53 protein-coding genes (2 of these 53 running past the window's edge) are annotated in these 56,753 nt (G+C 70.4%); 31 read left to right on the top strand and 22 right to left on the bottom strand.

What is annotated here, in order from left to right:
• From ABT114_RS33380 to ABT114_RS33420, 9 genes are all read left to right on the top strand, one after another.
• On the top strand, window positions 1-983 hold the 3' portion of the coding sequence (locus ABT114_RS33380) for an amidohydrolase family protein (RefSeq protein ID WP_351146646.1). 163 nt of this gene lie to the left of the window's left edge; the window shows 983 of its 1,146 coding nt (coding positions 164-1,146); its start codon lies beyond the left edge, outside the window; the stop codon is at window positions 981-983.
• On the top strand, window positions 980-1,180 hold the full coding sequence (locus ABT114_RS33385; RefSeq protein WP_351146647.1) for a hypothetical protein: 201 nt from the start codon (window positions 980-982) through the stop codon (window positions 1,178-1,180). The genes ABT114_RS33380 and ABT114_RS33385 overlap by 4 nt, the downstream gene beginning before the upstream one ends.
• 38 nt (window positions 1,181-1,218) lie before the next feature.
• Complete coding sequence (locus ABT114_RS33390; protein ID WP_351146648.1) at window positions 1,219-2,031, top strand: mycofactocin-coupled SDR family oxidoreductase; 813 nt, start codon at window positions 1,219-1,221, stop codon at window positions 2,029-2,031.
• Window positions 2,032-2,058: 27 nt separating this feature from the next.
• Window positions 2,059-2,898 carry an NAD(P)-dependent oxidoreductase gene (locus ABT114_RS33395; protein ID WP_351146649.1) on the top strand — a complete coding sequence of 280 codons (840 nt, stop codon included), beginning with the start codon at window positions 2,059-2,061 and terminating at the stop codon, window positions 2,896-2,898.
• Between the two features lie 54 nt (window positions 2,899-2,952).
• The gene (locus tag ABT114_RS33400; protein ID WP_351146650.1) at window positions 2,953-3,141 is read left to right on the top strand and encodes a ferredoxin; all 189 of its coding nucleotides are present in this window, start codon (window positions 2,953-2,955) and stop codon (window positions 3,139-3,141) included.
• A 36-nt stretch (window positions 3,142-3,177) separates the two neighbouring features.
• A complete protein-coding gene (locus tag ABT114_RS33405; protein ID WP_351146651.1) occupies window positions 3,178-4,425 on the top strand; it encodes a CaiB/BaiF CoA transferase family protein in 1,248 nt (415 codons plus the stop codon).
• Between the two features lie 157 nt (window positions 4,426-4,582).
• Window positions 4,583-5,863, top strand: a complete 1,281-nt coding sequence (locus ABT114_RS33410) for an ABC transporter substrate-binding protein (protein ID WP_351146652.1) — start codon at window positions 4,583-4,585, stop codon at window positions 5,861-5,863.
• Window positions 5,863-8,649: an ABC transporter permease subunit gene (locus ABT114_RS33415; protein ID WP_351146653.1), complete on the top strand. Its 2,787-nt coding sequence runs from the start codon at window positions 5,863-5,865 to the stop codon at window positions 8,647-8,649. The genes ABT114_RS33410 and ABT114_RS33415 overlap by 1 nt, the downstream gene beginning before the upstream one ends.
• Window positions 8,646-9,383: an ABC transporter ATP-binding protein gene (locus tag ABT114_RS33420; RefSeq protein WP_351146654.1), complete on the top strand. Its 738-nt coding sequence runs from the start codon at window positions 8,646-8,648 to the stop codon at window positions 9,381-9,383. Before ABT114_RS33415 ends, ABT114_RS33420 begins: the two co-directional genes overlap by 4 nt.
• Window positions 9,384-9,409: 26 nt before the next feature.
• On the opposite strand, the gene ABT114_RS33425 is transcribed toward ABT114_RS33420, so the two are convergent.
• Both ABT114_RS33425 and ABT114_RS33430 read right to left on the bottom strand, forming a co-directional pair.
• Window positions 9,410-10,192 carry an SDR family NAD(P)-dependent oxidoreductase gene (locus tag ABT114_RS33425; protein WP_351146655.1) on the bottom strand — a complete coding sequence of 261 codons (783 nt, stop codon included), beginning with the start codon at window positions 10,190-10,192 and terminating at the stop codon, window positions 9,410-9,412.
• Entirely contained in the window at window positions 10,189-11,508 is a 1,320-nt protein-coding gene (locus ABT114_RS33430; RefSeq protein WP_351146656.1) for an acyl-CoA dehydrogenase family protein, read from the bottom strand. The genes ABT114_RS33425 and ABT114_RS33430 overlap by 4 nt, the downstream gene beginning before the upstream one ends.
• 164 nt (window positions 11,509-11,672) lie before the next feature.
• On the opposite strand from ABT114_RS33430, the gene ABT114_RS33435 reads away from it, so the two are divergent.
• The 7 genes from ABT114_RS33435 to ABT114_RS33465 all read left to right on the top strand — a co-directional run bounded on the left by ABT114_RS33435 (window position 11,673) and on the right by ABT114_RS33465 (window position 19,237).
• The gene (locus tag ABT114_RS33435; protein WP_351146657.1) at window positions 11,673-12,437 is read left to right on the top strand and encodes a crotonase/enoyl-CoA hydratase family protein; all 765 of its coding nucleotides are present in this window, start codon (window positions 11,673-11,675) and stop codon (window positions 12,435-12,437) included.
• 189 nt (window positions 12,438-12,626) lie between these two features.
• Window positions 12,627-13,826 carry a cytochrome P450 gene (locus tag ABT114_RS33440; protein WP_351146658.1) on the top strand — a complete coding sequence of 400 codons (1,200 nt, stop codon included), beginning with the start codon at window positions 12,627-12,629 and terminating at the stop codon, window positions 13,824-13,826.
• Window positions 13,827-13,858: 32 nt separating this feature from the next.
• Window positions 13,859-14,320 carry a VOC family protein gene (locus tag ABT114_RS33445; protein WP_351146659.1) on the top strand — a complete coding sequence of 154 codons (462 nt, stop codon included), beginning with the start codon at window positions 13,859-13,861 and terminating at the stop codon, window positions 14,318-14,320.
• A gap of 186 nt (window positions 14,321-14,506) precedes the next feature.
• On the top strand, window positions 14,507-15,673 hold the full coding sequence (locus tag ABT114_RS33450; RefSeq protein WP_351146660.1) for an acyl-CoA dehydrogenase family protein: 1,167 nt from the start codon (window positions 14,507-14,509) through the stop codon (window positions 15,671-15,673).
• A 52-nt stretch (window positions 15,674-15,725) separates the two neighbouring features.
• Window positions 15,726-16,955, top strand: a complete 1,230-nt coding sequence (locus ABT114_RS33455; protein ID WP_351146661.1) for an acyl-CoA dehydrogenase family protein — start codon at window positions 15,726-15,728, stop codon at window positions 16,953-16,955.
• Window positions 16,952-17,935: an NADPH:quinone oxidoreductase family protein gene (locus ABT114_RS33460; protein ID WP_351146662.1), complete on the top strand. Its 984-nt coding sequence runs from the start codon at window positions 16,952-16,954 to the stop codon at window positions 17,933-17,935. Before ABT114_RS33455 ends, ABT114_RS33460 begins: the two co-directional genes overlap by 4 nt.
• Before the next feature lie 36 nt (window positions 17,936-17,971).
• A complete protein-coding gene (locus tag ABT114_RS33465; RefSeq protein ID WP_351146663.1) occupies window positions 17,972-19,237 on the top strand; it encodes an FAS1-like dehydratase domain-containing protein in 1,266 nt (421 codons plus the stop codon).
• A 21-nt stretch (window positions 19,238-19,258) separates the two neighbouring features.
• Here ABT114_RS33465 and ABT114_RS33470 read toward each other — a convergent pair whose 3' ends face one another.
• The 3 genes from ABT114_RS33470 to ABT114_RS33480 form a co-directional block, all read right to left on the bottom strand.
• On the bottom strand, window positions 19,259-20,755 hold the full coding sequence (locus ABT114_RS33470; protein WP_351146664.1) for a FadR/GntR family transcriptional regulator: 1,497 nt from the start codon (window positions 20,753-20,755) through the stop codon (window positions 19,259-19,261).
• Window positions 20,756-20,882: 127 nt separating this feature from the next.
• Window positions 20,883-21,653 (bottom strand): SDR family NAD(P)-dependent oxidoreductase, encoded by a 771-nt coding sequence (locus ABT114_RS33475; protein WP_351146665.1) that lies wholly within the window; start codon window positions 21,651-21,653, stop codon window positions 20,883-20,885.
• A 26-nt stretch (window positions 21,654-21,679) separates the two neighbouring features.
• Entirely contained in the window at window positions 21,680-22,765 is a 1,086-nt protein-coding gene (locus ABT114_RS33480; protein WP_351146666.1) for an acyl-CoA dehydrogenase family protein, read from the bottom strand.
• Between the two features lie 180 nt (window positions 22,766-22,945).
• Between ABT114_RS33480 and ABT114_RS33485 the strand changes: the two genes are divergently transcribed.
• Window positions 22,946-24,145, top strand: a complete 1,200-nt coding sequence (locus ABT114_RS33485; RefSeq protein WP_351146667.1) for an acyl-CoA dehydrogenase family protein — start codon at window positions 22,946-22,948, stop codon at window positions 24,143-24,145.
• Window positions 24,146-24,157: 12 nt separating this feature from the next.
• Here ABT114_RS33485 and mftR read toward each other — a convergent pair whose 3' ends face one another.
• Complete coding sequence (gene mftR, locus ABT114_RS33490) at window positions 24,158-24,787, bottom strand: mycofactocin system transcriptional regulator MftR (protein ID WP_351146668.1); 630 nt, start codon at window positions 24,785-24,787, stop codon at window positions 24,158-24,160.
• A 117-nt stretch (window positions 24,788-24,904) separates the two neighbouring features.
• Here mftR and mftA (ABT114_RS33495) point away from each other — a divergent pair, with 117 nt between their 5' ends.
• From mftA (ABT114_RS33495) to ABT114_RS33515, 5 genes are all read left to right on the top strand, one after another.
• Window positions 24,905-25,045 (top strand): mycofactocin precursor MftA, encoded by a 141-nt coding sequence (mftA, locus tag ABT114_RS33495; RefSeq protein WP_351146669.1) that lies wholly within the window; start codon window positions 24,905-24,907, stop codon window positions 25,043-25,045.
• Between the two features lie 338 nt (window positions 25,046-25,383).
• Window positions 25,384-26,112, top strand: a complete 729-nt coding sequence (gene mftE / locus ABT114_RS33500; protein WP_351146670.1) for a mycofactocin biosynthesis peptidyl-dipeptidase MftE — start codon at window positions 25,384-25,386, stop codon at window positions 26,110-26,112.
• The gene (locus ABT114_RS33505; RefSeq protein ID WP_351146671.1) at window positions 26,109-26,387 is read left to right on the top strand and encodes an SDR family NAD(P)-dependent oxidoreductase; all 279 of its coding nucleotides are present in this window, start codon (window positions 26,109-26,111) and stop codon (window positions 26,385-26,387) included. The genes mftE and ABT114_RS33505 overlap by 4 nt, the downstream gene beginning before the upstream one ends.
• The gene (mftF, locus tag ABT114_RS33510; protein WP_351146672.1) at window positions 26,384-27,820 is read left to right on the top strand and encodes a mycofactocin biosynthesis glycosyltransferase MftF; all 1,437 of its coding nucleotides are present in this window, start codon (window positions 26,384-26,386) and stop codon (window positions 27,818-27,820) included. The genes ABT114_RS33505 and mftF overlap by 4 nt, the downstream gene beginning before the upstream one ends.
• Complete coding sequence (locus tag ABT114_RS33515; protein WP_351146673.1) at window positions 27,817-29,181, top strand: CoA transferase; 1,365 nt, start codon at window positions 27,817-27,819, stop codon at window positions 29,179-29,181. Before mftF ends, ABT114_RS33515 begins: the two co-directional genes overlap by 4 nt.
• A 15-nt stretch (window positions 29,182-29,196) precedes the next feature.
• Here the strand turns inward: ABT114_RS33515 and ABT114_RS33520 are convergent, their stop codons facing one another.
• From ABT114_RS33520 to ABT114_RS33550, 7 genes are all read right to left on the bottom strand, one after another.
• Complete coding sequence (locus tag ABT114_RS33520; protein ID WP_351146674.1) at window positions 29,197-30,606, bottom strand: amidohydrolase family protein; 1,410 nt, start codon at window positions 30,604-30,606, stop codon at window positions 29,197-29,199.
• A complete protein-coding gene (locus tag ABT114_RS33525; RefSeq protein ID WP_351146675.1) occupies window positions 30,603-30,740 on the bottom strand; it encodes a hypothetical protein in 138 nt (45 codons plus the stop codon). Before ABT114_RS33525 ends, ABT114_RS33520 begins: the two co-directional genes overlap by 4 nt.
• A gap of 246 nt (window positions 30,741-30,986) precedes the next feature.
• Window positions 30,987-32,369, bottom strand: a complete 1,383-nt coding sequence (locus ABT114_RS33530; RefSeq protein ID WP_351146676.1) for an SMI1/KNR4 family protein — start codon at window positions 32,367-32,369, stop codon at window positions 30,987-30,989.
• A gap of 252 nt (window positions 32,370-32,621) precedes the next feature.
• Complete coding sequence (locus ABT114_RS33535; protein WP_351146677.1) at window positions 32,622-33,464, bottom strand: IS5 family transposase; 843 nt, start codon at window positions 33,462-33,464, stop codon at window positions 32,622-32,624.
• Window positions 33,465-33,564: 100 nt separating this feature from the next.
• Entirely contained in the window at window positions 33,565-34,605 is a 1,041-nt protein-coding gene (locus ABT114_RS33540; RefSeq protein ID WP_351146678.1) for an LLM class F420-dependent oxidoreductase, read from the bottom strand.
• A gap of 299 nt (window positions 34,606-34,904) precedes the next feature.
• Entirely contained in the window at window positions 34,905-35,762 is an 858-nt protein-coding gene (locus ABT114_RS33545; RefSeq protein WP_351146679.1) for a mycofactocin-coupled SDR family oxidoreductase, read from the bottom strand.
• Window positions 35,763-35,844: 82 nt separating this feature from the next.
• Window positions 35,845-37,371 (bottom strand): aldehyde dehydrogenase, encoded by a 1,527-nt coding sequence (locus tag ABT114_RS33550; protein ID WP_351146680.1) that lies wholly within the window; start codon window positions 37,369-37,371, stop codon window positions 35,845-35,847.
• Between the two features lie 330 nt (window positions 37,372-37,701).
• Here ABT114_RS33550 and ABT114_RS33555 point away from each other — a divergent pair, with 330 nt between their 5' ends.
• Window positions 37,702-39,162, top strand: a complete 1,461-nt coding sequence (locus tag ABT114_RS33555) for an MFS transporter (protein WP_351146681.1) — start codon at window positions 37,702-37,704, stop codon at window positions 39,160-39,162.
• 537 nt (window positions 39,163-39,699) lie between these two features.
• Here ABT114_RS33555 and ABT114_RS33560 read toward each other — a convergent pair.
• Genes ABT114_RS33560 through ABT114_RS33580 form a run of 5 tightly spaced genes read right to left on the bottom strand, consistent with a single transcriptional unit; the run spans window position 39,700 to window position 43,982 of the window.
• Window positions 39,700-40,929: a CaiB/BaiF CoA transferase family protein gene (locus ABT114_RS33560; RefSeq protein WP_351146682.1), complete on the bottom strand. Its 1,230-nt coding sequence runs from the start codon at window positions 40,927-40,929 to the stop codon at window positions 39,700-39,702.
• On the bottom strand, window positions 40,926-42,074 hold the full coding sequence (locus ABT114_RS33565) for a thiolase family protein (protein WP_351146683.1): 1,149 nt from the start codon (window positions 42,072-42,074) through the stop codon (window positions 40,926-40,928). Before ABT114_RS33565 ends, ABT114_RS33560 begins: the two co-directional genes overlap by 4 nt.
• 14 nt (window positions 42,075-42,088) lie before the next feature.
• The gene (locus ABT114_RS33570) at window positions 42,089-42,478 is read right to left on the bottom strand and encodes a Zn-ribbon domain-containing OB-fold protein (protein WP_351146684.1); all 390 of its coding nucleotides are present in this window, start codon (window positions 42,476-42,478) and stop codon (window positions 42,089-42,091) included.
• A complete protein-coding gene (locus tag ABT114_RS33575; protein WP_351146685.1) occupies window positions 42,475-42,693 on the bottom strand; it encodes a ferredoxin in 219 nt (72 codons plus the stop codon). The genes ABT114_RS33570 and ABT114_RS33575 overlap by 4 nt, the downstream gene beginning before the upstream one ends.
• Complete coding sequence (locus ABT114_RS33580) at window positions 42,693-43,982, bottom strand: cytochrome P450 (protein ID WP_351146686.1); 1,290 nt, start codon at window positions 43,980-43,982, stop codon at window positions 42,693-42,695. Before ABT114_RS33580 ends, ABT114_RS33575 begins: the two co-directional genes overlap by 1 nt.
• Window positions 43,983-44,451: 469 nt before the next feature.
• Between ABT114_RS33580 and ABT114_RS33585 the strand changes: the two genes are divergently transcribed.
• From ABT114_RS33585 to pntB, 3 genes are all read left to right on the top strand, one after another.
• A complete protein-coding gene (locus ABT114_RS33585) occupies window positions 44,452-45,438 on the top strand; it encodes a cyclase family protein (RefSeq protein WP_351146687.1) in 987 nt (328 codons plus the stop codon).
• A 145-nt stretch (window positions 45,439-45,583) separates the two neighbouring features.
• Window positions 45,584-47,119 (top strand): Re/Si-specific NAD(P)(+) transhydrogenase subunit alpha, encoded by a 1,536-nt coding sequence (locus ABT114_RS33590; protein ID WP_351146688.1) that lies wholly within the window; start codon window positions 45,584-45,586, stop codon window positions 47,117-47,119.
• 1 nt (window position 47,120) lies between these two features.
• Window positions 47,121-48,542: a Re/Si-specific NAD(P)(+) transhydrogenase subunit beta gene (gene pntB, locus ABT114_RS33595; RefSeq protein ID WP_351146689.1), complete on the top strand. Its 1,422-nt coding sequence runs from the start codon at window positions 47,121-47,123 to the stop codon at window positions 48,540-48,542.
• A 149-nt stretch (window positions 48,543-48,691) separates the two neighbouring features.
• Here pntB and ABT114_RS33600 read toward each other — a convergent pair whose 3' ends face one another.
• The 3 genes from ABT114_RS33600 to fdxA form a co-directional block, all read right to left on the bottom strand.
• Entirely contained in the window at window positions 48,692-49,528 is an 837-nt protein-coding gene (locus ABT114_RS33600; RefSeq protein WP_351146690.1) for an IclR family transcriptional regulator, read from the bottom strand.
• Window positions 49,529-49,752: 224 nt separating this feature from the next.
• Window positions 49,753-51,069: an FAD-dependent oxidoreductase gene (locus ABT114_RS33605; RefSeq protein ID WP_351146691.1), complete on the bottom strand. Its 1,317-nt coding sequence runs from the start codon at window positions 51,067-51,069 to the stop codon at window positions 49,753-49,755.
• Between the two features lie 2 nt (window positions 51,070-51,071).
• Window positions 51,072-51,392, bottom strand: a complete 321-nt coding sequence (gene fdxA, locus ABT114_RS33610) for a ferredoxin (RefSeq protein WP_351146692.1) — start codon at window positions 51,390-51,392, stop codon at window positions 51,072-51,074.
• Between the two features lie 434 nt (window positions 51,393-51,826).
• On the opposite strand from fdxA, the gene mftA (ABT114_RS33615) reads away from it, so the two are divergent.
• The 4 genes from mftA (ABT114_RS33615) to mftD all read left to right on the top strand — a co-directional run bounded on the left by mftA (ABT114_RS33615) (window position 51,827) and on the right by mftD (window position 54,767).
• On the top strand, window positions 51,827-51,958 hold the full coding sequence (gene mftA, locus ABT114_RS33615; RefSeq protein ID WP_351146693.1) for a mycofactocin precursor MftA: 132 nt from the start codon (window positions 51,827-51,829) through the stop codon (window positions 51,956-51,958).
• A gap of 9 nt (window positions 51,959-51,967) precedes the next feature.
• Entirely contained in the window at window positions 51,968-52,249 is a 282-nt protein-coding gene (gene mftB / locus ABT114_RS33620; protein WP_351146694.1) for a mycofactocin biosynthesis chaperone MftB, read from the top strand.
• On the top strand, window positions 52,246-53,499 hold the full coding sequence (gene mftC / locus ABT114_RS33625) for a mycofactocin radical SAM maturase (protein WP_351146695.1): 1,254 nt from the start codon (window positions 52,246-52,248) through the stop codon (window positions 53,497-53,499). Before mftB ends, mftC begins: the two co-directional genes overlap by 4 nt.
• A gap of 86 nt (window positions 53,500-53,585) precedes the next feature.
• Window positions 53,586-54,767, top strand: a complete 1,182-nt coding sequence (gene mftD, locus ABT114_RS33630; RefSeq protein WP_351146696.1) for a pre-mycofactocin synthase MftD — start codon at window positions 53,586-53,588, stop codon at window positions 54,765-54,767.
• 182 nt (window positions 54,768-54,949) lie between these two features.
• Here mftD and ABT114_RS33635 read toward each other — a convergent pair whose 3' ends face one another.
• Window positions 54,950-56,179: an NAD(P)/FAD-dependent oxidoreductase gene (locus ABT114_RS33635; RefSeq protein WP_351146697.1), complete on the bottom strand. Its 1,230-nt coding sequence runs from the start codon at window positions 56,177-56,179 to the stop codon at window positions 54,950-54,952.
• Window positions 56,180-56,533: 354 nt separating this feature from the next.
• On the opposite strand from ABT114_RS33635, the gene ABT114_RS33640 reads away from it, so the two are divergent.
• A protein-coding gene (locus ABT114_RS33640) for an SDR family oxidoreductase (protein ID WP_351146698.1) crosses the window boundary here: on the top strand, window positions 56,534-56,753 show its beginning. It continues 536 nt past the right edge of the window; only the first 220 of its 756 coding nucleotides appear in the window; the start codon lies at window positions 56,534-56,536; the stop codon falls past the right edge of the window.

The raw sequence follows: 56,753 nt of genomic DNA on the forward strand, positions 1-56,753 counted from the left end.
ACGAGGACCGGATCTACCCCTACATCGGCCTGAACGCCGTCGCGGGAAAGAAACCCGAGGAGTTCGGCCTCGAACCGACGCGCTACGACGAGATGATCCCGGGCTGCTACGACCCCAAGGCCAGGATCCGCGACATGGACCTGGACGGGGTGTGGGGCGCCCTGTGCTTCCCGTCGTTCCCGGGGTTCTCCGGCCACGTCTTCCTGGACGGCAAGGACCGTGAGCTGGCGCTGCTGTGTGTGCAGGCGTGGAACGACTTCGTCCTCGACGAGTGGTGCGCCACCGCGCCGGGGCGGCTCATCCCGCTGGTCATCATGCCCATGTGGGATGTGCAGGCCTGTGTCGCGGAGATCCACCGGACCGCGGCCAAGGGGGCGAAGGCGATCTCTTTCCCGGAGAACCCGGCCCCGCGCGGCCTGCCGTCCTTCCATACCGACTACTGGGACCCCATGTTCTCGGCGGCCGAGGAGACCGACATGCCTCTGTGCCTGCACTTCGGCACCTCGGGCAGGCCGCCGAAGACGGCCGAGGAAGCCCCGTTCGCCGTGACGATCGCCCTGTTCGGCTGCAACGCCATGTTCGCCACCGCCGACCTGCTCTTCTCCCCGGTGCTGCACAAGCACCCCAAGCTGAAGATCGGCCTGTCCGAGGGCGGCATCGGCTGGATCCCGTATCTGCTGGAGCGCAGCGACGGCACCTGGGAGCGGCACCGCTTCTACCAGAACATCAACCAGAGCGTGCGGCCCTCGGAGCTGTTCAACAAGCACTTCCACGGCTGCTTCATCGACGACCGGTTCGGTGTGGAGGTACGGCATCACGTGGGCGTCGACAAGATCACCTGGGAGTGCGACTACCCGCACTCCGACTCGTACTGGCCCAAGAGCCGCGCGTACGCGGCCGAGGTCCTCGCGGACGTACCGGATGACGAGGTGCACCAGATCGTGGAGCTGAACACCCGGCGCCTCTACAACTTCCCCGCATGAGCCGCCGGCCGGAGTCCGAGCGGTCGGACTGGACGGATCTGGACCTGCTGACGCGCGACGAGGCCGCGGGTCGACTGCGCGCGGAGATCTCCGAGACGCAGGAGCGCCTGGCAGGGGCCGACGACGCGGAGCGCGCGCTGCTCGAAGCCCGGCTGCGCGCCCTGCGCGAGGCGGCGGACGAACTGGCAGCCCCCTGAGGCGTGTGACCGGCGATCTCTCACGAAAGGAGGCTGACATGGGGCGAGTTGACGGCAAGATCGCGCTGATCACCGGGGCGGCCCGCGGGCAGGGGCGCTCCCACGCCGTGCGGTTGGCGGAGGAGGGAGCAGATGTCGTCGTCACCGACGTCTGCCACGACATCAGCGACGCGCTGCCCTACCCCTTGGCGACCAAGGAAGAACTCGAGGAGACGGCCGAGTTGGTGAGGGCGACGGGCCGGCGGTGCGTCGCCGTCGAGGCCGACGTCCGGTTCTTCGCCGAGATCCGGTCCGCCGTCGACGCGGCGACATCCGAGTTCGGGCGGCTCGACGTGGTCGTCGCCAACGCCGGTGTGATGAGCTCCGGCCGCGCCTGGGAACTGTCCGAAGAGGCCTGGGACGTCGTCGTCGACGTCAACCTCAAGGGCGCCTGGAACACGGTGCGAGCCGCCGCCCCCGGCATGATCGACGCGGGGGACGGCGGCTCGATCATCATCACCAGCTCGGCTGCCGGTATCCGCGGGCACGTTCCCTACGCCCACTACGTGGCCAGCAAACACGGCGTCGTAGGCCTGATGAAGGCGCTCTCCAACGAACTCGCCCCGCACCGGATCCGGGTCAACACCGTGCACCCCACCGGGGTCAGCGACACCGGGATCACCGTCGGTGAGCCGGTGGAGGAACTCGCCGCGCGCGAACCGCTGTTCGCACTCGCCGCGATGAACCCGCTCGCGCCCTACGTCGAGCCGCGGGACGTGTCGAACGCCGTCCTGTTCCTGGCGTCGGACGAGGCGCGCTATGTCACGGGCCTGCAGTTCACCGTCGACGCGGGCTCGACGAACAAACCGTAGCGACGCCTCACACCTTACGGAGCGCAGATGAGCGCAGTGCGAACGATCGGATTCCTCGGAGCCGGACACATCGGCGAGCCGATGGTGGAGCGCCTCCTCGCGGCCGGTCACCCGGTACGTGTGTACGCGCGCCGGTCCGGCGTCCGGGGACGCCTGTCCGCCGCGGGCGCCGAACTCGTGGGCGCCGCACGGGACCTCGCCGCCTGCGACGCCGTCGTCAGCTGTCTCTACGACGACGCCCAGATGCTCGACGTGCTGCCCGAGGTCGTCGCGGCCCTGGGCCCGCACACGGTGCTGCTCTCGCACACCACCGGGGCGCCGGCGACGTTGGACCGGCTGGACGGGTACGCGCCCGGCGGGCGGGCGGCGATCGTCGACGCGGCGTTCAGCGGGACGGCCGAGGCGGTGCGGGCCGGACGCCTCACCGTCTTCCTCGGAGGGGAACCGGCCCACGTGGCGGCGGCGCGTCAGGTCGTGGCCGCCTACGCCGACCCCGTCGTGGCGACCGGTGCCCGTGGCTCCGCGCTGCGCGTCAAGCTGCTCAACAACCTGCTGTTCGCCGCGATCAGTCAGGTGACCCTGCGCGGGCTCGCGGCCGGCCGCGCGATGGGCGTAGCGCAGGACACCCTGCTTCAGGCCCTCGCGGTCAGCAGCGGAGGGAGTACGGCGGGGTCGTACATCGCGGCCCGCGGTGGGGCCGAGCGCTATACCGACGCCGTGGCCCCGTTCCTCGCCAAGGACCTGGCGGCCTGTCGCGACACGGCGGCCGAAGCCGGCGTGGACCTCGCCCCGTTGCTGGACGCGGCGCAGGACGGGCCGATGGACCTCGGGGAGATCACCACCATCGAGAGCCATCGACAGTCGTGACAGCCATGACAGCTGTCGAGAGCCACCGAGAACCATGGAGAAAGGAGTGAGTCGGTGAAGATCACCATTGACAAGAACCTGTGCTCCGGACACGCGCGGTGCGCGGCCGCCGCCCCGGAGCTGTTCGAACTCGACGACAGCGGCTACGCCCTGCCCCTCGACGGGGAGGTCCCGCCGGAACAGGAACAGGCGGCCCGTGAGGGCGCGTGGGCCTGCCCCGAGCGCGCCATCACCGTCGAGTGACGCACGTCGACTCACTTACGGATTCACCTACGCAGCATGGAGGTTGACGCAGTGCACCGACCGATGGAGGGCGTACGGGTCCTGGAGGTGGCGCAGTTCACCTTCGTACCGGCGGCGGGCGCGGTGCTCGCCGACTGGGGCGCCGACGTCATCAAGATCGAGCACGCCGAGCGGGGCGACGCCCAGCGCGGTCTGGTGCGCGTGCTCGGGCAGGAGGCGATGAGCAAGGGCTCGTCCTTCTTCCCGAGCATGGAGGGGCCCAACCGCGGCAAGCGCAGCATCGGCGTCGCCCTCGAAAAGCCGTCCGCGCGGCGGGTGTTGGAGGAACTCGTCCGCTCCAGTGACGTCTTCCTCACGAACTTCCTGCCGGGTGCGCGGGCCAAGCTCAAGATCGACGTCGAGGACATCAGGGCCATCAACCCCGACATCATCTACGTACGGGGAAGCGGCTTCGGCGCCCGTGGACCGGAACGCGACAAGGGCGGTTACGACAGCACCGCCTTCTGGGCGCGAGGCGGCAGCGCGGCCGGAGTGACCCCGCCCGGGTCCGACCGGATGCTGCGGATGCCGGCGGGCGCGTACGGCGACTCGATGGGCGGGATGACCATCGCCGGCGGCATCGCCGCGGCGCTGTTCCAGCGCCAGCGCACCGGTGAGCCGTCCGTCGTCGACGTGTCACTGCTCGGCGTGGGCGCGTGGGCCACCCAGTACCTGGTGAACCGGGCGCTGATGGTGGGGGGGCCGCTGCCCGTGCAGGAGCAGCCCAAGTACGGATCGGTCACCAACCCGCTGATCGGCGCCTACCGGACCGCCGACGACCGGTGGCTGGAGTTCGCGATGCTCCAACCGGGCCGGTACTGGCCGGAGTTCTGCCGGGTCGTCGGCCGGGAGGACCTCGCCTCCGACGAACGCTTCGACAGCACCGAGAAGATCATGGCGAACGCCGCCGAAGCCGCGGACATCGTCGCCGAGATCATCCGGCAGCGGCCGTTCGACGAATGGACCGAGATCCTCGCACGGGGGGAGGGGCAGTGGGCCGCCGTGCAGAACACCTGGGAAGTCGGCCAGGACCCGTCCCTGCGGGCGAACGGCCTGATCGCCCAGGTCGTGGACGCGGACGGCAGGGAACGTGAACTCGTCGCCAATCCGGTCCAGTTCGACCAGACCCCGGCGTCACTCACCCGCGCGCCGCAGTTCGCCGAGCACACGGACGAGGTGCTGCGCGAGATCGGCCTGAGCGACGAGGAGCTGCTCCAGCTGAAGATCGACGGTGCGGTGACCTGACCCACCCCGGCAGGCCGATGCCTGCCACCCCGGCAGGCCGACGCCTGCGCTCGTCCCTCATCTCAGGCGGCACTCGCGGCGGCGTGCTTCGGCCTGCCTCCCCCTGTCGCCGACCGCCGCGAGTGCGGGGCACTCGCCGACACTTCGGGAAGCAGACATGATCGAGTCGGTCAGGCGTGCCCTCTCCTCCCCCCGGCCGCGCGCGTCGATCGCGCTGGCCGCCGTCGCAGCCCTCCTCCTGGCGGGCTGCGCGAAGGAGGACGACGCCGACACCCAAGGAAGCACGAACGACACCCCGGCCGCGCTCGCGAGCGCGTTCCCGGGGAAGAAGGCCAGCGGTACGCCGGTCAAGATCGGCCTCATCACCAACGAGGGCGGCGCGAGCATCAGCCAGCCCGAGACCCGGGAGGCCGCCGACGCGGCCCGGCGCTACGCCAACGACAACCTGGGCGGTATCGCGGGCAGGCCCATCGAGTACGTGATCTGCAAGACCAAGGAAGAGCCGGCGACGGCCCGGGACTGCGCGAACCAGATGGTCGAACAGAAAGTGGCCGCGGTCGTCCTGGCCAGCAGTGGCCTCGGCGACTCCATGGTGCCGATCGTGACCCGGGCCGGCATCCCCTGGACGACCGCCCTGGCCACCAGCGGCGCCGAGGGCACGAGCACCCTCGCGTACTCCTGGACGGGCGGGTTCCCGGCGTCCATGACGTCGATGGCCGAGTACGCCAAGAAGCAGGGCTACAAGAACGTCGTCGCGTTCGTCATCGACGTACCGTCCGCGGTGGGCGGTGCCCAGTCCATCGGCAAGCCGGTCTTCGACAAGGCAGGTATCGGCCTGCGGATCGTGAAGATCGCGGCGGGCACGCCGGACGCCTCGCCCCAGGTCAGCGCCGCGCTGCAGAGCAAGCCCGACGCCGTCGCGATCATCGGCGAGTCGACGGTGTGCACCTCCGTCCTCCAGGCGATAGCCACGCTCGACGGTTCCACCCCGCGGATGATCCTCCAGCCGTGCACGGCCCCCGCGGTCGTCGACGCCGTCGGAACCGGCCTGGACGGGGCGCAGGTGTTCAGCAGCTTCGACGGGGCCAGCGACCATCCCGAGGCCCAGCTCTACCGGGCAGTGATGAAGCGTTACAGCCCCGACACGCCGAGCGGCGGCTACGCGGCCATCGGGTACCAGGGCGCGCTCGGCCTGGTGCGCGCGCTGAAGGGCCTGACGGGCGAGGTCACGCCGAAGACCATCTCGAAGGCGCTCGACTCGGCGAAGGACGTCGCGCTGCCCGCGGGCCACGGCACCACGTTCACCTGTGACTCCAAGGCGGTGCCGGATCTGAAGGCGGCCTGCTCGGCCAAGGAGGTCACCGCCACCCTCAACGGCGGCAAGCTGGAGAAGGTCCAGGTCATCGACCCCGCACCGCTCTTCGAGCAGGCCGGCTGATGGACCAGTACCTCCTCTTCCTCTTGCTGGGACTGGGCAACGGGGCCGTGTTCGCCGCGCTCGCCCTCGCCCTCGTCCTGACCTTCCGCAGCTCGGGGGTCGTCAACTTCGCCACCGGCGCGATCGCGCTGTACAGCGCGTACACCTACGCGTTCCTGCGCAAGGGCGAGCTGCTGGTGCCGATACCCGGCCTGTCGCGCACCGTCGGCCTCGGCGGAGAGCTCGGGCTTTTCCCGGCCATGGCGTTCTCCTTGGTGCTGGCCGCCGCGTTCGGGGTGCTGCTGTATGCCGTCGTCTTCCGGCCGCTGCGGTCGGCGCCGCCGGTCGCCAAGGCCGTCGCGTCGATCGGCGTGATGCTGGTGATCCAGGCCTTGCTGGTCGCCCGGGTCGGCACCGCACCGGTGTCGGTGAAGGCGATCCTCCCCAACGACGCGGTGCAATGGGGCGGTTCGCGCATCCCCGGAGACCGGCTCTGGTTCGCCGCGGTCGTCGTGGCGCTCACCGTCGCCCTGGCGCTGGTGTTCCGGCTGACCCGGTTCGGCCTGGCGGCCCGGGCCGCGGCGGAGTCCGAGAAGGGTGCCCTCGTCAGCGGGCTTTCCCCGGAGCGGATCGCGACGGCGAACTGGGCCCTGAGCTCGGCCATCGCCGCCCTGTCCGGGATCCTCATCGCGCCCATCGTGCCGCTGGTGCCCCTGTCGTACACGTTGTTCATCGTCCCAGCCCTCGCGGCCGCGCTCGTCGGCAACTTCACCGCGCTGATCCCGGCCGTCGGCGCCGGGCTCGTCATCGGGATGCTCCAGTCCGAGCTGCAGTTCCTGCAGGGCAAGTGGTCGTGGCTGCCGCAGACCGGGCTGGCGCAACTGGTGCCGCTCGCCGTGATCCTGGTGTACCTGGTGGTGCGTGGACGGCCGCTGCCCACCCGCGGCACGGTGATCCGGCAGACGCTGGGACGGGCTCCGCGCCCCGAGCGCATGCTGGTCCCCGCCCTCGGCGCCACCGCCCTCGGCGTCGTCGTCCTGTTCGCCACCCAGGGCAGCATCCGCGCCGCGGTCATCACCTCGCTGACCCTGGGGGTGATCTCGCTGTCGCTGGTGGTCGTCACCGGATTCGCCGGGCAGATCTCGCTCGCCCAGCTCACCCTCGCCGGGGTCGGCGCGTTCAGCCTGAGCCGCTTCACGGCGGACTGGGGGGTCCCGTTCCCGATCGCACCGCTGCTGGCGGCCGTCGTGGCCATGGTGATCGGCGTCGTCATCGGGCTGCCCGCGCTGCGCATCCGCGGACTGCCGGCAGCGGTGGTGACGATCGCGCTCGCGGTCGCCGTGGAGGCGTTCTGGTTCCGCAACACCGACTTCAACGGCGGGCTTGACGGCGCCAAGGTCCCCTCGCCCCATCTGTTCGGGATCGACCTGGGCATCGGGGCGGGCGAGGGCTATCCCCGCATCCGGTTCGGGCTGCTGTGTCTGGTGGTGCTGTTGCTGGTCGGTCTCGGCGTGGCCTGCCTGCGCCGCAGTCGGCTCGGCGCCGCCATGCTCGCGGTCCGCGCCAACGAACGCTCGGCCGCCGCGGCGGGCATCGACGTCTCCCGCACGAAGATCATCGCCTTCGCGATCGGTGCGTTCATCGCCGGGCTGGGCGGCGCGCTGCTCGGCTACCAGCAGACCGTCGCCGACCCGGAGATGTTCACCGCGATCGGCGGCCTCGGCCTGTTCGCCACCGCCTATCTGGCAGGCATCACCGCACTGTCCGGCGGTGTCGTGGCCGGTGTGCTGGGCGCGGGTGGCCTGGTGTCCGTCGCCCTGGACCGGGCGCTGTCCATGGGGGAGTGGTACAGCGTGATCATGGGCGTCGGCCTGGTGCTCACCGTGATCACGAACCCGGAGGGCCTGGTCGGTCCCGCACACGCGCTCGCGGCCCGCCTGCGCCGCGAGACACCCAGGGACGACCGGGGAGACGCCGCCCTGACGGACACGATCACCGATACGGACACGGACACCGACTCGCGCCCCACCGCCGACAGGACGGCACCCGAACCGGGAGGTGTCGTCCTGTCGGTACGCGACGTCGGAGTGCGCCACGGAGGCGTCGTCGCACTCGACGCGGTCTCCTTCGAGGTCCGTTCCGGCGAGATCGTCGGTGTCATCGGGCCGAACGGGGCGGGCAAGACGACCCTGCTCGACGCGGTCAGCGGATACCAACGCGGCACCGGCACCGTGGAGTTCGACGGCCGTGACCTCTCCTCGCTCACACCGCACCGACGCAGTCGCGCGGGGCTCGGGCGTACCTTCCAGGGCATCGAGCTCTACGAAGACCTGAGCGTGGAGGAGAACGTCCTGGTCGGCGAGAGTGCGGCCCGGCACGGCGGCGACCACGTCGGCTCGACCGAGGGGACACAGCTGCGCAGCCGCCTCTTCGAGACGCTGCACCTGAGCAGCCACCGAGGGCGGCCCGCGCGTGAACTCTCGCAAGGACAACGGCAGTTGGTGTCCATCGCCCGAGCGCTGGCCGGACGGCCCCGTCTCCTGCTCCTCGACGAGCCCGCGGCCGGCCTTGACAGCTCCGAGAGCCGCTGGCTGGGGGAGCGGCTGCGCGCCGTGCGGGCCGCCGGGGTGACGGTGCTGCTCGTCGACCACGACATGGGACTCGTGCTCGACGTGTGCGACCGCATCGTCGTACTCGATCTCGGCACGGTGATCGCTCAGGGAACCTCCGCCGAGATCAAGGCGGATCCACGGGTCGCCGCCGCCTACCTCGGCGCGGCACGGGCACAAGAGGAGGGCGTACGGTGACGACAGCGACCGAGCCGGAACAGGCGCTGCTGGTGTGTGAGGGCCTGGAGGCCGGCTACACCAAGGGACAGCCGGTGGTGCGCGGGTTCGACCTGCGGCTGCGGCCCGGCGAGGTCACGGCCCTCCTCGGTCCCAACGGTGCGGGCAAGACGACCCTGTTGCTGACGTTGGCGGGACTGCTGCCGAGCCTGGGCGGTGCCCTCGCCCTGGGCGGTGAATCCGTCCGGGGCGGCCGGGCCCGCGAGATGGCGCGCAGGGGACTGGTCCTCGTGCCCGACGACCGGGCCCTGTTCACCCAGCTGACCGTGCGGGACAACCTGACGCTCGCCCGGCGGCGCGGCGGCAGCACAGTGGATCAGGTCCTCGACTACTTTCCGGCGTTGGGCAAGCGCCTCAGAGTCGCGGCCGGGCTGCTTTCCGGCGGGGAACAGCAGATGCTGGCCCTGGGCCGTGCCCTGATCCAGGACCCGCGCGTCCTGCTCGTCGACGAACTCAGCATGGGGCTCGCCCCGGTGATCGTCGAGGAGCTGCTGCCGGTCGTCCGGCGCATCGCGGACGGCACCGGCGCCGCGGTCGTCCTCGTGGAGCAGCACGTACAGCTCGCCCTGGAGGTGGCGGACCAGGCTGCCGTGCTGGTCCACGGCGACCTGGTGCTCAGCGGGTCCGCCGCGCGGTTCGCGGCGGACCCGGGACTGTTGGAGCGCGCCTACCTGGGGGAACTGGCGACGCGGTGACGATTCGTCGGCCGACGGTGGGCGGATCAGTACAGTCCGCCGTCGACGCGGATCAACGCCCCCGTGGTGTAACTGGACGCGTCGCTCGCGAGATACAGGGCCGTACTGACGATCTCCTCGGGGTTGCCGGGACGGCCCAGCGCGCTGCGCGTGTTCGTGCGGGTCTCCGGCGCCCACGACTTCGACAGGTCCGTGAGAAACGGCCCGGCCGAGATGGTGTTGACCCGCACCGTAGGCCCGTATTCCAGGGCGAAGACGGTGGTGAGGGTGTTCAGCGCCGCCTTGGCGCCGGCGTAGGGCCCGAACCGGGGCTGCGGCAGCAGCGCCCCGGACGAGGAGACGTTGATGATGGAGCCGCCGTCGCCGTCGGTCATCCGCCGGCCGACGAGCGACGCGAGCCGGAAGGGACCCTTGAAGTTGACCCCGATCACCTTGTCGAAGAGCTCCTCGCTCGTCTCGGCCGAGGATGGGGCCAGCGGTGACATACCGGCGTTGTTGACCAGGATGTCGATGTGGCCGAACGCGTCGTACGCGGTGTCGACGAGCCGGTCCAGATCGTCCCAGTGGCCGACGTGGGCCGCCACGGGCAGTGCCCGCCGGCCCAGGTCGCGTACCTCCTTGGCGGCCGCCTCGCAGGCGTCCAGCTTGCGGCTGGTGATGACGATATCGGCGCCCGCGGCGGCGAAGGACCGCACCATCTCCAGGCCCAGGCCCCGGCTGCCGCCGGTGACGAGGGCGACCTTGCCGCTCAGGTCGAACAGCTGAGCCGGTGGAACCGGTGACGTGGGGTGCTGCCCGGACGCGGTCATGCGTTCACCTGTCCCTTGAGGCTGTCGTCGCCGATGATGTGCGCGTACCGCTTCCGCGCGGCCTCCAGCTTCGGGGGAATGTGCTCGCTGGGGAACAGCCCGTCGGCCGGCCGGTACTGCTTGAGCATCTGCTTGGCGACCGTGGTGCGGTGCACCTCGGTCGGGCCGTCGGCGAGGGCCAGGTTCGGCGCGGCCATCCACCACTTCGCGAGCGGGAGTTCGTTGGTGGTGCCCAGCGAGCCGTGCAGATGCAGCGCCCGCTGGATGACGTCGTGCAGCACCTTGGCCATCGCGACCTTGCACATGGCGATCCGGGTGCGGGCCGCGCCGTGCGGCTGGGTGTCGATGATCCAGGCCGTGTTCAGGACGAGCAGCCGGAACTGCTCCAGCTCGATCCAGGAGTCCGCGATGAACTGCTGCACGGCCTGCTTGTCGGCGAGCAGGGTGCCCTGCGTACGACGCGACAGCGCGCGCTCACACATCATGTCGAAGGCGCGGGCGCACTTGCCGACCGTCCGCATGGCGTGGTGCACCCGGCCGCCGCCGAGCCGGGCCTGGGCGACCTTGAACCCCTCGCCGGGGCCCCCGAGCATGGCGTCGAGCGGGACCCGGACCCGGTGGTAGCGGATGTAGCCGTGGATCCCCTCGTCGAGCGCGTCCCGCTCGTCCATCGTGCCGACATTGCGCTTGATCTCGATGCCGGGCGTCTCGGCCGGCACGATGAACATCGACATGCGCTGGTGCGGGGCCGCCTCGGGGTCGGTGACGGCCATGACGATGAGGAAGGCCGCGTACCGGGCGTTGGAGGAGAACCACTTCTCCCCGTCGATGACCCACTCCTCACCCTCGCGCCAGGCGCGGCACACGAACTCCTTGGGATCGGCGCCCGCCTGAGGCTCCGTCATCGAAAACGTGGAGACGATGTCGCCGTCGAGCAGCGGCTGCAGATAACGGGCCTTCTGTTCCGTGGTGCCGAACATGGCGAGGATCTCCGCGTTCCCCGTGTCGGGGGCGGCGGTGCCGAACACCGTGGGCGCCCAGTAGGAGCGGCCCAGGATCTCGTTGAGGTAGGCGAGCTTCACCTGGCCGTAGCCGGGCCCGCCGAGCTCCGGGCCGAGATGGCAGGCCCACAGGCCCTGCTCGCGGACCTTCTCCTGCAGGGGCTTGAGGATCGCCCGTGCCTTCTCGTTGGCCGTGTCGTACGGGTCGCCGCCGTGCGGAAACAGCAGGTCCAGTGGCTCGACCTCCGCCCGCACAAAGGCTGCCGCCCAGTCCAACTTGGCCTGGAAGTCGGGTTCGATCGAGAAATCCAGCATCGGCCCTCCGGGTGAGACGTCGCGAGAATCCAAAAGATCAGTGTCAGGAATTTATCCCGACTCTCCTGTGTAGTCCACAGTCAGGCGCTCAGAAAGCCTTTTAAGGCTACTGTTTAAGAGAGAGCGGGTGTCGTCGAGTACACCCGGGCCGAACAGGAGGAAGCGTGTCGGAAGAGGTTCTTGTCGAGCGCCGCGGCGCCGTCCAGGTCATCACGATCAACCGTCCCCAGGTGAAGAACGCGATCGACGGTGCCGTGGCGAGGGGGGTCGCCGCCGCGGTCGACGAGCTGGACGCGTCGGACGAGTTGAGGGTCGGGGTCCTCACAGGGGCAGGGGGGACCTTCAGCGCCGGTATGGACATGAAGGCGTGGCTGCGCGGCGAGAGCCCGCGGATCGAGGGGCGCGGGCTGTGCGGCATCACGAAGACACCGCCGCGCAAACCACTCGTCGCGGCCGTGGAGGGCTGGGCGCTGGCCGGCGGATTCGAGCTGCTGCTCGCCTGCGACCTTGTCGTCGCGGCCCGCACGGCTCGCTTCGGAGTACCGGAGGTGAAGCGGTCGCTGGTGGCGGCCGGGGGTGCGGCGCTGCTGCTGCCGCGCCGTGTGCCCTACGCCGTCGCGCTCGAACTCCTGCTGACCGGTGAGCCGTTCGGGGCCGAGCGGGCGGCCGGCGTGGGCTTGGTCAACCGGCTCACCGACGAGGGCGACGCCCTGGACGGCGCGCTCCGGCTCGCCGAGGCGATCGCCGCGAACGGGCCCCTCGCCGTGGCGGCGACCAAGCGGATCGCACGCGCCACCGTGGACTGGACGTGGGAGGAGGGGTGGCGGGAACAGGAGGCGATCACCGACCCGGTGTTCGCCTCCGACGATGCGAAGGAGGGTGCCACCGCGTTCGCCGAGAAGCGGTCGCCGGTCTGGAGGGGGCGCTGAGAAGCGGGCGCCGGTCCGCAGGGGCGCTGAGCCCGCGCCGCGTTCCTCGCCGCGCGGGCATTGCCGCCGTCTCAAGGCCGGTGGCATGGTGAGGACAACCTCAAAAGAGGGCTCTCAATTTTCTATGTAGAGGTATGTCGGCAGAGAGGCTGCCTGCCCGCGTGCAGGTCACCCTGGAGAGGAACCGAGATGAGTACCACGCTCGAGCCAGAGGGCACCCACAAGGGTGTGCCCACGTACCACTTCGACAACAGGGAAGACGGTCCGGTCCTCAGCCATCAGGAGCGGTGGGACGCGTTCGCGGGGGCGCACTCCGGATTCAGGAGCAACATTTCGCAAGGCTTCTGGGTGGTGACGGACGGCGAGGAGGTCCAGCAGGCACTGCAGGACTGGCAGACGTTCTCCAGCACGTCCGTCACGGCTCTGGACCCGGATCCCACGTTCCTGTGGATCCCCGAGATGCTGGACCCGCCGCAGCACACCGACTGGCGACGCCTCCTAGGAAGTGAGTTCTCGCCGAAGGCCATCGCCGCCCGCGAGCCGGAGATCCGGCAGGTCGCGGTCGAGCTGATCGACGATCTGAGCGGCCGTGACGGCGCCGAAGTCCTCGACGGATTCGCGCGCCGATTCCCGACGCTGATCTTCATGAGGCTGATGGGGTTGCCCGAGAAGGACCTGGACCAGTTCCTCGACTGGGTGGACTCCATATTGCACCTGTCCTTCGAGGAGGACCCGGACCACAGCCGCCAACTGTCCGCGATGCAGGCCGTGTCGGCGTACTTCGAGGAGCAGATCGCCCTCCGGCGTGCGCACCCCCGGGACGACCTGCTGTCCAGGGCCATGACCTGGGAGATCGACGGCGAGCCGATCAGTGACCGGGACATGCATGCCTTCTGCGTCCTGATGTTCCAGGCGGGCTTCGACACGGTCCCCATCGGGATCGGCTGGGCTCTGTACCACTTCGCCACGCACCCCGAGCAGCGCAGCGCGATCGTCGCCGACCCTTCGCTCATCGGGATGAGCGTGGAGGAGATCCTTCGTGTCTACTCGTTCGTCGTCCCGGCCCGCAAGGCCACCAAGGACGTCGAGGTCGGCGGCTGCCCCGTCAAGTCGGGCGAGATGGTGATGCTGCCGCTCGCCGTCAGCAACCGCGACCCCGAGCGGTACGAGAATCCGCTGGAGGTCGACCCGCACCGCTCCGCGAGCAACCACATCGCCTTCGGCTCGGGCCCGCACCGCTGCCTGGGCTCGCACCTCGCGCGCCTGGAGATGAACGTGGCGGTGCAGGAGTGGCACAAGCGCATCCCGGACTACCGGATCGCGGCCGGTCAGGACCTGGAACAGACGGGGAACCTGTACGGCATCAAGTCCCTGCGGCTGGAGTGGTGAGCGGGCGGATGGCGACGGCGACGATGGGCGCCGTGCCTCTGCTGAGGGCGGCCGATCTCTATCACACCGGGATCGTCGTGCCCGATGTGGAAGCCGCGATGGCCCGGATGAGCGAGGTCGCCGGATACCGGTGGACCAAGCCCCTGTCCCGGGAGTTGCCGATCCGGACGGCGGACGGCGAACGGGTGCTGACCCTGTGCTACGCGTACTCCCTCGATGCCCCGCACATCGAGCTCATCCAGGAGGTGCCCGGCACCCCCTGGACCGCGACCGCACACGCGGCGGCACACCATCTCGGCTATTTCTGCGACGACCTCCCGGCGACTTCGAACGGGCTCGAAGCCGCGGGTTTCGCACTGGAGGCGTGTGCGGTGACCGACGGCGACGCTCCGTCGGTCTTCGCGTACCACCTGGCACCGACAGGGGAGCGCATCGAGATCGTGGACCGGGCACTGATGCCCGATTTCCCGGCGTTGCTGCAGTCCAGGGCCTAGGTCCCGGCTGGTGGCGGGGCAACCGGAAGGACCTCCCACCATGGCCTCTTCGATCCCCACCCCCGTGAAGGCAGTGAAGGATCCGGTCGGTCAACGGGATCCTCAATTAAGTACCCTCTTTTAGTTTTTCGGGGTACGGTGTGCCGTGAGCACGGATAGATCCGCTCGCGAACGTGGAGGAGCCAGGTGACCCTCACGCACACCAAGGAGCACGACGAGCTGCGCTCGGCCTTGCGCCGCCTGCTGGCGGACAAGTCACCGAGCGCGGCGGTGCGTCGCTGGATGGAGTCCGGCGAGGGGTACGACCCCGCGCTGTGGCGCCAGTTGGCCGGGCAACTCGGCCTCATGGGGATCGCCGTCCCCGAGGAGTACGGCGGCAGCGGCGGCGGAGCAGTCGAACTGGGCGTCGTACTGGAGGAGTTGGGCAGGGCACTGCTTCCGTCCCCGTACTTCGCCACCGTAGCCCTCGCAGGCCAGGCCCTCACCGCGTCCGGTGACGCCGCGGCCAAGGCGCGGTGGCTGCCCGGTATCGCCTCGGGGGAACTGACCGCGACCGTCGCTGTCGCGGAAGGGAGCGGTTCCTGGCGCATCGAGGACGTGGCCACCACGGCCACCCGCGTCGACGGCGAGAGCTGGACGGTGTCGGGCACCAAGGTGTTCGTGGTCGACGGAGACACGGCCGGCCTGCTGCTCGTGGTCGCGGACACCGACGCGGGCCCCGGGCTGTTCGCGGTCGAGAGCGGGGTTCCCGGAGTCGCGCGGACCCCGCTCGACACACTCGATCCCACCCGCCGTCAGGCCCGGATCGACCTCGACGAAGCGCCCGCCGTGCACGTGGGGCCCGACGGGGACGCGACGGCGTACCTGCGCACCGCCCTCGACCTCGCGGCGGTCGCGCTGGCGTCCGAGCAGGTGGGCGGAGCCCAGGCGTGTCTGGACGCCGCCGTGGAGTACGCGAAGACGCGGGTGCAGTTCGAGCGTCCCATCGGCTCGTTCCAGGCCGTCAAGCACGCGTGCGCCGACATGCTCCTCGCCGTCGAGGCCGCCCGGTCGGCGGCCCACCATGCCGCGTCCGTCGCGGCCGGGGAGTCGGCCCGGGAACCGGCCAGCTCCCCGGCCGAGGAACCAGCCGAAGAGCCGGCTGAGCTGCCAGCGGCCGCCGCGCTCGCCGCCGCCTACTGCGCGGGGACGTACACCCACGCGGCCAAGCAGAACATCCAGATCCACGGCGGCATCGGCTACACGTGGGAACACGACGCACACCTGCACCTGCGCCGGGCGAAGACGTCGGAGCAACTGCTCGGCGCGCCCGCGGCGCACCGGGCACGCCTCGCCGACCTGGTGGGGATCTGAGGGGGGCCGGATGACACCGCCAACGAGGACGACCAAGACAACAACGACGACCGTGAGCGGTGAACGCGCCGTCGGGTTCGCCGGCGATGCCGAGAGCGATACCGGCAGCGCTGCCGGGACCGACGGTGAATTCCGCTCCCAGCTGCGGGAGTTCCTGCGGGCACACCATCCCGGCCGCCGCCCGAAGGGCCCCGCCGGGCGGCTCGCCTGGCAGAAGGCGTGGCTGGCCACCCTCTACGACGCCGGATACGCGGGTCCCAGCTGGCCGCGCGCCTACGGCGGCATGGAGCTGAGCTTCGCCCGGCAGGTGATCTACCAGGAGGAGTACGCGAAGGCGAGGGTCCCGGGACCACTGGGCACCGGACTCGGCATCGCCGCTCCCACCCTCATCACGTACGGGTCCGAGGAGCAGAAGGAGCGGTTCCTGCGCCCCATGCTGCGCGGCGACGCGGTGTGGGCGCAGGGGTACTCCGAGCCCGAGGCCGGCTCGGACCTGCCGGCCCTGCGCACGACGGCGCGCCGCGAGGGCGACGCGTACCTCGTCAACGGGCAGAAAGTGTGGACGAGTTCGGCGGACATCGCCGACATCCTCTTCACTCTGGTACGTACCGGCACCCCCGAGTCGCGCCAGCGCGGCATCACCTACCTGCTCATCGACGCCCAGGCGCCGGGCGTCACGGTGCGGCCGCTGCGCGACCTGACCGGGGACGCGCACTTCTGCGAGGTCTTCTTCGACGATGTCCGCGTGCCGGTGTCCGACCGGATCGGTGAGGAGAACGGCGGCTGGCCGCTCGTGCGCACCAGCCTCGGGCACGAACGCGCTGCCGGCGCGATGAACCAGGCAGCCCGCTACCGTCGGGTGCTCGACGAGCTGATCGAGCTGGCCCGCGAGCGCGGGGCGAGCACCGATCCCCGGGTCCGCGACCGGCTCGCCGACTTCGAGACGCGCGTACGCATCATGCGCTACACCGGGATGCGGACGATCTCCGACATCATGACCAAGGGCGAGCCGGGGCCCGCCTCGTCGACGGCTCGGCTGTTCATCGTCACCTTCGAGCAGGAGCTGCACGAGTTCGCCGTCGACCTGCTCGGCTCCTACGGGATGCTCGGCCGCCGCGACCCGCACGCCGTGCAGCGCGGGCGGTGGGTCTGGGGGTTCCTGCGCACCAGGGCGTCCACGATCGGCGCGGGGACGGCGGAGATCCAGCGCAACACCATCGCCGAACAGGTCCTCGGACTGCCCCGCGACCCGGCCATGCCCACCCTGGATGGCCGGCGATGAGGGCCGCGCGCTGCACCGGCTACGGGAAGCCGAGCGGCATCGAGGTCACCGAGGTCGACGACCTGGAGCCGGGCCCGGGCGAGGTCCTGGTCCGGGTGCACGCCGCTGCCGTCAACTACCCCGACGTCCTTGTCGCGGCCGACCGCTACCAGGTATCGGCCCCCCTGCCCTTCACGCCCGGCAGCGAGTTCGCCGGCGTCGTCGCCGCTCTGGGGGAGGGGGTGACCGGGCCGCCCGTCGGGTCGGCCGTGGCCGGCGCCGTGTTCACCGGGGCCTTCGCCGAGCAGGTCGTGGCCCCCGTGGCGGCACTGCGGCCGATCCCCGACGGACTCGACATGGTGCACGCGGCCGCCTTCCACGTGACGTACGGCACCGCCTACCACGCCCTGGTGACAGTGGGTGGCGCCGCCGCGGGGGAGTGGGCGGCGGTGCTCGGCGCCGCCGGTGGGGTCGGCTCGGCCACCGTCGACGTCGCCTCCCGCCTCGGGCTGCACGTCGTGGCGGCCGCGTCGAGCCCTGAGCGGCTCGCCGTCGCGCACGAGCTCGGCGCGGAGCACGGCATCGACTACGTGCGCGAGGACCTCAAGGCCCGCATCCGGGAGGTGACCGGCGGCGAAGGCGTGCACCTGGTGGTCGACCCGGTGGGCGGCGACCATGCCGAGGCGGCCTTCCGGGCCCTGCGGCGCCACGGCCGGTTCGTCACGGTCGGCTACGCCGACGGCCGCATCCCCCGTATCCCGCTCAACCTCGTCCTGCTCAAGAACGCGGTGGTGCGCGGATTCGAGGCCCGGATGATGCGCGAGGAGGCGCCGGAGGCGGTCGCGGCGGCCCAGCACGCGCTGGCCGGGATGGTCCGTGACGGGATGCGGCCCATGGTCTCCCACGTCCATGCGCTGAGCGATGTGGCCGCGGCACTCACGGCCGTCGCCGAACGCCGGACCACCGGCAAGGTCGTGCTCGACCTGACCCCGACCCGATGACCTGCTCCGACTTGACCTGACCGAGGAGAGTCCGCGATGACCACCACCACGGAACACCAACAGGCCGAGCAGTTCGGCGTGTTGACCGACGAGGCGATCGAGCGCTCCCGCCGCCGCCTGGGCATCCCGAAGCCGCAGCACAACCCCCCGCACAACTACGAGGTGAGCTCCGACGGCGTCCGTCATTTCGCCTACGGGTACGGCGACGACAACCCGCTCTACTGCGATCCCGAGTACGCGGCGCGCACCCGCTGGGGCTCCCTCATCGCTCCGCCGACGTTCCTGTACACCATGGGTGAGGACGCCGCACCGACGCCGGATCCGCGGGCCAAGGCGCTCCTGAAGGGCGATCCGTTCGCCGGGCTCGGCTCGTACCAGGCGGTCATGGAGTTCGAGTGGTGGCGGCCGCTCACCTCGGGAGACCGCTGCCGGGTGCTGCAGACCCAGGTGGGCGTGCAGGCCAAGCGCAGCAGCTTCGGCGGTCGCACCGCCCATGTCACCCAGGACTACCTGTACGCCAACGGGCAGGGTGAGATGCACGCCGTCCGCCGTGGCACCTGGATCAACGCGGAACGGCACACGTCACGCAAGCGGGCCAAAGAGAAGGTGGAGCAACAGCCCTACACAGCCGACCAGTTGGCGCGCATCGATGCGGCCTACGCGGCCGAGACCCGGCGCGGCGCCGAACCGCGCTACTGGGAGGACGTCGAGATCGGCGAGGAACTGCAGCCCCGGGTGAAGGGGCCGCTCACCGTCACGGACGTGGTCGTCTGGCATCTGGGCTGGGGCATGCAGCTCACCCCGCCCGGCGCGTTCCGTATCGCCGCGGATGTACGGCGCAAGGCCCCCGGCCTCTACCCGCCCAACCCGCTGGGCATCCCCGACACCGTGCAGCGCCTGCACTGGGAGCCGGAGCGGGCACGGGAGCTGGGCCTGCCGAACCCCTACGACTACGGCGGGATGCGCGAGACCTGGCTGTGCCACCTGCTCACCGACTGGATGGGCGACGACGGCTGGCTGTGGCAACTGCGCTGCGAACACCGCAAGTTCAACTACCTCGGCGACACCACGTGGGTGCGGGGCGAGGTCGTCGACAAGCGGCGGGCCGGCGAGCGCGCCGAGGTGCATGTCGCGGTGCGCTGCGAGAACCAGCGCGGCGAGGTCACCACCCCGGGCACGGCCGTCGTCCTGCTGCCGACCCGGGAGCGGGCGGTCGTGCTGCCCGAGCCGCCCGCGCCCGGCCTGGACGGCATGGTGACGCACGAACTGGCCCGGTTCAGCGTGGGCGATACGGCGGACTGAGCCGGCGGGCTCGCCCTGAGGTCAGTGCCACCAGGGGATGAGCGCGTCCAGGTGACGCCGCATCCGGTGCCGGGCGACACCGGAGTCCCCTGCCAGCACCGCGTCGAGGATCCGCTGGTGCACGTGGGTGACCTCGTCGGCCGCCTTGTCCCCGGGCAGCGGTTGGTTCTGGCCCGCGGCGTGCCGGCGGAACAGCTCCGTGATGATGTCGAGGAACAACGACAGGACGGGATTGCCCGCCAGAGCGGCGAGTTCGGAGTGGAAGAGGTCCGCCTTGCGCGGGTCGTCCGCGGGGCCCTCCGCCGGCCAGCGGACGGCCGCGGCAAGCCGCTCGGCCACCTCCTCGTCGCCCTCGGCGTGCCGTGCGGTCACCCGCGCGACCGCGCCGAGCTCCAGGGCGTCGCGGACGATCCGCAGATCGTCGGCGGTCGCACCCTGGTACTCCAGGAAGAGCGCCATCGTGTCGACGCTGGCCTGTGGCTCGGGTTCGGTGACGATCAGGCCGCCGCCGGGACCGCGCCGCATCCGGGCCACCGAGTGGTACTCCAGGAGCCGCACCGCCTCGCGCAGCGCGGCCCGGCTGATCTGGTAACGGGCGAGGAGGTCGGCTTCGGAGCCGAGCACCGAACCGACCTGCCAGCCCCGCGCGGCGATGTCGTCATGGATCCACGAGGCGACCACCTCGGCCAGCTTGGCCCGCGGTCCCTCGGCCATCTCCGGCTCGATCACGGTGCCCGTGATCCGCGCGCGGCGCACCCGGTGCTTCTCGATCCAGGCGGCAACCCACTCCAGGTGCGAGGTGAGCAGCGTCTGGGCGTGCGCCCCGTCACCGGAGATCACCGCTTCGACGATGGTCCGGTGTGCCTCGCGCGAGGTGGTCGCGGCGGACTGGACCTCGGCCTTGGTGATCCGCCGCGAGGTGTGCGCGTAGCGCGCGGTCAGGCGGGTGAGTACGTCGATGTAGAGCTGGAGCACCGGGTTGCCCGACAGCCGACCGAGCACGGGGTGCAGGGGATCGTGAGCCCCCTCGTGCGGCTCGTCCGGCTGGGCGAGCTCGTCGTCGAGGGTGGCGCGGAGCGTGTCGATGCCCTCCTCGGTGAGGCGCTGCGTGGCAAGTCCTGCGGCGATCGGTTCGAGGAGCTGGCGCGCGTGCAAGAGATCGGTGACGCTCGTCCCGATGTACTCCAGGTAGATCACGATGGAGCGGGTCGCCGGGCCCGCGTCGGGCGCGCACACGATCAGCCCGCCCCCCGGCCCCCGCCGCATCCGGGCCACCTGGTGGTGCTCCACCAGACGCACAGCCTCGCGCAGCACGGAGCGACTGACCCCGTAGTGCTCGCGCAGGTCCTGCTCGGAGCCGAGGGACTCGCCCACGGGCCAGCCGCGCTGCATGACGTCCGCCTCGATGCGACGGGCGATCTGCGCGGCCAGCTTGCCGACGGGGGAACCGGTCTCGCCGTCGGCGGAATCAGCCCGCCAGGCGAGGTCGGTGGCTTGGTGGTCGGCGGCGGTCGCCATGGGGTCAACTCCTCGAGTGACGTTGCGTGTCCTCAGCATACTGAGCTGGGCCGACAGCAGCGGATTCCCGGGCGTATAGGCGTACTCACCGGCTTGGTTGGGGCCACTGAATCCGTACTTTCCCCGGTCACTTCGGTGCGAAGCGCTGCCCTGCGTCAAGGCGCAGGCACTGGCCGTTGAGCATCGGGTTGTCGACGATGGCGAGCACCAGCTTGGCGTACTCCTCGGGATGGCCCAGACGCTTCGGGAACGCGGCGTCCTTCACGAGCGTGGACTTCACCTCGTCCGGGATCTTCCGTACGGCACCCGTCTCGAACAGACTCGGCGCGATCGCCATCACGCGGATGCCCAGGGAACCCAGATCGCGGGCCATCGTCAGGCACATCCCGGCGATGGCCGCCTTCGCGGCACCGTAGGCGACCTGCCCGATCTGGCCTTCGAACGCGGCGATGGACGCCGTGTTGACGATCACGCCGCGCTCGCCGGTGACGTCGGGGTCCTCGGGGGCGTTGCGGCTCATGTGCGCGGCGGCGAGACGGCTGATGTTGAAGGTGGCCACCGCGTTGAGGTCGAGGATCCGGCGGAACGTCTCCAGGTCGTGCGGGCCCTCTTTGCCGAGGGTGCGTCGGGCTGTGCCGCCGCCCGCGGTGGTGACGGCGACATGCAGTCCGCCGAGCTGGGTGACGGCGTCGGCCAGGGCCCGCTCGGTGCCCTCGAAGTCCGTCACGTCGACCGGGTGGAACGCGCCGCCGCACGCGGCCGCGACCTCGGCGCCGGCCGACTCCGGGCGGTCCAGGACGGCCACCTCGGCGCCGCGGGCCGCCAGCAGTTCGGCGCTGGCCCGGCCCATGCCGGACGCCCCGCCGAACACCACGGCCTTCTTCCCCTTGATCTCCACTGGCGTTCGTTTCCCTTCGCGCGGTCCTATGCGGGTACGGTCTCGGGCCGGATCAGCGAGCTGAGCCTGTCGCGATGGACGGCCGCGTCGCCGTAGAGCACGGCGTCGGTCTTCGCCCGGCGCAGATAGAGGTGCAGGTCGTGTTCCCAGGTGAAGCCGATCCCGCCGTGCAGTTGCAGTGCCTCACCGGCCACGTCACCGGCCGCGGCACTCGCGTACGACGCGGCGGCACACGCGGCCCGGGCGCCGTCCGGTGATCCGGCGTCGGCGGCCATCGCCGCATACGCGGTGGCAGCCCGTGTTCCGTGGATCAGCATCGCCATCGAGGCGCACTTGTGCTTGACCGCCTGGAACGAGCCGAGCGGCCGCCCGAACTGCACCCGCACCTTCATGTACGCGACGGTCATGTCGAGCAGGTGGTCCATCACACCGAGGGTGTCGGCCGAGACCAGCACCGACGCGTCGTCGAGCAGTCGCTGCACTGCGGTGGGTCCGCCGTCCAGACGCCGGTCGAGCGGGACCCGGACGCCGTCGAGCCGTACCTCGTGCGACGCCCGGGTCAGATCGAGAACGTGCTGGCGTCGGATGGCGACTCCGGGCGCGTCGCGGTCGACGAGGAACGAGGCGGGGACGCCGTCGTGCCGTGCGGTCACCAGGAGCCACCGGGCTCCTGCCGCGTCCTGCACCATGGTCTTCACGCCGTCGAGCACCGCGGTGTCGCCGTCGGTGCGCGCGGTGGCGCCGACGCCGGCGAGTGTCCAGGGCGAACGGGGCTCCGCGAAGGCCCACGACGCCCACGCCGTGCCCTCGGCCAGGGCGGGCAGCACCGCCTCCCGCAGCCGTGGCGAGCCGCCCCGTGCCAGGGCGCGGGCGACCAGCACGGTGGGCAGGAACGGTACGCGTCCGATGGATCGGCCCAACTCCTCGGCCACCAGGGCGAGTTCGACGAGACCTTGCCCGGTGCCGCCGTACTCCTCCGGCACGGCGAGCCCCGGCCACCCGAGCCCGGCCGCGAGCCGCCACAGAGCGGGGTCGCCCGGGGCGTGGTCGCGCAAGAGGTCGCGGGACGCCGCACGGAGCATCGCCTGTTCATCGCTGAGTTCGAAGTCCACGCATCACCACCCGGGTCGAGGGTCCATCGCGTCAGAGTCGACGCGGCAGAAGGAAAGTATCCTCTTTTAGACTCCAGGTCGAGCCTTGCCTCGGTGAATCCTGGGGTTGAATCGGTTGATGACTGCCTTAGAGTGACCTCATCATGGGTGGGACCCTGTACCTCAGATATGAGGAGAAGTATGCGGCTCGAGTCCACTCCGGAGCTGGAGGCGTTCCGCCTCAAGGTCCGGGCGTTCATCGCCGAACACGCCCCCGGGATCAAGGCGCACACGGGTGTCCGCGCACCCGAGGCCGAGCTCATGCCGGCGATCCGGGCCTGGACCGCCACGCTCTACGAGGCGGGCTACCTCGGTATCGACTGGCCCGCTCAGTACGGAGGACGTCCGGACGCGCGTCCCCTGGAACCGTTCATCGTGGCCGAGGAGATCGCCCGCGCCCGCACCTGGCCGCCGGTCGGCGCCGCGGCGCTCGCCTCGGCCGCGCTGATCGAGTTCGGCACCGAAGCGCAGCGGGACCGCTTCCTGCCTCGTATCCGTAGCTGCGCGGACGTGTGGTGCCAGCTGTTCAGCGAGCCGGGCGCGGGCAGTGACCTCGCGGCCCTTTCGACCCGGGCCCGGCGCGAGGGCGACGGTGACGACGTGGTGTACGTGGTCGACGGGCAGAAGGTGTGGACCACCAACGGTCAGCACGCCGACCTGGGGTACCTGCTGGCGCGCACCGACCCCGATGCCCCCCGGCACCGGGGCATCACGGCCTTCGTCCTCGACATGCGCAGCCCGGGCGTCGAGGTCCGGCCGCTGCGTGAGATCACCGGCACCACCGACTTCAATGAGGTCTTCCTCGACGGCGTCCGCATCCCCGCCGCCAACGTCATCGGGGAGGTGAACGCCGGGTGGCGGGTGGCGATGAGCAGCCTCGGGCACGAGCGCTCGGGCGTCGCCGCGCGCGGCACCGAACTGCTCGCCACGCTGGACGACCTGACGGCCCTCGCGGAGCGCACCCCGGTCGGTGCGGGCAGTGCTCTCGACGACTCCGCCACGCGGCAGACGATCGGTGAGCTGGCGACCCGGGTGCACGTCAACGCCGCGCTCGTCGCCCTCGCGCAGTCCCGGATGCTGCACGGCACCGAGCAGCCCGCCGACGCCCCGATCGGCAAGATCTTCTTCAGCGAACTCAACCATGACCTGGTCGACTTCGGCATGCGGCTGCAGGGTGCGGACGGGCTGCTCACCGAGGGCGACCCGGATGCGGTGGCGGACGGCTGGTGGGCCGACGCGTACCTCTACGCCCGCGCTTACACGATCGCCGGCGGTGCCAACGAGGTGCTGCGTACCCAGATCGCGGAGCGAGGACTCGGGCTGCCCCGGGAGCCGCGCTGAGTGCCCCTCCCGTCAGGGGCGGGGTTCGTACGTTTGCAGTCCCTGGCCGATCGCCCGCAGTGCCTCGTCCAGGAAGGCGCACAGGTCCGCTTCGTCCTGGCGCAGCCACTGCTGGTACGCGGCGACGGAAGCACCCAGGCAGACGTGCGCGACGAGCTGAGGGAGCAAGGAGTCGTGTGCCTGCCCGAGTCGGCGGGCGGCGAACTCGGCGACCACCGCCCGCCAGGAGGCGTAGCGGAGCGTGGAGTGCGCCTGCAGCGCGGGGATGTCCAGGATCAGCGACATGCGCAGGCGGTGCCACGGCAGCTGTGCCGCATCGAACCGGTTGAACTCCACGATGGTCTCGCGCAGCGCGTCCATCATCGGCGTCTCGCGCGGATATTCGGCGAGAAGTGCCCTCATTTCCTCCAGCTCGCCGTCGAAATCGCCCCAGGCGACATCGTTCTTCGACCGGTAGTAGCGGAAGAAGGTGCGTCGACTGACCCCGGCGGCGCTCGCGATGTCCTCCACCGTTACCTCGTCGAATCCACGGTCGGCGAAGAGTCGCAGCGCGTGCTGCTCCAGCTGGGCGCGGGACGTCAGTGGTTTGCGACCGGTGCGGTTGGCGCGGTCGGAAGACGGCCGGCTCGACGAATTAAGCAAACTTTCTTCCTTTCGGCACAGGGTGCCATTACGGTGCCAAGCGTAAAGAACGTTTGTGCCCCGTGTGTGGCCTCGTGGTTTCGAGGCCTTGCCGCTCGCTGGAAGAGGGAGTTTCTCATGACCACGGCCACGGACCAGCCCGCTCGGACGGACGAGCGCCTGCCGCACCCCGCTCCGGCCGCCACCGATGACGACATGGTCGCGGAGGACCTGCTCGTCGAGGAGGTCTCCATCGACGGCATGTGCGGCGTCTACTGAACCCGCCCGGCCCCTGCGCGCCTCCATGCCACTTCGGCACGCGGCGCCTGGCGTTCCTGACGGATCATGATCTGCCGGGCGGCCTGAGTCCGGGACGGTGAACTGCCCCGATACCAGAGGGCGTTGGCCACACTGGCCGGGCCCCGGACGATCGTGCGGCGGCCCGGTGCCCGGACCGCCCCGCCAGTGTCGCCCTGCCAGATCCCCCCACTCCCTTAGCTCAGAGGTACGTTCATGGCCAACCGGTGGTTCGAGTCCGCCGCGCACGCGCAGCGACGCCCCAAGAGGCGGCTGCCCAGGTCCGTTCTCACCCGGGCACCGGGCGCGGGGGTGTCGGCGTGACCACGCACGCGCACACCGGCGACCTGGCGCGCAGGCCCTGGCCGGCCGTGCCGCGGCGGCCGATGGTCCTCGTACCGGTCGGCTCCTTCGAACAGCACGGGCCCCATCTGCCCCTGGACACCGACACCCGGATCGCCGACGCCGTGGCGCGCGGCGCGGCGCGTCGGCTCAGAGGCCGGCGGCCGGAGGACACCGTCCTGGTCACGCCGCCGATCACGTTCACCGCCAGTGGAGAACACCAGGACTTCCCCGGCACCATCTCCATCGGCCATGAGGCGCTGCGCCTCATGCTGGTCGAACTCGTCCGCTCGCTCTCGCTGTGGTCCGGCCGCGTCGTGTTCGTCAACGGCCATGGAGGCAATGTCAGTTGCCTCATGCGAGCGGTCGCGGAGCTGACAGACGAGGGCCGGGACGTCGTGTGGGTGCCCTGCGAGCCGGTCGGCGGCGACGCCCACGCCGGGCACACGGAGACTTCCCTGCTGCTCCATCTCGCCCCGGACCAGGTGGACATGACGGCAGCGGTGCGTGGAAACACCACCCCCATCCGGGAGTTGATGCCCGCGTTGCGAGCCGAAGGGGTGGGTGGCGTGTCGCCGACGGGAGTGCTCGGCGACCCGACCGGCGCGACGGCCGAGGCGGGCGCACGGCTCCTGGACGAGCTCGTCGCCGACGTCGCCCGCCGCGTGGACGCGACACGTGCGGACAGGAAGAGGGCCTCGCAGTGACGGCACAGGACGCCAGGGTCGCGCTGGTGACGGGCGCGGCCCGAGGCATCGGCGCGGCGACGGTTCGCGCCCTGTGCGCGCAGGGATACCGCGTGCTCGCGCTGGATGCCTGCACGGGCACAGGAGCCTCCCGCGGCGCCGGCGTCGACTGTCCGCTCGCGGACCGCGCCGACGAACCCGAGGAGGTCGCCGCCCTCATCGCCTTCTGCTGCTCCCCGTCGGGCGGGGTCGCCAACGGGGCCGTGATGAGCGCCGAAGGAGGATTCCGCGGATGACGACCGCACCGTCCGGCCTGCCGACCGGATCCGTCGTCCAACTCTGCGCGCAGGTGCGGCAGTTCGACGAAGGGCGTGTGCTGGTCGGCGGGGCGCCGCCCCGGCTCGTCCGGCTCGCGCAGCGCGCCCGTCCCTTGCTGCGCGGCCGCCGGATTCAGCTCGACGACCCGGCCTCGGCCCGCCTCGCGGACCGGCTGGTGTCCCTCGGGATGGCCCACCCCGTGGCGTGTGAACTGCCCCCCGTGGACGTCTCCCAGGTGACCGTCGTCGTGCCCGTACGCGACCGGCCGGCGCAGCTGGGCCGGTTGCTCGACGCCCTCGGCGGGCAGGTCCCGGTGATCGTCGTCGACGACGCCTCCCGCGACCGGTTGGCCGTGGCACGCGTAGCGGCCGGACGCGGCGCGCGCCTGGTGCGCCTCGATGTCAACGGTGGCCCGGCCGCCGCCCGTAACGAAGGACTGCGTCGGACTCGCACGCCGTATGTCGCCTTCGTCGACTCGGACGTCGTCGTCGACAGCGCGGCGCTGGCGACGCTCCTGCGCCACTTCCACGACCCGCGCCTGGCCGCCGTGGCGCCCCGTGTCCTGGGCCTCACGGACACCGGGCCGTCCGCCTCCGGCTGGATCTCCCGCTACGAGGCGGCGCGTTCCTCCCTGGATCTGGGGCCCTGGCCGGCGCTCGTGCAGCAGGGCTCCCGTGTCTCCTGGGTGCCCAGCGCCTGCCTGGTGGCACGGGTGGACGCGATCCGACCCGGGTTCGACGCGGCGATGCGGGTCGGCGAGGACGTGGACCTGGTCTGGCGCCTCGCCCGGGCGGGCCACCGGGTCCGCTACGAACCGGCGGTCGCGGTCCGCCACGACCATCGCACGCACCTGCGCGACTGGCTCGGCCGCAAGGCGTACTACGGGACCGGCGCCCACGCGCTGGAGCTGCGGCACGGCTCGGCGATCGCCCCGGCCGCCCTGACACCGTGGGCGGCGGCGGTGGCCCTCACCGCTCTCGCCCAGCGCCGCTGGAGCGTGCCGGTGGCCGCCACCGTGCTTGCCGCGGTGACCCGTGGATACGCCCGTAAGGCCACCGCGAGCACCGAGCACCCGTACCGGACAGCCCTGTCCCTGACGGGACTGGGCGTGGCCGGCACGGCGGAACAGACGGCGGCCCTGCTGCTGCGCCACTGGTGGCCCCTGACGGCAGCGGGCTGCCTGGTCTCCCGGCGGGTCCGCCGGGCCACCGCCGCCGCGGCCCTCGTCGACGGCGTCATCGAGTACCGCCGTCTCGCCCCCGACCTGGATCCGGTCCGCTTCATTCTGGCGCGCCGCCTGGACGACCTCGCGTACGGGGCCGGGGTGTGGGCGGGAGCGATCGCGGGGCGGTCGGCGCGCTGCCTGCTGCCGCGGATCCACCAGCGGGGCGGAGAGCAGACGGGCCGGTGAGAGACGAACCACCGGCCCAGGCCGTTCGACGCTGGCTGAGCGGTATCGGGGACCTGTCGCTGCGGCCGGACCCGGACATCGACGCGGCCGGGTGCTGCCCGTACCTGGAGTGGGCGGCCTGTGGGGCGATGGCCCTGACCGGTGACGAGGACGGGCCGCCCCTGATGGCGCCCGGTTCGATGCTGACCCTGGTGAACGCGGTCAGTGGGGCGCTGGCCCGGCTGACCTCGGTGCAGGGGGCGGGGCCGGTCCGCATCGACCCCGCGCTCCTGCTGGGCGCGCGTGCGGGCACCCTCGGTCTCACGCGGCGGGGACACGTCTGCGTGGGCGGGGCCACTCGCCTGCTGCCCACCGCGGACGGCTGGTGCGCGCTCACCCTCAGCCGTCCCGACGACCTCGACCTCGTACCGGCGATCCTGGAGCGCGGTGACGTCCGCGATCCCTGGAGCGACCTCGCCGACGCGGCACAGCACACACCGGCGGCAGAGTTCGTGGCCCGCGTCCGCCTGTTCGCGGTACCCGCGGCCGTCCTCCCCGACAAACCCCGGGAGCCGTCCGCGCCGTGGCGGGTCTCGCCGCTCGCCCCGCCCACCGTGCGGGCACGCCCGCTCGACGGCGCCCTCGTCGTGGACCTCTCCTCGATGTGGGCCGGGCCCCTGTGCGCGCGACTGCTCGGCCTGGCCGGTGCCCGGGTCGTCAAGGTCGAGAGCACGCGGCGGCCGGACGGTGCACGCGCCGGGGACCGCGGCTTCTACGACTGGCTGCACGCGGGCCACGAAAGCGTCGCCGTCGACTTCACCTCCCCGCACGGCCGCGCGGCGCTCGCCGCTGTGGTGCGGGCCGCCGACGTGGTGATCGAGGCGTCCCGGCCGCGCGCCCTCGCCCAGTTGGGACTGGCCCCCGAACAACTCGGCCACCGCCCCGGAACGGTGTGGATCAGCATCACCGGGTACGGTCGCGGCCGTCCGGACCGGGTCGCCTTCGGCGACGACGCCGCGGTCGCCGGGGGGCTGGTGGGCCGGTCGCGGGGACGGCCGGTGTTCTGCGCCGACGCGATCGCGGATCCGCTGACGGGGCTGGTCGCCGCGCTGGGCGCGGCCGCCTCGGTGCGCGTGGGCGGCGGGCAGCTGATCGATGTCTCCATGCGGGACGTGGCGGCCGCGTTCGCGGCGGCGCCCCCGATGTCGCACGGCCCGCACCGGGTGCGCACCGGCGCGGCCGGAACCGTGGTCGAATGCGCCGCGTCGGGACAGGCCCAGCAGGTGCTGCGGGCCCGTGCGCCCATCGCGCCGGCGCGGGCGGCGGACCTGGGCGCGGACACGGACCGGGTGCTGGCGCGGCTGCGGCCGGACCTCGCGTGAGCGGACCGGACTCGGTCAGGCCGGACCGTCCGCGCAGTACACCAGCCGCCCCGCGATGAGCGTGGCGCGTACGTGTCGCGCGTGCGGTGCCCGCAGGGCGTCCGTGAGCGGCCGGTCCAGCAGTACCAGATCCGCCGCGCTGCCCACCGCGATCCGGCGCGGGGGCCCGCCAGGATCGTCGAGCGGAGCGAGCATGCCGCGCAGCACGGTCCGGGCCGGGAGCCGTTCGTGCGGGCCCAGCACACGGCCGGACGGTGTGCGCCGGCCGGCCGCGGCACGCAGGCAGGCCCAGGGGTCCAGGTCCCCGTACGGGGCGTCGCTGCTGGGCGCGACCCGCACCCCGGCCCGTAGGAGAGTGCCGTACCGCCACAGGTCCGCGCGGTCACCGATCTCGGACCGCTCCCAGTAGTCGTCGCCGCGCCGGGCCACCAGGGTCGGCTGGGTGACCACGCGGATGCCTCGGCGTGCCAGCTCCTTCGCCGCGGACGGATCGGCCACGGCACAGTGCTCGACCCGGTCGCCGTCGAGCCCGCCCGCCTGCTCCAGCGCCGCCAGCGTCAGGGCCAGCGCGATCCGGCTCACGCAGTGCACGGCGACCGGCCGGCCCGCGGCGTGGGCCCGCGCGATGCGTTCGGCGAGGTCGTCGAGGTCGGGCAGTTCGTGGTCGGTGACGACGATCTTGACGGGTCCGATGCTCAGCCGTGGATGGCGCGGGGCACCGGCACCGTCCGCCATCACCATGACGTGCTGCGGCAGTTCACCGCCGCGTACGGCGGCGAAGACGGCCTCGGCGGCCTCGGCGTCCGGAGTGGCGTCCGCGACATGGGTGACCCCGAGACAGGCGAGCCGCGCGCCCAAGGACCGCAGGGACGGCGGCCTCGCGCCGAGCACATCGCGCAGCCAGCCGTCGGCACGCCACAGTCGGCCGGTGGGCCGGCCCGTCCGGTCTCGCTCGATGCCCTCCTGCGAGGCATGGTGGGCGCCGAGCCGGGCGAGCCCGGCGGAGTTGACCGACCACAGGGCACCGGAGCGGTGCTGCACGCGCACGGGGACGGAGCCGCGGTACGCGTCGAGGGTGTCGCGGCCCAGATCCCCGTGGGCCACCTCGTCGTGACCGACCGCGCGGACCCATCCGTCGTCGCCCGCGTCCGCCCCGGCCAGCGCCGCCGCCAGCTCACCGCGGGACAGGGCGGACACGTCGAGTGACGTCTCCTGCGCCGCTGTCGCCGCGAGATGGAGGTGGTGGTCGGCCAGGCCGGGCAGCAGCGCCCCGCCTTCTCCTCGCATCACCAACTCGCCGGGAGCGGGGAGCAGTTCACGGCCGATCTGTACGAGGTTGCCGTGCCGGATGCGGCAGTCGGCTCTCGCCGTGTACGGGTGGATCTCCACGTCGCGCAGGAGGATCCCTGCCGCGTCACGCCTCATGCCTGGTACCAGTCGTCGACCACCACGCGGCGCACCGCACATCCCGGCCGCCCGTCGGGCTCCAGCACCAGCCCCTCGTCGACGAAGGGCACTAAGAGGTCGCGCAGATAGGCGGTCGCTAAAAGGTGTCCCATGTTCGACGGTAACTGGTAGTTGCTAGTAGAGGTAAGCAAACCCGTCCGCGGCCGCGCGATGCGGTAACCGTCTTAGAAGCAACGAGCGGATGATCGCCGCGCACGGCCGGATCTCGAAGATCTGCCAAGGCTACGCCCGGCTGGCGCGCGAGAAGCGAAAGAACGGGGGGCTGCCGCGCACGAACCACTGGCCCGTGTGGCCCGTGCGTGGCTGACGCCGTCCCCCGTCGCCTCGGCCTGCATGGGCTACGGCACGGGGCCGAGGCTGCCCTCCAGGGTGGTGCGGGTGATCAAGGGGCGGTCCCAGCGGGCGAGGATCTCGTTGGCGAGGTCCACGACCGGCAGGGGGTCGACGTCGTTGCGCACCTCGATGCCGGCGGCCAGCAGGCTGCGCGGGACCATGTCGGCGTCCAGGAGCACACGCCAGTCCTGGGAGCAGAGCGCCAGGAACTCCAGGCCGGTGAGCCGGGAGATCTCCAACGGGTCGGCGAGCGTCCCCGGGTAGGCCTGAAGGGTCCGCAGGCGCGGCAGGTCCACGACGGGCTCCAGGCTGAGCGGTTCGTCCTCCCACACGCCGATGCTCAGGACCTCCAGTGCGGGGTGCGCCGCGGCCTCGACGCTCGTCAGGCTGCGGATGTTGACCCGGGCCACGGCAGGCGGTTCCTCCGTCCGCGGGGCGCGACGGCGCTGTGCGGGCAGGCGGAGCATCAGTTCGGTGAGGGAGTCGGCGATCAGGCCCGCGCCGACACTCTCCTCGTGGCTGAGCATGATGATCTGCCCTGTGTGCCCGGCTGGCCCCGGCGTCAGGTCGACCGCGAGATGGTCGCCGTCGTTGTTACCGAAGACGATCCAGCCCGGCGATCCGACCAGCCCCTGCACCGCGGCGCCGGGCGGCGTACCGACCGTCTCCATCGCCGCGAACCGCCACGGGGAGTGCCGGGAGGGCGCGTCGGCGACGTACAACTCGTCCAGGGGGAACAGATCGCAGGTCACCGTCTCCATGAGGTGCCACATCGCCTCGTCGTCGGCCAGGTCGTCCCACCGGGCCCGCGTCACCCGGTAGAGCGCCTTGAGCTCGTCGGGCAGCGGTATCCCGAGGCGCGCCTCCGCCGTGGCGATCTCCTCCTCGGTCGCGCCGATGGCGTCGGGGAGGCGTTCGCGCAGGAAGCGCTCCAGTGCTGCCGGATCCGCCGCCGGCGAGGGCTTCGCGTCGGGCACCGGATCGGGCAGCCGGCGCCAGGGCTCGGGCACAGCACCTTCGACCAGTACGAGCGCACCCGGGAGCGGCCCGCTGACCTCGACCTCCACGGCGGGCCCGAAGTCGAGCAGGTGCAGCACGGCCGGGCCGTCCGGGGACATCTGGGCCACGAAGGAGACGCCGTCGGCGTCGGCCTCCGCCAGCGCGTCCCGCACCCGCTGAACGGCGTCGAACTCGGGCTGTCTGTCCGCCACGCCAGACGCCTGCCCGTGCATGGTGAACATCGTCCCCCATGGCATCGGCACGCTGTACGCGTGGGTGCCGATCCGTCCGGCGATGTGACCGGCCAAAGCGCCCGGCGCCGTGGTGTGAGCGGACCGCAGGATGCGCAGCAGAGGCTCCCAGGTCGTGAACTCATGGAGCGTGGACAACAGGTGTCTCCGATCGGCGCGGTCAACGTGGCGAGGTGATTATCACGGCAGGCACTGACAGCCCCCTTCCCCAGCGGCACTCCGCCTCGCCGACCGTTTGCCTTGAACGGTGAGGAACCTGCGGAAGCCGCCGACCACGGCCCGCTGGACCCAATCCGAATCCCCGGTGTTCTGCCGCTGCACCACTGCTGGAGTCGTCTGGGGCAGCGGTCGAAGTGCTGGCGGTGCGCGACGTTTAGAGGTGCGCGGCGGTCATGGTCGGCGGTTCGGGCGTTTGTCCCAGCGGTGAGTCGTCCATGTCCGCCGGATCAGACTGCGCACGGTGATGATCGTGTCGGCGAGGTCGAAGAATGCGTCGACGACGGTAGCGCGCCGCTCGTAACAGCGGGCGAGTCGGTAGAAGGCATTCTGCCAGGCGTGGGTGCGCTCCACGTGCCACCTCTGACTGGCCTGGATGGGCGCCTTCTCGCCTTTGTGCGCGATGCGGCCGTGGAGGCCGCGTTCATTGAGCAGCGCGCGGGTCTTGTCCGAGTCGTAGCCAGCGTCCAGGTGCACGGTGACGTCGTCGGGCAACGGCCCCAGGTCGTCCAGGCGGTCCAGGGTCGGGGCGAGCAGCAGGGAGTCGTGACGGTTGGCGCCGGCCAGGACACGACCCAGTGGAATGCCGTAACCGTCCGCCATGCCCGAGCGTTTCAGGCCCTGTTTGCCGTGGTCGACCGGTGAGCGTCCGGCGACCTCGCCGCCTCCGGGAGCCTTGGTGATGGAGCCGTCCACGGCGATCTGGTCGAGGACGAGGCCGACGATCCGGTCGTAGGAGCCGAGCGCGATCAGTTTGAGCCGGGCGAAGACGCCTAATCGTATCCACTCGTCGCGACGGTTGCGGATCGTGGTGGCCGAGCAGGTGGTGTCGGCGATCGCCTCGTAAGAACAGCCGAAACGCAGCAGTTGCAAAAGCTTGTCGAAGATGATCCGGTCGCTGATGCGTCGGCGGTGGCAGCCGAGCGGATGGTCCGGGTGGAATTCCGGCCGCTCGGGAAGCAGGACCGCGAATTGGTCCCAGAGCGGTTCAGTCAGCCATGATGGAAGCGCGGGCACAGTTCTCCCCAGTGATCACAGAGCGTCGCAACTCCATGATCACCAGGACCTGTGCCCGTCCTGCCGCCGGTGTCCCCAACCGCGCCTATCCGCGCGACCTCTAAAGGGCCCAGGACTTGACACGTTCCACGTCGGCGAGCCGCCGCTCGTGGGTGCGTGCCACGGGTGCGACGCGGAGCGTGCCGACCCCCGCGGCGCGGAACACCTCGACGCGCTCGGCGACATGGGAGGCAGCGCCGATGAGCGAGGTCGCCCGCAGCAGGTCTTCCGGGACCGCGGCCGCGGCCTCCTCCTTGCGCCCGGACAGGTACAGGTCCTGGATGGTGTCGGCCTCGGACTCGTAGCCGTAGCGGCGGGCGAGGTCGTTGTAGAAGTTGCGGCCGCGGGCTCCCATCCCTCCTATGTAAAGGGCGAGTTGAGGGCGGGCCAGATCGATCAGGTCGTCGACGTCGTCACCGATGGCCAGCGGCGCCGAGACCACGACGTCCAGCGGCCCGAGGACGGCATCGCGCCGGGCCGACCCCTCGGCCAGCGCGGGACCCCACACCGTGCCCGCCTTCTCCGGGTGGAAGAACATCGGCATCCAGCCCTCGGCGATCTCGGCGGCCAGTGCCACGTTCTTCGGGCCGATGGCGGCGAGCAGGATCGGGACGCGCTCACGTACCGGATGGTTGATGAGTTTGAGCGGCTTGCCGAGCCCGGTGCCCTGGTCGGCGGGGAGCGGTATGCGGTAGTGGCGTCCCTCGTGCACCACCGGCTCCCGGCGCCAGACCGAACGGCAGATCTCGACGATCTCGCGGGTGCGGGCCAGGGGAGCGGTGTACGGCTGCCCGTGGAACCCCTCGATCACCTGCGGCCCGGACGCGCCGATGCCGAGCGTGAACCGGCCGTCGGACACATGATCGAGTCCGGCGGCCGTCATTGCGGTGAGGGAGGGGGTACGGGTGTAGATCTGCAGGATGCCGGAGGCGATCTCCAGGCGCTCCGTACACGCGGCGATGAAGCCGAGCTGGCTGATGGCGTCGAAGGAGTAGGCCTCGGGGACGAACACGATGTCGAGCCCGGCCTTCTCGTAGTCGCCGAGCACGGCGACCGTGTCCCGGAAACCGCCGCTGTAGCTCAAGGTCATTCCGATCCTCATGGCCGAACGATACAGCCATCAGGCAATTTAAGTGTACTGAATTTGGTGAAGTCGGCGATGGGGGCCATGTCGATGGTGCGACCTGCCGAGTATCGTGCACTCTATTGAGCTCTTGTGCTTGTATGTGCCCGTACGGTGGGCCCCGAAGTGGCGTCCGCGAGTTCCGCGAGGACGCCCCCGGGCACGGTCTGCCAAGCCGACCTGTAGGTATGAGGGCGGTTCACGGCCGGCGAGCCGACAGGCGGCTCGCCGGCCACGACCTCAACGCACAGGCGCTGCCGCCTCTCGGCGCTGTGGGATCAGGCGGGCACGCCCGCGTTCCCGATGGGAAGCAGCTGCCCGCCGTCCAGCTTGAGCTGTTGACCGGTGACCCACCTCGATGCGTCGGAGGCGAAGTAGAGCACCGCCTCGGCGACGTCGTCGGGCGACAGCCACGGCATGTTCATCGGCGACTTGGAAGCCAGCGAAGGAATCATCTCCTCACGCGTCGGGTTCTCCAGGTCGGGCCGGAACGCGTGGTACATGAACTCGTTGTCCATCATCCCGGTCTCGACGTTCGTCGGGTGGATGACGTTGACGCGGATCTGCTGACCTGCGTAGACGCGCGCGAGGTCGTGCCCGAGCCGGGCGACGTGCCGCTTGGAGTGGGCGTAGCCGAGACCGCCCGCACCCGCGATGTCGACGGAGCCGGCCAGCAGCGCCGCGGTCGAACCGGTGAGGATCACGGACGCACCGCTCTGCAGGTGCGGCGCGGCGGCGGTGACGGCGTTGATCACTCCGACGAGGTTGACCTGAACGACGTCGATGAAGGCCTGCGGGGTGTCCGTGCCCATGGTGAGGATCCCCGCCTGGGCCACGACGATGTCGAGCCCGCCGAGTTCCTCCACCCCCTGGTCCACGACCGCTTGCAGCTGCCGCAGCTCGCGTACGTCCGCCTGCTTGGCGATGATGCGCCTGCCGAGGGCTTCGACCTGGCGGACCGTCTCGTCGAGGTCCGCCTTGTTCGCCAGCGGATACGGGGCTGTCTCGATGTCTTCCAGAAGGTCGACGGCGATGATGTCCGCCCCTTCTTCGGCCAAGCGAACGGCGTGGCGGCGGCCCTGACCTCGGGCCGCTCCGGTGATGAAGGCGACCTTGCCTTCGACTCGTCCCGACATGAGTTACTCCTGCGTAGTCAATGTGAACAATTGCTGCGGCTGCGGCTGCGGTGCTGCCTGAAGTGGTGTGGCGCTGCCTGTGTCAGGCTCGGCCCGTCGGCGTACCGCTCAGAATCACGGTCTTCGCCTCCAGGTACGGCAGCAGGCCGTCGGACCCGCCTTCACGGCCGACACCCGACTGCTTGAACCCGCCGAAACCCATCCGGGGGTCGGTCCGGTAGCCGTTGTGCCCGACCGTGCCCGCGCGAATGCGCCGGGCGACGTGGTGCGCACGGTCGACGTCGTTGGTGAAGACCGTCGCGTTGAGTCCGAAGACCGTCTCGTTGGCGAGGTCGACCGCGTGCTCCTCGTCGTCGGCGGGGATGACGCTGAGCACGGGGCCGAAGATCTCTTCCTGAGCGATCGTCGACTGGTTGTCCACGCCGGCGAAGACAGTCGGCTCGACGTAGAAGCCGGTGTCGAATCCGTCGGGGCGGCCACCGCCGGTGACGAGCCTCGCGCCTTCGGCCACGCCCTTCGCGATGTAGCTCTCCACGCGGTCCCGCTGGCGTTCCATGGCGAGCGGCCCGAGCTGCGCGGCGGGGTCGAACGGGTCGCCGATGCGGACCTCGCCGAAGAACGTGCCCAGCGCCTCGGCGAATTCGTCATGGCGGTGACGGCTGACGATGATGCGGGTCAGGGACGAGCAGACCTGTCCGTTGAGGGTGCACTCCGCCTCGGCCAGTGTCCTGGCCGCCGTCTCGATGTCGTAGTCGTCGAGGATCACCGCGGGCGACTTGCCGCCGAGCTCGAGCGTGTACCGGGCCATGCGCTCACCGCAGATACTGGCGATCCGCCGTCCCACGGCACTGGATCCGGTGAAGGCGACCTTGTCCACCCGCGGATCACGTACCAGCTGCTCGGAGACCTCACGGTCGGCAGTGACGACGTTCAGTACGCCTGCCGGCAGACCGATCTCCTCGGCTATCTCGGCGAGGACGTAGGCCTCGCCAGGAGCCTCCGGCGGCGCCTTGACGACCACCGTGCACCCGGCGAGCAGCGCGGGCGCCACCTTGTAGGCCAGCAGCGACATCGGTGTGTTCCAGGCGACGATCGCCGCCACGACACCGATCGGCTCACGGACGACCGCGCCGAAGGCGCCCTGCACCGTGTCGTGGCGCACCTCGAAGGGGAAGTCCGCGGCGAGGTCCGCGTAGTAGTCGTAATGCGCTCCCACGCGCTCGATCGAGGCGGCCGACATGGAATAGAGGACACCCACCTGGCGGGTCCACAGTCGGCTCGCGTCGCCCGCCCGATGGCGAAGACCGTCGGCGATCCTGCGCAGCCACTCGGCCCGTTCGGCCGGGGCGAGCAACGGCCAGTCCGTCCGGTCGAAAGTGCGACGAGCGGCGTCGACGGCCTGGGACATGTCGGCGGCGCCGGCCTCGGCGGCCCGGTAGTAGAGCTCCTCCGTCGCGGGGTCGACGATGTCGAAAGCCGAGGACTGCGCCGGGGGCACCCAACGGCCGTCGATATAGAGGCGGTCCGGATGACGGAGCGGTACGGGAAGGTCGCGCTCGGCGGATCCGGGTGCTCCCCCTGCCCGATCGATGCTGACGTGGCTGGACATCGAGCCCTCCGTTTCCGGCCCCACGGTCAACTCCCGTGGGAAACACGTGCGTTTCGTCCAAAAGAACGGACGTTGTCTTACCAGGCGTGCTCAGCATCGGGCTGCTCTTTCCTGCTTGTCAAGCATGGAGGCTTAAAACTGTGCTGGTCTGACTCCTTGACAGCGCCTATGGGGCGGATCACACTCTCGCGTTGTATAGGGCACTCGTTCTCTATAACGAAACAGTCGGGCGTCGGTAGATAGCTCGACGTCTATGGCGAAAAGCCCCATCAGCGCGCATCCCGCAGCCGGACTCCGGTGACGCCCGGATGCCAGACGAAAGCAGCCACGATGTCATCCACCACCGAGCTGGAAGCCGATCCACGGCCTCAGCGACCCATCGCTCTCATCGTCGTGATCCTGATCTTCGCCGCGGTCGTGAGCTCCTTCGAAGCGACGATGATGTATACGGCCCTGCCGGAGATCATCCAGCAGTTCAAGACCACCCCGAGCGACGCCGGGTGGGTCCTCACCGGCTTCCTGCTCGTCGGTGCCGCCTCTGCGGCCATCAGCGGCAGGCTCGGCGACGCCTTCGGCCGCCGCAACGTACTCATTGTCGTGCTGCTCGCATCGATCATCGGCTCGGTCGTCAGCCTCGCCACGGACAGCCTGGGCGGGCTCATCGCCGGGCGGGCGATCCAGGGACTCGCGGGCGGTCTGGTCCCGCTGTGCGTCGGCATCCTCCGCGAGAGCGTGCCGAAGAAGAACCTGCCGGTGGCCGTGGCCACCGTCGCCGGTGCCGCCATGTGGGGCGGCGCGGCCGGCAACATCATCTCCGGCAACATCGTCGACACCTGGGGCTGGCACTACGTCTTCGTGGTCGCCGCGGTCGTGGCGACCGTCAGCGCCGTCGGCGCCTTGTTCCTGCCCCGCCCGACCACCACGGCGCGGCTGGGGCGCGTCGACTGGTTCGGCGGCATCCTGTTCGCGCCCGGCATCGGCCTCGCCCTGTACGGGGTTCATGAGAGCAGCACGTGGGGCTGGTCGAGCGGCAAGACCATCGGCTTCATCGTGGGCGGTCTCGCGGTCCTGGCTCTGTGGGTCCTCTGGGAGCTCCGAGTCGACGAGCCGCTCATCAACATCCGGTTCTTCCTCAACCGCAAGCTCGGCCTGACGCTTGTGGCGACTGCGTTCGTCTCCTTCGGCACCATGGGAGTCTCGGGCTTCGTCGGTCAGCTGATCTGGCAGATGCCAAAGGCGGCTCCGGTCGGCCTCGGCCTGAGCGCGGGAACGGCCGGCAACATGTCCTTCGGGATCGGCCTCATCGGGTTCCTGCTCGCCCCGCTCAGCGGCAGAGTCTCCCGCAACGGCCGCTCGTGCAACGCCCTCATCGTCGGCGCGGCCTTGAGCATCGCGGCGGCCCTGCTGTCGGCACTGCTGCTGGACACCGTCATCGGATTCATGGTCTCGCAGATCGTTCTGACCGGTGCGACGGGCTTCCTGCTCAGCTCGCTCCCGAATCTGATCGTCGAAGGGGTCCCGGGGCCCAACACCAGTGAAGCGTCCGGTGTCTACATGGTCACGCAGACCGCGTTCTCCGCCGTCGGCACCTCCATCGGGACGGTTCTGCTGTCCCAGCACCTCGTCCCTGGTACGTCGTTCAGCACGCGCGCCGGGTACAACGAGCTGTTCATCATGGTCGCTGTCGCCGCCGCGCTGGGCCTCGTGGCCGCCTGGTTCATCCGGCGGGCATCGATCAGGTCGACCGACGCCCTGCCGCAGGCTGCCGCCGCGGTTCCGCACGCCGTCTGAGGTGGTGCGCACCCGACCGTGAGGTGAGCCCTCCCGGATACGAGATCGAGGTCCCCCGGCCGCCGGGGGACCTCGATCTCGTCGCACCCGGCCAAGCCGCCCACGCCGTGGTCCGCAGGGTCACCTCGGCGACGCGCAGGAGGCGAGGCGGGGACCGATGGCGAGCCGGTGTCCGGGCCGGCAGTGTGGTCTCTTCGTGGGGCGAGCATCAGGTGCGCGGTGAGCACGGGGCCGATCCGTGACGGCCGATACGGCCCGGACCGCGCCGCCGAAGCGTGAAGTCCGTGGACGTGGACGGCCAACGTGCCTCTCTGCACGGGAAGTTGATGTTCGGGAGGGGGCGTGTCCTGTGCCCTCGCCCCGGCCTTCACACGCGCCTGAAACGCAATCAGCCCGGCCGGACGATGAGCAGTTCATCGTCCGGCCGGGCCCCACGTGCGTCGTGTGTTCTCACTGAGCTGATCCCGAGGCCGACGCCCACGCCGTCACCGGGGGATGGCGTACCTCCCCCGGTGACGGCGTGGCCAGGCATCGCACCTATGTGACCGGATCTCCGAGTGCGCGCGCGGCGACGACGCCATCAGCGATCAGCGAGTCGACCTCCGAGGCCGGGACGCCCAGCTCGTCGACCAGGATGTCGACGGTGTTCCCGCCGAGCGCCGGCGGGTAGGCGGGTTCGACTTCCGCGGTGCTTTCGAAGCGGATCGGGGTCGAGACGTTCTCGAAGGCCGCTTCGTCGGCGCGCACCACGACGAGACTCCCGTCGGCGGCGGCCCGTGCGTCCGCGAGCGCTTCGAGGACGTTGCGCACAGGGGCGGCGGGGACGGACGCGGCGGAGAGCAGGTCGACCCACTCAGCCGCAGGCCGCTGCGCGAACCGTTCCTCCAGGATCGCCCACAGCTCCTCCTTGTTCCGCAGCCGACGGGCGGCGTCGAGGAAGCGCTCGTCGTCGATCAGCTCGTCGACACCGAGGACCCGGCACAAGCCCTCCCACATCCGCGGCGTGTTGGCCGTGACCACGAGCTCGCGGCCGTCCCCGCCCCTGAAGGAGCGGTACGTCGCGATCGAGTCGTGGGCCGCGCCCTGGGGCCCCGGTGCCACCCCGTTGAGGTTGGTGTACAGGGCCTGGTAGGAGAGCATGGCGAGCTGGCCGTGCAGCATCGAGACGTCGATGATCCGGCCCCGCCCCGTCTCATGGCGTGCTTCGAGGGCGGCCAGGATCCCGATCACGGCGTACAGCCCCGCCACGACGTCACCGGCCGGGATCCCGAGCCGTGCGGCCGGGGCCCCGGGATGTCCGGTCAGGCTCATGACACCGCTGAGTGCCTGGACCACCATGTCGTAGGCCGGCCGGTCGCGCAGCGGCCCGGTCTGTCCGAACCCGCTGATCGACGCCCACACGAGCGCGGGCCGGCGCGCGACCACGTCGTGCGGATCGATGCCGAGCCGGGTGGTGACGCCCGGCCGGAAGTTCTCAATGACGACGTCGGCACCGTCGATCAGGCGCTGCACGATGTCGAGCCCGCGCGGCGACTTCAGGTCGATCGCGATACTGCGCTTGTTCCGGTTGTTGGCCAGGTAGTAGGCGCTGTCACCGCCGACCGTCGGTCCGACGATGGCCCGGCTCGAATCGCCGCCGAGCGCTTCGACCTTGATGATGTCCGCGCCGAGGTCACCGAGGAGCTGGGTGGCCGAGGGCCCGGACAGGAAGGTCGTCAGATCGATGACGCGCAGGCCCTCCAGGGGTGGGCGTTCGGTGGTCGTCATGCCGCCTCGAAAATGTGGACGGTGCACGCGCCGTGGTCGAGGCCGGCGGTGCCGCCGCCGGTGACGTGCGTCAGCGCCGTGCGGGCGCCATCGATCTGCCGAGCCCCTGCCTGCCCGGTGAGCTGCCAGAACGCCTCGGTGATCTGGGCTACGCCGCTCGCGCCGACCGGGTGCCCCTTGGCGAGGAGACCGCCACTGGGGTTCACCACGACGTCGCCGCCGAAGGTCGTCCTGCCGTCACGCAGGAGTGCCACCGCGCTCTGCTTCTCGGTCAGGCCGAACGCCTCGTAGTAGACGAGCTCCGCGATCGAGAACGCGTCGTGGAGCTCGATCATGTCGAGGTCCTCCGGACCGATGCCGGCCTGGGCGTACGCGTCCCGTGCGGAGTCGTACGTGATCTCCGGCTTCGTCATGTCACGGAACCCCTCCTCGACCTGGCCCGAGTGCAGGATCGAGGCGGCGACGCGCATGCCGCGCGGCGTGCCGAGGCGCTGACGGGCGCGTTCGGAGGCGAGGACGACGACCGCCGCTCCGTCGCCGGTCGGGCAGCACATCAGCAGGGTGAGGGGGTCGGCGACGGGGCGTGCCGCGAGGACCTGCTCCACCGTGACCTCCTCGCGGAACTGTGCGAAGGGGTTCAGCGCGCCGTGCTTGCGGGCCTTCACGCTGACCCGTGCCAGGTCCTCGGCGGTGGCCTCGGTCTCGTACAGGTAGCGCGTCGCGCGCATCGCGTAGACGGCGGGCATGACGATGCCCTGCTTGACCTCGCGGTCCTCGGGGGACAGCGGCAGCATTCCGCCGCCGAACTGGGTGAGCTTCTCCACCCCGATGACGACGGCGACGTCGATGAGGCCCTGGGAGATCGCCGTCCACGCCTCGTGCACGGCGGTGGCGCCGCTGGAGCAGGCGTTGTCGACGTTCACCGTCGGGATCGTGCCGAGGCCGATCTCCTTGGTGATCCGCTGGCCGGTCATCATGCCGCCGTAGGAGTGCCCGACGTAGACGGCGTCGACGTCGGACTTCTGGATGCCCGCGCCCTGGAGTGCGTCGATCAGCGGTGGCACCGCGAGACCCACGTAGGACGAGCTCCGGTGCTTGGCGAACGGGATCATCGCCGCGGAGACGACGAACACGTTGTCACTCATGAGATGTCCTCTCGTCAGGCGCCGGCGACCGGCACGAAGAACCAGTGGCCGCCGTCGACAGCGAGTTCGACGCGCATGCCCGGCTGGAGCGGTGTGGAGCTCTCGCGCAGGTCGGCCAGTGTCCGGACGCCGTCGAGGTCGACGTAGCCGAGGGGGCGTACGTCCTGACCTTTGGCGTGGAGTCGGGTGAAGGAGTACAGCACCCCGGCCGTGGGGAGGGGGACCCGGGAGATCTCGCGGCCCACGCAGGAACTGCAGACCACCCGCGCGCCGATCATCGTCTGGCCGCACCGGTCGCACCGCGATCCGACGAGGCGTTCGCCTTCGGGGAAGGTGCCCAGCAGGCTGTCGCTCTCCAGGTCGGGGATCGGTACGGAGACGGGTGCCTCGGTCTCGATGGTCATCGCACTCCTCCGTTCTCTGCCGCGGCGGTGGCGCGGGCGATGGATCGGGTCGGGCACACGTTGATCGCCATGTCGACCTTGTCGTCGCTGTCACCGTGCGGATCCATGACGAACGCGATGCTCAGGTCGTCGAGGTCGAAGGTGTTCGGCGCGTAGAAAGTGCACTGCCCCGACCCCATGCAACGGTCGCGATCGACCGTGATCTCGTCAGCCATCAGCCGGCCTTCCGCTCGCTGTACTCCAGGTGCAGGTGGGTGTGCCCGCGGAACTTGTAGCTCTCCATGAGGTTCCAACGGCGATCGCCGGCCGGCCCGTGATGCTCCTCGGAGAGGGTGATGCTCTCCGTACGCTCCAGGAGCCGCTGGAGCGAGTACACCGCTTCCGCGCGGGCCAGCGGAGCTCCGGGGCAGGTGTGGATGCCGCGGCCGAAGGCGAGGTGCTGGCGTGCGTTGGGGCGCTGGACGTCGAATTCGGCGGGGTTGTCGAAGATCCGCGCGTCGCGTCCGGCGGCACCGTGCAGCAGCAGCACCACGGTGCCGGGGGCGAGATCCAGACCGCCGATCGTGGTCGCGACCTTCGTGAGCCGGAACGACCCCTTGATCGGCGCCTCGATGCGCAGTACTTCCTCGATGAACTTGGGGATGAGCGCGGTCTCCCGGCGCAGCAGGCCCTGCAGGTCCTGGTCCTCGGCGAGGCGCGCGAGCGAGATGCCGAGCAGCTGGACGGTCGTCTCCAGTCCGGCGGCGAAGAGGTTCGAGGCGATGCGGGCGACGTGGATCGGCTCGGGGAGGGTGCCGTCGGGGAACGTCGCGAGCGCCATCCCGGTGAGGATGTCCTCGCTCGGGTTCGCCCGCCGCTCCTCGATCTTCCCGATGAAGTAGTCGTAGAGCCGCTCGAGGCTGTTGTGATGAGCGGCCTGAAGCTGGAGATTGCCGAGCATCGGGGCCTCGGTGGCCAGCAGCTCGATCAGCATCGGGTGGTCGGCCTCGGGAACCCCGAGGAGGTCCGCCACGGCGAGCACCGCGTAGCGCTTGGCGTAGTCCCAGATGAAGTCGCACCCGCCCTTGGGCAGCAGTTCGTCCAGGAAGTGGTCGGCGGTGCGCCGGAGGAACTCCTCGTTCTGCTTGAGCCGCTTCGGGGTGATGAGACCCATCAGGAGCGCGCGGTGGTCCGTGTGCAGGGGCGGATCGAACGTCACCAACTGGTCGTTCGTGGGGAAGTACTCGCGGTACTGCTCCAGAATCTCCGTCAGATCGTCGCCGACCAGCTCCACGGGGAGGTCGAGGACCGGCCCGCCCGTCCTGTTGATCGAGGAGTAGACGTCGGGCTGGTGGTAGACCTGCAGCGCCTCCTCGTAGCCGGTGACGATGACGACCCCGTACTTCGGCTCGCGCCACACCGGGTAGTTGGCGAGCATGTGGTCGAAGTACGGCACCGGGTCCGCCGCGACCTTGGCGTCGGTGAAGTAGTCGATCTCTGTCGGGTCCATCTCCGCGGTACTCATCCGCGCCCCTCTCATCGCGGTGCGCCCTGGTCCGACTCCGTGAGCCGGAGGCGTCATCGCTCTCGGGGACCGGCCGTGCTGGCGTGACCGGCCCACACCGTTCCATTGAACCGAACGAACGTACTGTTGTGCGGCGTACACAGAATGGCCGCGCGCTGCCACCGTGTCAAGAACTAAGCTCGCGTGAAGAAATAAGCGTGCGGCTCTCGGGGCCGTCCATTGACAGCTCATCCGGGTGCGAGCAGAATCCGAACCATTGCGTTGTAGCGTCTTCTTGTTCGGTTGTGCGGGACGCAGTATTCGGCGGGTGGATGCGTACCGAGCGACACGGCAACTCGTCATGACACGCGCGACGCCACCCTAAGACGGAAGCCGTCGCCCGCACGAGCGGGGCGGTGGTGAGGACCCGGGCAAGCCGCCGGCCTCACAAGGCTCGGGTACGAATCCTGAGAGAAGAACGGAGTCAAAGATGACTGACGACCTCGGTCCGGATCCGCTTGCCCCGTGGCTGCGCGAGATCGCCGACGCCCATGAGAAGGAGCGTCACGTCGAAGGGGAGCAGTGCCGCGGTTCGGTGGCGCTCATCGACGAGGCCGCCCGCCTGCGCGGCGTCGCCCAGGTCAAGCTCGGCAGGGCCGCCTCGCTCGAGCGCGAGGTGGAGACCCGGCCCGGCCGCCTCGCCGACGGCCGCGCGGTGGCCGAGGCCGAGAAGCGCGACTGGCAGAAACTGGGCGTGTCAGAGCTCCGCGACGGCCACGGCAGCGTCGAACTCGAGGTGCAGATCGGCATCTACGGTCGCCATGCGCACGGCGGCGACGTCATCAAGTACGACGCGCACGGTGTCCACAACACCCACCTCGACGGGCTCGCGCACATCGGCGCGGACAACGGCTGGCACGGCCCGATCCCCGCCTCGGCGTCCCAGACCGACGAGGACACCATGGTGAACTGGGCGCAACACGGCATCGCCACCCGCGGTGTGCTGCTCGATGTCGCGGCGGTACGCGGCGTCGACTGGATCACGGCCGAGGAGCCGGTCACGGCGGCGGAGCTCGACGCGGCCCTCGCCGCGACCGGCGTCACCCTCGAATCCGGCGACGCGCTCATCATCTACCAGGGCCGCGACCGCTACGAGGCCGCGGGGAACGTGTACCCGAGCGGGGCCGCGGCCGTCCGCCGCCCCGGTATCGGCGAGGACGGCGCGAAGTGGATCGCCGCGAAGAACCCCGGCCTCGTGCTCTGGGACTTCCATGACGCGCGTGACAATCCGGGCGGCTCGCTGGAGGTGCACAACCTCATCTACGCGATCGGACTCTGCCTCGTCGACAACTGCCTGCTCGGTCCTGCCGTCGCCGAGCTGAAGGCGGCCGGCACGTCGACGGGTCTGCTCGTCGCCGCGCCGACGGCGATCCACCGGTCGACGGGCGTCCTCATCAACCCGCTCCTCTTGTACTGATCTTGTCCTGATCCTTTACTTACTCACGCGTGACCCTTGATCCCTGAACAGGTCTGGTGCCGGCCCGGTGGAGCGGACCGGCACCAGACCTTCGCCATGCCCGCCCCACAACGGCGCGGCACCATGCATGCTGAAGGAGTTGACGATGCTCATCGGAGTGCCCCGTGAGCCGGTCGGGGAGACACGGGTCGCCGCGACCCCCGCGACGGTCAGACAACTGATGGGCCTCGGGTACGAGGTTGTGATCGAGGCCGGAGCCGGAGAGCTCTCCTCGTTCAGCGACACGGCCTACGCCGAGGCCGGGGCCCGGACCGGCTCTGCCGACGAGGCGTGGGGCGCCGACGTCGTCCTGCGCGTCAACGGCCCTTCGCCCGACGAGGTCGGCACACCGAAGGACGGCGCCACCTTCGTCTCGACGCTGGCACCGGCCGTCAACCCCGAACTGGTCGACGCGCTCGCCACCCGTAAGATCACGGTGCTGGCGATGGACGCGGTGCCGCGCATCAGCCGTGCGCAGTCGCTCGACGTCCTCTCCTCCATGGCCAACATCGCCGGCTACCGCGCTGTTGTCGAGGCCGCCCATGAGTTCACCCGCTTCTTCACCGGCCAGGTGACGGCCGCGGGCAAGGTGCCGCCGGCCAAGGTGCTCGTCGCCGGAGCCGGCGTCGCGGGCCTGGCCGCGATCGGCGCCGCGTCGTCGCTGGGAGCGATCGTGCGGGCCACCGACCCGCGCCCGGAGGTCGCCGACCAGGTGAAGTCGCTGGGCGGCGAGTACCTCCCCGTCGTGGTCGCGGAGGCGGCGCAGCAGTCCTCGGACGGCTACGCGAAGGCTACATCCGACCTCTACAACGAGGCTGCGGCCAAGCTCTATTCGGAGCAGGCCGCCGACGTCGACATCATCATCACCACCGCGCTGGTCCAGGGCCGCCCGGCGCCCCGGCTGATCACTGCCGCCGACGTGGCGTCGATGAAGCCGGGCAGTGTCATCGTCGACATGGCGGCGGGCATGGGCGGCAACGTCGAGGGGAGCGTCGCCGGTGAGAAGGTCGTCACGGCGGGCGGCGTCACGATCCTCGGCTACACCGACCTCGCCGGCCGACTCCCCACCCAGGCCAGTCAGTTGTACGGAACCAACCTGGTCAACCTCATGAAGCTGCTGACCCCGGGCAAGGACGGTCATCTCGTCCTCGACCTGGACGACGAGGTGCAGCGCGGCATCACCGTCGTACGCGACGGCGAGAAGCTGTGGCCGCCGCCACCCGTGAAGGTGTCCGCGGCCCCTGCCGCGGCTCCCACGGTCGAGGCGGTACCGAAGGAGGCGAAGAAGCCCCTCTCCGCCGGCGCGAAGCTCAGCCTCGTCCTCGTCGGCATGGCCGCCTTCTTCCTGATCAACACCTGCGCCCCGGCCCCGATCCCGCAGCACTTCACCGTGCTCTCGCTGGCGGTCGTGATCGGCTACTACGTGATCGGCAAGGTGGCCCACGCGCTGCACACGCCGCTGATGTCGGTCACCAACGCGATCTCCGGAGTCATCGTCGTCGGCGCACTCATCCAGATCGGCATCGACCACCGGTCGATCCAGATCCTGGCCGGGATCGCCACCTTGCTCGCCGCCATCAACATCTTCGGTGGCTTCGCCGTCACCCGGCGCATGCTCAACATGTTCTCGAAGGGTGCCTGACGTGTCCGTCGACTCGATCGCGACCGCCGCCTACCTGATCGCGGCCCTCCTGTTCGTCCTCAGCCTCGCCGGCCTTTCCAAGAACACGACGGCCAAGCAGGGCCTGACCTACGGCGTGGTCGGCATGGCCATCGCCCTGGCCGCCACCATCGGCCTCTCCCTCCACGACTCGACCGCGCGCGGCAGCGCCGTGCTGATCCTCGTGGCCGCCGTGGTCATCGGAGCGGCCATCGGCCTGTGGCGGGCCCGCGTCGTGCAGATGACCGGGATGCCGGAGCTCATCGCGCTGCTGCACTCCTTCGTCGGCCTCGCCGCGGTCCTCGTCGGCTGGGCGTCGTACCTCGAGGTCGAGCGCGGCGGTCTGGAGACCTTCTCAGGTTCCCTGCTGCGCATCCACCACGCCGAGGTCCTGATCGGGGTCTTCATCGGCGCGGTCACCTTCACCGGCTCGATCGTCGCCTACCTCAAGCTGAGCGCGAAGATCAAGGCGGCTCCGCTCGTGCTGCCGGGCAAGAACCTGCTCAACCTGCTGGCCCTGCTCGCCTTCGCCGCCCTGACGGTGTACTTCGTGGCCGACCCGGCCCCGTGGCCGATCGTCGTGGTCACCGCGATCGCGTTGCTCTTCGGCTGGCATCTGGTCGCCTCCATCGGCGGCGGCGACATGCCGGTCGTGGTCTCGATGCTCAACAGCTACTCCGGCTGGGCCGCCGCGGCCTCGGGCTTCCTGCTCGACAACGACCTGTTGATCGTCACCGGCGCGCTCGTCGGCTCCAGCGGTGCGTACCTGTCGTACATCATGTGCAAGGCGATGAACCGCTCCTTCCTCTCGGTGATCGCCGGTGGCTTCGGTATCGAGGCCGGCCCGTCGGGCATGGTCGACCACGGCGAGCACCGCGAGATCACGGCGGAGGAGACCGCCTCGTTGCTGGACAGTGCCTCCAGCGTCGTCATCACACCGGGCTACGGCATGGCGGTCGCGCAGGCGCAGTACCCGGTCGCCGAGCTCACACGCATCCTGCGCGAGAAGGGCGTTGACGTCCGCTTCGGCATCCACCCGGTCGCGGGCCGGCTCCCGGGCCACATGAACGTGCTTCTCGCCGAGGCGAAGGTGCCCTACGACATCGCTCTCGAGATGGACGAGATCAACGACGACCTGGCCGAGACCGACGTCGTCCTGGTCATCGGTGCCAACGACACCGTCAACCCGGCCGCCGCGGAGGACCCGAGCAGCCCGATCGCCGGCATGCCGGTGCTGCGGGTGTGGGAGGCGAAGAACGTCGTCGTCTTCAAACGGTCGATGGCCGTCGGCTACGCCGGAGTCCAGAACCCGCTCTTCTTCCGGGACAACACCCAGATGCTCTTCGGCGACGCCAAGACCAAGGTCGACGACATCGTGCAGGCACTCCAGCGGGTGCCGGCCTGAGCGACGAGGCTGTGCACGGTTGACGGCACACGGGGCCTGTGAGGGGCCGGACGCAGCAGCGCCCCACTGGTTATGACGCGTCGTAACCAGTGGGGCGCTCGTGCTGCCGTCGAGGGGCGGTGGTGGCACCACGTGTCCACCACAGGCCCTCAGACGTCGTCGGGATCCGTCTCGGGCACCCCGGGCCGGTTCCCCGTGAACCGGCTCGTCAACGCCTCCGCGGACTTCAGTACGAGCGCGGTGAGCTCCTGGGTCGACGCGGCGTTGAACCGGGTCTCGGGGATGGTGATGCCCACGTCGCCGATCACGACGTTCGACGGTCCGAGAACCGGCGCCGCGATGGCGATCGCTCCGTCGATGCGCTCCCCGTGGGAGATGGCGTACCCGTCACGCCGGATGCCGGCCAGACGCTCTGCCAGTCGATCGGGGTCGATCCATGTGCGGTCCGTGAGAGCGTCCAGCTTGCCGTGTGTGATCTCGTGCTGAGTCTCGGGAGGGAGGAAGGCGAGAATGGCGAGGCCGCTCGCGCCCGCGTGGAGCGGAAGCCAGACACCCTGCGGGACCGTGTACCGCAAGGGGTGTGAGGACTCCACCGACATGGCGAACATCATCTGGCGGCGCTGCTCGTTGACGACGGCGAAGAAGGACGACTCGCCGCTGCCCTGCGCCAGGTCGGAGAGGATGTCGAGGGCGGCCTCGCGCAGGGGGAAGCGGGCGTTCGCGGTCCAGGCCAGGCGCAGAAACTCCATCCCGAGCCGGTAGTTCCCTGCCGGCGTGCGGCCGACCATGCCCAGCTCCTCCAGGTCGCCCAGGAGCCGGTGAGCGGTACTCGCGCTGACGCCCAGTCGGTTGCCGATCTCTCGCACCCCGTAGGCCTTCTCCCCACCGTCGATCATCAAGGTGATGATCTCGATGCCACGTGCGAGTGGATGGCGCTGGCGCTCAGGTGCGGCCACCGTGTCCTGCGTCGTGTTCTGCGTCGCCACTCCCTGCTCCTTCTGTACCGCCGATTCCCGCACAGCAGAATCATGATTCCTTTAAAGAGAACACTATCAGGGCTTGCCGCTCCTTGCTGGCTGATTGCCCATGGTCGATTGTCGCCCGGCGTCGGGGCAGCAACGCAAGAGGCCTCCCCCCGCTCGAAGGCGGGGGGAGACCTCATGCTCCACGGAGTGGTTCGAACGTGTCCGGACGCCCGAGTGGTGACGCGCTACGTGGCCGCCCCCGCGGCGAGCAGCATCTCGTTCCTGTCATACAGCTTCACGCGCGTGCGGCCGGTGGCTTCACCGCGTGCGACTTCGGCGGCCTCGATGGCCCGCCAGCGGCTCCAGTCGACGACGGCGACGCCACGCAAGCGCAGCAGTGCGTCGACGCCCGCGGGACCGGAGCCCTTCCCCGACAGGTCAGGTGCGTCAGCAAGGAGGGCGGCGGTCGTCTCGCTCGCGCAGAGCCGGTTTGTTCCGATGACGCCGCTGGGGCCCCGCTTGACCCAGCCGACCGCGTAGAGGCCGGGCAGGACCCGTTCGCCGTCGAGGACCCGCGCGTCACGGTGGGGGATCGTGCCCGATGCGTCGTCGAAGGGGACCCCGCTCAAGGCGGCACCGCGATAGCCGACGGCGGGCAGCACCAGTCCGGTGGGGAGATCCTCGACGACTTCGGGACGTGTCGTGTGCGCCAGACGTACAGCGGAGACCGAGGTGTCACCCACGAACTCCACCGGCGTGCGGTTGAACAGGAAGCGGATGGAGCGCGGCCGCCCCTGCGGCCTGCGGTCGGCGACCTTCTGGAGCGAGGCGAGCAGGCGTGCGGTCGCCGGCCGGGTGCCGGCCCGCGCCTCCTGGGAGAGCGCCAGATCGTCCGGAGAGACGATCACGTCGGCGCCCTCCACCTCGGCCAGCTCCAGGAACTCCTTGTTCGTGAACTTGGCGTGCTCGGGTCCCCGTCGGCCGACCACACACACCTCTCGTACCGAGTGGCCGGCCAGTGTGTCGATCACATGCTCGGGTACGTCGGTCCTTCGCAGCTCGTCGGGCGTGCGCACCAGCATGCGGGCGACATCGAGCGCCACATTTCCCACACCGACCACGACGGCCCGCTCCGCCGTGAGGACCGACGTGTCGAAGGTCGCGTCGGGGTGACCGCTGTACCACGACACGAAGTTACGCGCGGCGACCACACCGCTGAGGTCTTCGCCGGGAGTGCCGAGGCGGCGGTCCAGCGGCGCTCCCGAGGCCAGGATGACCGCGTCGTAGTGGGCGCGCAGCTCATCCATCGTGATGTCCGAGCCGACTGTCACGTTGCCGAGGAATCGCACGGAGGGGTTCTCGAAGATCTCGGTCAGGGACGCGACGATCGACTTGATCTTCTGGTGATCGGGGGCGACGCCGTACCGTACGAGCCCGAAAGGCGTGGGCAGTCGCTCGAACACGTCGACGCGGACCTCGTGGTCGGTGTCCTCGGTCAGGATCTGGGCGCAGAAGGCCCCTGCCGGGCCGGAACCGACGACGGCGATTCGCAGCGGCGCCATGGCTAGGCCTCCTTGCGGGGGAGGGCCGCGACGAACTCGACATCGTGGTCGATCTTTCCCAGCTTGCGGGCGCTCTTGGGGGAGTCGAGGGCGTCGAAGAATTGAGCGTTGAGGTCGAGGAACTGCTCGTCGTCGCCGGTCAGGTCGGCGTCGTAGCGGATCGCCGTCACCGGGCACACCTCCTCGCAGGCGCCGCAGTCGATGCACTGATCCGGGTTGATGTACATCATCCGGCCGCCCTCGTATATGCAGTCGGCCGGACACACCTGCACGCAGCTCTTGTCCTGGATGTCCACGCATGCCTGCGTCACCACAAAGGTCACTTCTTCTCCCTGGTTTCCGTCGACAGTGGGATGGCAAGCCCGCGGCAGATGTGGCACCACCGGCGTCGGGGCGAGCCTCCAGGAGCGGTGGGTCATTCAACGGAACGAGCGATCCTTTCAACGGCGTCAGTGTCGGCATGTCTGGCCGGTGTGTCAAGAGGACGCGGGGGGCGCGGCGAGAGGCTCGCGCGGAGAAGGGCTCCGACCGGCGGACGAGGAAATGGGCCGTGACCCGAGTCTTCCATTTTGGCATCGTGTGCCAATACGCTCCGGGTGTCTACACCGCAGGCTCAACAGCCGCGGGAACTCTCAGCGTTCCCGGCCGCCCTGCCGACGATGCGTCTTACGCACGCACGGTTGCGTACGTCGCCGTGCCACCTGATCACCTCCGCCCGCAGGCACCCGTACGGGGCCATATGCACAGGGAGAACACCATGAACGATGTCATCAACTCCTCCCAGCCCGAGCAGAACCTCCCCGAGGCGGTCGGCTCGCCGGAGGGGCTCATCGAGGCCGACGACCTGATCGAGGAGGTCTCGATCGATGGCATGTGCGGCGTCTACTAGGCCGCGGACATGGCCACGCTGAACCTGGACCGCGCCTGGGACCTGCACGAACAGGTCTCTGTACGGCCGGAACCCTTCGGTGCGCTGTTGTACCACTTCGGCACCCGCAAGCTGTCGTTCCTCAAGGACTGCACGCTGCTCGCGGTGGTCCAGGCGCTGGCGACAGCGCCCACCGCGCGGTCGGCCTGTGCCGCCGCGGGCGTCGCCGAGGCGGATCTGCCGCGGTACGGGCAGGCACTCGCGGTGCTCGCCCAGTCGTCGATGGTCGTCGAAAGGACCGAGACCTCATGACCACTACCGCACGCCTTCCGGGGTCCGCACCGGCGCCGGGCCCCTCCCGCCTGGTGGATCTCTTCGAGTACGGCCTGGACGCGCCGATCTGCCTGACGTGGGAACTCACTTACGCCTGCAACCTGTCCTGTGCGCACTGCCTGTCCAGCTCCGGGCGGCGTGACTCGCGCGAGCTGAGCACCAAGGAGTGCAAGGCCGTCATCGACGAACTGGAGGCCATGCAGGTCTTCTACGTCAACATCGGCGGCGGCGAACCCACCGTCCGTCCCGACTTCTTCGAGCTGCTCGACTACGCCACGGCCCACCACGTGGGCGTGAAGTTCTCCACGAACGGCGTGCGGATCACCCCCGAGGTCGCCGAGCGGCTCGCCGCCAACGACTACGTCGACGTCCAGATCTCGCTCGACGGCGCGACCGCCGAGGTCAACGACGCCGTACGGGGACGGGGTTCGTACGACACGGCGCTGCGCGCGATGCAGAACCTGGCCGATGCCGGGATGCGGAACTTCAAGATCTCCGTGGTGTGCACCCGTCACAACATCGCGCAGATGGACGAGTTCAAGGCGATCGCCGACCGGTACGGCGCCCAGCTGCGGCTGACCCGGCTGCGCCCCTCCGGGCGCGGGGCGGACGTGTGGGACGAACTCCACCCGCTGCCCGGGCAGCAACGGCAGCTGTACGACTGGCTGGTGGCCCACGGCGACAGCGTGCTCACCGGCGACTCCTTCTTCCATCTCTCCGCGTACGGGCAGGCGTTGCCGGGGCTGAACCTGTGCGGTGCGGGCCGTGTGGTCTGTCTGATCGACCCGGTCGGTGACGTGTACGCGTGCCCCTTCGCGATCCACGACGAGTTCCTCGCGGGCAACGTGCGCGGGCCGGGCGGCTTCGCGAAGGTGTGGCGGGAGTCGGACCTGTTCTCCGAGCTGCGCGAGCCGCAGAGCGGCGGGGCATGCGCCTCCTGCTCGTTCTACGACACCTGCAAGGGCGGCTGCATGGCGGCGAAGTTCTTCACGGGACTGCCGCTGGACGGCCCCGACCCCGAATGCGTACGGGGCTACGGCGAGGAACTGCTGGCCCAGCGTCCGAAGGACGGCGGCGACCTCCCGAAGCCGACGGGGGACCACTCCCACCGCACCCGCCCCGCACGGCGATCCGGACCGGTCGCCCTGGAGCTGACCCGCCGGCCCGGCCTGGACCGGCCACCGGTCAGCGCCTGCGCCGAGGACCCCCTCGCCGGCATGAGCCTCTGAGACCGAGGCCCCGGGCGCTCGCAGTTCGCGCCCCTCCCCTTACGACGACCAGCACTGAAGACCGAAGACTGAAGTAGGAGCCGCACATGGGCAGGAATCCCTGGTTCGAGACGGTCGCGGAGGCTCAGCGCCGCGCGAAGAAGTATCTGCCGAGTTCCGTCTACGGTGCCCTCGTGGCCGGTTCGGAACGAGGGCGCACCATCGACGACAACACCGGTGCCTTCGCGGAGCTGGGTTTCGCCCCGCGCGTGGCCGGCTTTCACGCCGAGCGGGACCTGTCGACGACCGTGCTCGGGGTGGAATCCGCGTTCCCCGTGGTGATATCCCCGACCGGGGTACAGGCCGTCCATCCCGACGGTGAGGTGGCGGTGGCCCGGGCGGCGGCCGAACGGGGCGTGATCATGGGCCTGAGCTCGTTCGCCAGCAAGCCGGTGGAGGAGGTCTGCACCGCCAACCCGAACACCTTCTACCAGATGTACTGGACCGGAAGCCGCGAGTCCATGGTGCAGCGCATGGAGCGCGCGCGGGCCGCTGGGGTGAAGGCGCTGATCGCCACACTGGACTGGTCCTTCTCCAACGGCCGTGACTGGGGAAGCCCGGCCATCCCGGAGAAGATCGACCTCAAGGCGGCGATCAAGTTCGCGCCGGACGTGCTCCCCCGGCCGCGCTGGCTGTGGACGTTCGCCAAGTCCGGGCGGATCCCGGACCTTACCGCCCCCAACCTCAAGCCCCCGGGAGGCAAGGCGCCCACCTTCTTCGGCGCCTACTACGAGTGGATGCAGACCACGCCGCCCACCTGGGACGACATCAAGTGGATGCGCGCGGAGTGGGGAGGCCCGTTCCTGCTCAAGGGAGTCTCCCGGGTGGACGACGCCAAGCGGGCCGTCGACGCCGGGGTGAGCGCCATCTCGGTGTCCAACCACGGCGGGAACAACCTGGACACCACACCCGCCAGCATCCGCCTGCTGCCTCCGATCGCCGAAGCCGTCGGGAACGAGATCGAGGTCCTGCTGGACGGCGGGGTGCGCCGAGGCGGCGACGTCGCCAAGGCCCTCGCTCTGGGAGCGCGTGCGGTCCTGATCGGCCGCGCCTACCTGTGGGGCCTGGCCGCGGCCGGCCAGACGGGCGTGGGGAACGTCCTGGACATCCTTCGCGGCGGACTCGACTCCGCCGTCCTGGGCCTCGGGCACTCCTCGGTCCACGAGCTGTGCCCGGACGACCTGCACATCCCGGACGGCTTCACGCGCGCCGCCGGCGCGGGCAAGTAGGCCGTGCCGATCGAGCCGACTCCGCGATTCTCGCGACGACGGCGAACTGGCCCACAGCGTCACGCTGTGGGCCAGTTCGCCGTCGCCGGGCGTCGGCTGGTCACGGTCGCAGGGAGGGATGAAACGTGAACGACCTGTCAGAAACGATCTGGGGCGGGGCGAGCGCCCCGCCCTCAGCGAGCTCAGGCCAACTGCCTGACCGCGTCGACGACGCTGTCGCCCGAGGCGCCGACCGACAGCAGCCGGCGTGCCTGGTTCAGGGCCCGCACCCAGTTCACCGTGACCGCGCCGCAGGCGACGCCCTGCGCGTCCGTGTGGATCACGGCCGCCCTGCTGCCCGCCCGCAGGTCGCCGATGACGGTCGAGCTGCCTGCGGGATCGTGCCGGCCGCAGGCGTTCACCTTCCAGTCGTACTGGTCGGACCACACGTAGTCCGTCGGCTCGTAGCCCGCCTCGACGCCCCGCGTGAGGGCGGTGGCGACGTACCTCGCCTGGTCGCCGGCGTTCGTCCAGTGCTCGGCCCGGACGTCGGCACCTCGTCCCGGGTGCGGCCAGCGGGCGACGTCGCCGATCGCGTACACGTCGTCGGCTCCGCTCGCCCGCAGGAAGCGGTCGGTCACGACGCCGTTGTCGAGCTCGAGGCCGGTGCCGGCGAGCCAGTCGGTCGACGGCACCGAGCCGATGCCCACCACCGCGGCCGCCGCCGACAGGCGTTCCCCGCTGTCGAGTTCGACCGTGAGCTCGCCGGCCTTGCCCTCGATGGCGACGACGCCGGTCCCGAACCGGGTCCGGACGCCGTTGCGTCGGTGGAGTTCGACGAGGCTGCCCGCGATCTCGGGGCCGACCAGTCGTGTCATCGGCTCCGGGAGCGGGTCGACGACCGTGACGGGGCAGCCGTGTCCGACCGCCGCGGCCGCGATCTCGGTGCCGATGAAGCCGCCTCCGACGACGACGACGGGCTCACCGAGCGCGAGTTGTGCGGCGATCGTGCGCGAGTCGTCCAGCGTCCTGAGCTGGTACACGCCCGACGGCGGGCGCCACGGGGACGGCCGGGCCGCGGCTCCGGTGGCGATGACGAGCGCGTCGTAGGGCACGCTCGTGCCGTCGGCGAGGCGGACGCGGCGTGCGGCGGTGTCCAGGCCCACAGCGGCCGACCCGAGCCGGAGCTCGACCCCGAGTTCGTCCAGCTCGGCCCGCGTGACCAGCCGGATGCCGTCCACGGACGACTCCGACCAGGCGCCGTTGAGGAGGTTCTTCGAGAGGGGCGGGCGATCGTAGGGAAGCTCGTCCTCGGCGCCGATCAGTGTGATGGGGCCGCTGTGGCCGAGCGCCCGAAGGCCTTGTACGGTCCGGGTCCCGGCCAGCGACGCCCCGACGACGACAATGTGGCGATGGAGGGCGGTTTCGGTCATCGTCCTGGTCCTTGTGTGTCGGTGACAGGTGGTCGAAGGCGCAGGGCGCTCTGAGCTTCCTGGATGAGACCCGCACACTGAGAGGGATTGCCCATTCAAGAGAACGCCAAGTCGCTACAACGCAACAGGGAAATAGTGATCGCCGTTGCGGTGGGTGTCAATGACAGGCAGGCATAGGAAGGGTTGACATCTCATTTCACGCCACGACATGCTGAGGACTTCTGGCAACGGAACGTGCGTTCCGTTCGCCGAGACGCTCGCCGAGACGCTCGCCGAGACGCTCGCCCAAGAGGAATGAGGACGTATCCCGATGACCAGGGTGCACACCGCTCGACACTCTCGCGGAGAGACTCGATGACGGCCGCGGGCCGCGTGGCCGTCGTCACAGGAGGTGCCGCGGGCATCGGCCTGGCGATCGCCGAGCGCCTCGCGAAGGACGGATTCAAGATCGCGATCCTCGACGTCGTCGACGGCGCGGCACAGCAGGCCGCGGAAGCGATCGCCGGCGTCGGCGGCCACGCACGCGGATACCACGCCGATGTGAGCGACCGGCAGCAGGTCGACGCGGCGCTGA

The sequence above is a fragment of the Streptomyces sp. NPDC002088 genome (assembly GCF_040296605.1).
In the GTDB taxonomy this organism is placed as follows: Bacteria; Actinomycetota; Actinomycetes; order Streptomycetales; family Streptomycetaceae; genus Streptomyces.

Coding starts and splice junctions, on each gene's coding strand:
- ABT114_RS33385 (WP_351146647.1), top strand. CDS start 980: ATGAGCCGCCGGCCGGAGTCCGAGCGGTCGGACTGGACGGATCTGGAC.
- ABT114_RS33390 (WP_351146648.1), top strand. CDS start 1,219: ATGGGGCGAGTTGACGGCAAGATCGCGCTGATCACCGGGGCGGCCCGC.
- ABT114_RS33395 (WP_351146649.1), top strand. CDS start 2,059: ATGAGCGCAGTGCGAACGATCGGATTCCTCGGAGCCGGACACATCGGC.
- ABT114_RS33405 (WP_351146651.1), top strand. CDS start 3,178: ATGGAGGTTGACGCAGTGCACCGACCGATGGAGGGCGTACGGGTCCTG.
- ABT114_RS33410 (WP_351146652.1), top strand. CDS start 4,583: ATGATCGAGTCGGTCAGGCGTGCCCTCTCCTCCCCCCGGCCGCGCGCG.
- ABT114_RS33415 (WP_351146653.1), top strand. CDS start 5,863: ATGGACCAGTACCTCCTCTTCCTCTTGCTGGGACTGGGCAACGGGGCC.
- ABT114_RS33425 (WP_351146655.1), bottom strand. CDS start 10,192: ATGACCGCGTCCGGGCAGCACCCCACGTCACCGGTTCCACCGGCTCAG.
- ABT114_RS33430 (WP_351146656.1), bottom strand. CDS start 11,508: ATGCTGGATTTCTCGATCGAACCCGACTTCCAGGCCAAGTTGGACTGG.
- ABT114_RS33440 (WP_351146658.1), top strand. CDS start 12,627: ATGAGTACCACGCTCGAGCCAGAGGGCACCCACAAGGGTGTGCCCACG.
- ABT114_RS33460 (WP_351146662.1), top strand. CDS start 16,952: ATGAGGGCCGCGCGCTGCACCGGCTACGGGAAGCCGAGCGGCATCGAG.
- ABT114_RS33465 (WP_351146663.1), top strand. CDS start 17,972: ATGACCACCACCACGGAACACCAACAGGCCGAGCAGTTCGGCGTGTTG.
- ABT114_RS33470 (WP_351146664.1), bottom strand. CDS start 20,755: ATGGCGACCGCCGCCGACCACCAAGCCACCGACCTCGCCTGGCGGGCT.
- ABT114_RS33485 (WP_351146667.1), top strand. CDS start 22,946: ATGCGGCTCGAGTCCACTCCGGAGCTGGAGGCGTTCCGCCTCAAGGTC.
- mftA (WP_351146669.1), top strand. CDS start 24,905: ATGACCACGGCCACGGACCAGCCCGCTCGGACGGACGAGCGCCTGCCG.
- mftF (WP_351146672.1), top strand. CDS start 26,384: ATGACGACCGCACCGTCCGGCCTGCCGACCGGATCCGTCGTCCAACTC.
- ABT114_RS33520 (WP_351146674.1), bottom strand. CDS start 30,606: ATGAGGCGTGACGCGGCAGGGATCCTCCTGCGCGACGTGGAGATCCAC.
- ABT114_RS33525 (WP_351146675.1), bottom strand. CDS start 30,740: ATGGGACACCTTTTAGCGACCGCCTATCTGCGCGACCTCTTAGTGCCC.
- ABT114_RS33540 (WP_351146678.1), bottom strand. CDS start 34,605: ATGAGGATCGGAATGACCTTGAGCTACAGCGGCGGTTTCCGGGACACG.
- ABT114_RS33545 (WP_351146679.1), bottom strand. CDS start 35,762: ATGTCGGGACGAGTCGAAGGCAAGGTCGCCTTCATCACCGGAGCGGCC.
- ABT114_RS33550 (WP_351146680.1), bottom strand. CDS start 37,371: ATGTCCAGCCACGTCAGCATCGATCGGGCAGGGGGAGCACCCGGATCC.
- ABT114_RS33555 (WP_351146681.1), top strand. CDS start 37,702: ATGTCATCCACCACCGAGCTGGAAGCCGATCCACGGCCTCAGCGACCC.
- ABT114_RS33560 (WP_351146682.1), bottom strand. CDS start 40,929: ATGACGACCACCGAACGCCCACCCCTGGAGGGCCTGCGCGTCATCGAT.
- ABT114_RS33565 (WP_351146683.1), bottom strand. CDS start 42,074: ATGAGTGACAACGTGTTCGTCGTCTCCGCGGCGATGATCCCGTTCGCC.
- ABT114_RS33570 (WP_351146684.1), bottom strand. CDS start 42,478: ATGACCATCGAGACCGAGGCACCCGTCTCCGTACCGATCCCCGACCTG.
- ABT114_RS33575 (WP_351146685.1), bottom strand. CDS start 42,693: ATGGCTGACGAGATCACGGTCGATCGCGACCGTTGCATGGGGTCGGGG.
- ABT114_RS33580 (WP_351146686.1), bottom strand. CDS start 43,982: ATGAGTACCGCGGAGATGGACCCGACAGAGATCGACTACTTCACCGAC.
- ABT114_RS33585 (WP_351146687.1), top strand. CDS start 44,452: ATGACTGACGACCTCGGTCCGGATCCGCTTGCCCCGTGGCTGCGCGAG.
- ABT114_RS33590 (WP_351146688.1), top strand. CDS start 45,584: ATGCTCATCGGAGTGCCCCGTGAGCCGGTCGGGGAGACACGGGTCGCC.
- ABT114_RS33605 (WP_351146691.1), bottom strand. CDS start 51,069: ATGGCGCCGCTGCGAATCGCCGTCGTCGGTTCCGGCCCGGCAGGGGCC.
- mftA (WP_351146693.1), top strand. CDS start 51,827: ATGAACGATGTCATCAACTCCTCCCAGCCCGAGCAGAACCTCCCCGAG.
- mftB (WP_351146694.1), top strand. CDS start 51,968: ATGGCCACGCTGAACCTGGACCGCGCCTGGGACCTGCACGAACAGGTC.
- mftC (WP_351146695.1), top strand. CDS start 52,246: ATGACCACTACCGCACGCCTTCCGGGGTCCGCACCGGCGCCGGGCCCC.
- mftD (WP_351146696.1), top strand. CDS start 53,586: ATGGGCAGGAATCCCTGGTTCGAGACGGTCGCGGAGGCTCAGCGCCGC.
- ABT114_RS33635 (WP_351146697.1), bottom strand. CDS start 56,179: ATGACCGAAACCGCCCTCCATCGCCACATTGTCGTCGTCGGGGCGTCG.